Origin of the sequence: Prosthecobacter sp. (genome assembly GCF_044227185.1) — a bacterium.
Taxonomy (GTDB): domain Bacteria; phylum Verrucomicrobiota; class Verrucomicrobiia; order Verrucomicrobiales; family Verrucomicrobiaceae; genus Prosthecobacter.
Map to the genome: position 1 here is coordinate 1 of NZ_JBGAFO010000008.1, position 57,671 is coordinate 57,671.

The following is a 57,671-nucleotide window of genomic DNA, read 5'->3' on the forward strand; positions in this document are numbered from 1 at the left end:
GTGAACCTGCCGCTGTTGGCGAGGGTGACAAACTTCAATCGCTGTTCCGGTGTGGGGGTGGTGTTCCATGGCATAGACCACCCGCAAAGTGTAACCTATGTCCCCGGTCAATCTGTTACCTATGTTCCCGGTTCATACCAGCCTCTGTATCAAACGCTTCAAGATGCCGGAATGCCGCTCCCAATGCCATGGACCGACACGACCACCGATGATGACGATTATGCGCTGGCCACTGTCGGGCAGGCCAAATTCGTATTCAGTTTCAACGTGCCAGATTTTTACAGTAACGGAGCCTGGCTCGACAGCGATGGCGACGGATTCATGGATGCAATCGAAATCGCCATGGGGAGTAATCCTTTTCTGGCCAGCAGCCTCCCCTTTACTGTGGCCGCTAGCGGATCCACCAGTGGCACAGTGGCGACCAACAATACCACTTTTTATAACACGCCGCTGCTGACAGGGCAGTCCAAGGGGTTGACCCGCTCTAGGGATGGCTACCGCGGCCTTCAAACGACCACAAATCGTTATAAAACAAGGACTTGGAGTTGGAACTTGTATCGTGATCCGCCTGATGGTAATCGGGTAGGCAGCCGTATGTGGACTTACGATCCAGTCAGCTCCTTCTATGACACAGGCAATGGCGATGACACATCCGTTCTTTACGATTTTCTAGGACTCTACTCAGGAGATTGGAAAATTCAGTCGGACGCGGTTCGTAAATGTGACAATTCGCGAGTCATCGTGGATCAGGAGCATTTTCCTGAAAGCCAGGTCTCTTACCTCACTGAAACGCTTTCAGGGATCTACGAAATGGCCGATTTGGTTGCTGGAGTAAACGCTGATATTCCAGCATTCAGCAACAGCTTCGCCGCATGGCCCTGGAATGGAGGAGCTTCCATGGCGAGCTTTTCCAAACTGTCAAGCGATGACGGGGTGCAGACTTCGGACTCTTATGGAGTCACAAAATGCCAGTACAAGTGGACGATCCAGGCTGGCGATCCCCGCAAAGTTGTCTGGGTGGAGTCTTTTGTTCCCTCCGGCGCTCAGCAACCGACCAAAGTCACTCCGATGTCCTGGAATCCTGCTTCAGGGGGGGGGGGCCACCGTGCTGGAAAGTCCGGTGTACACTATCGATCCCCTGGTATCGCCGTATCAGACTAATGGCAATGGTAGTTATTTTTTGAACCGCATCAATGCCGACCTGGATGTTTACGGCATGGTGGACGGAGCTCAGAGATACGATCTGGATGATGCGTATGAAGATGCTGTGAATGCCTTCGTGCCGGTCAACAAGGACGATGACGATGACGATGGCAAGGCGGACAAAGATCAGAGCGGCGCCAGTCCACGCACACCCAACGGCAAGTGGAACAATGGACAGTGGCAAGGGCCGAACCTGAGTGATAACGCCACAGATACCGACCTTCTTCCGATATTGGTGCGCGGCGGCTCCGTTCTGGGCGGCACCAGCGTGAAATATCACCTCGACATCCCGAGCCAAATCCGCGTCTGGCGCAATCCTAACCGCACGGATGAAGTGACCGCAACCTCTGACATCGACGCTGACAGAAACGTCCCTCTTTTTGTGGAAGGGGTCACCGCAGGCACCTGTGTTCTCAAGATGGGCGTGTATAACGGTAATACCCTCGTGGCTGCTGAAGTGGACAGTGTCAAAATCACTGTCTTTGACTGGAACGGGCCGTGCAATGTGCCTGGCTATTCCATCCACCAGTACACCGCCACAGGTGTGCCCGCCACGGCCAAGTGGCTCCCCCCCTCAAAGTAGTAGCGGCGGCATTCACCAGCACAGGAACTCGACGGATGTGGACGTCCACTGGGCGGCAGGGCCGGTCGTCGGACAGGCGCGCCTTTATGTCAGCCCGGAATATACCTGGCCGCTGGAGGTGAATGTGGTCGAAGTAAAGCTTGACCTATCAACCAATAACTTAATAATATTACACCGTGAAAACGGACCCAAGCAATCATTTCCTCCTGATGATAGAGACCTTATTGTGTCGGCGATTCCTAGACCTGCAATGGAGGGAACTATTACAGTGCACCATGTGACAGGCCCCAATGTGAACGGGGTGTCACGCGGCGAAGACCACATTAAGATTGGCTTCATTCAAACCGGTCGAGGAACAAAAATCAGTGGAACATATGACGCAGCTCCTAATACATCTGCCGAGACGCTTACTTCAGATCTACAAGACGGAACTTTTCACATAGATATTATAGATGAATCGGATCTTCCATGGTATAACTCAAAAAGCATCAACCTAACAAGTTTTGTTTCCGTCGGCAAGGGCGGGCTAACCGCTCCACAGCTTTTCGAAATGAATGATACACCAAGTGGCAAGGGTACACTGAAGCGGATTTCAAAAGAATTCCATATTTCATCAATAAAACTAGTCTATGACTTTAATGTCTATCTCGCCGTTCAAACCACGGATACCGAAAATGATGCGAACCTAGTGTACACACAGCGTGCCTCTTCGCAGTGGGGTTTTGACGGGTCTGGATCATTTACACCGAGTCTTACATGGACGCTAACTGGCAAAGGCCTTTATGGTAAGGATAAAACCAACCCAGCACAAACTGCGTTTTCCGAAGTAACAAGCGGGACTCACATTATTGAAGCAACGCAAAAAAAGAGTTTCAATGTTCTTTTAAACTCTCAAACATGGAAATAAATGTTTTATTTTAAATATAAAAATTGTATGGCTTGTGCACTTCTTTGGATTATGGGTTGCACATTTGTGACGGCTGAGGATGAACTTCAAGCAGAAAAGGTCTTCATTGTTATTGGAAAGGTAGAACAGGTTACAGAGATAAATGAGGCGAATAAACAATCCATTATCGCTTACAAAGACTGGTCTGGACTAACTCCGCCTGCATTTGAGGCAAAGTGCATTGTACAAGAGATATTAAAAGGGCCTTTAAATCTAAATGGCATGCACGCGTATGGCATGACACGTGACCAAAACATGATAGGCAACCTGGGAGTGATATTTCCAACTTTGAAAGCAGGTGAAATTGGCATATTTCCTGTTTATGCAGACAAGGACCACTTACGTTTTATGCCTCATGTGGGTTATCCAGTTGGCGTGGGAAAGCTGCCTTCAGTACTTGGTCGCGATCCAAATTTCGAGTCACTTCGCACGTTCCTCGTTCAGCGCCGGGATCAGCCTGAGCAGGTGGAGGAAAAGAAACAAGTTCTGGAGCTTCTTCGCGATCAGCCTCTCACTGTTGACTCACGCAGGGAGACAGCCGCTACTGCCACGATTAACCCGCATGGTGGTGTCTCAAGATGGTGGGGTGTGTTAGAAGCCCTAGCTCTCATCTTCGCACTCGCATGCGGTGCATGGGCATTGCGACGAAAAATATAGCCTCTCGTGACTTTTCATGGTGGCCGTATGTTGTAAAGGGTGTCGATGAAGCGAGAGCCGAGCCTCAATGATCGTTGCAGCCTGCTGCCGGGGCTAGACAGCTATCGAGCAGTTTTGTCAAGAATTTGCACCCTAACCCCATTTCCCCATGAAATTTGTTTGTTCTTTTTCCGTGGGCTTAGCGCAAGACAGGCACCGGCCTGGAGACATTACACTCAGTGATAAAACTGTTTTCACTAATGTTGTGAAAAGTGGGCCGGGAGCAGTTTTGGCAAACCCTTTGGTTTGCAACGTGAAGTGCCATTGGACGGATGACCAACTGTCTCACGTGTTTAACATTTTATCGTGCAAAACAGGAATGAAGCCTGTGGCGAATGGCCACTTTGTTTTAGCGAACCGCAGCGACTATTACAACGTTCAGGTTGAACGCATTCCTGATGCTCGGGACTTGGACACCGCCCCATGGCTCTATCTTATACCTCCGAAGCTGCCACTGGCAAAGTTTGCAGCTGTAGAACCAGATGACAGCTACGTAGTTAAAAAAGTCACAAGCAAAAAAAAGCTGGCCTTCGGCTGCACCGACCAGGTTGGGTGGATGATGCTTTTCTCAGCAGGACTTAAGGACAAGTTTTTAGGCAGCGGGCTTTATGGACTGGATTTTAAGCAGGTGAAACTGGAAAATGGTGATTCCACAGATTTGTGGCAAATTACCAGCCAGATGCGTATGCCTCCCCTAGCAATGAAACTGACAGATGGTCAGGGAGGACTTTTCGTTGGAGATGAAACCAAAGCCTGCTGTGTGGATGAAGGATCTTATTTCCCTATGGTTCTGAAGTACCGCCAGCAAGATATGGCCAAGGTTCCGAATGTGGATGTTCTGATGTCGGCTGAACGCCTGGGCGGCGCGCACAACGCACACCGGATGCACATCGTCTCCCAGCGATTTCGCCAAATAGCTGATAAACTCGCGCCTGGGCAGTTCAGCTACGGTCTTGTTGCGCTTGGTGAAGGCGAGGAATTGAAGAAACGTTTTACCATTCCCGAACTGACCCCTCCACAAGATGGCAATTGATGCATTTTAAGAATCCAAGGAAAACAGGGGCAGCATGCGGTGGCTGCGGTTGCCAGCATGGTGCTAGCGCACGAAGAAACAGCGCCGACGCAGCGTCTCTTTGCGTTCGCGCGTGGCTTTGCTGGGGGTTTGGACGCTACACTGATGAGCCCGGCCACAGCAACCGTGCGAGAATGTGTGCGTCACCTATCCTCAGCAGCGGTCATCGTTGCTTTAAGCCTCTGGATTCTTTCGCCGTATGGGAAACTCATGAGCCCTGCCTGCCTGAGGTGGGAGCCCGAAGCTCGTTGCGGCGCAACGGGGCAACTTTGCAGCTTTAGCTGAAGAGGCTGGTGATGGGCTGGCCTTTGTCGGTGACGGTGAAGGGGCGCTTGGTGCTGGAGTAGAGGACGAGATCCAGGGGGAGGCCGAGGGCGTAGGCGATGGTGGCGTTGAAGTCGGGGACGCTGACTTTGTTTTCGGTGACTTCGATGCCTTTGTCGGTCTTGCCATAAACCTGGCCGCCTTTGATGCCGCCGCCCCAGAGGACGGAGCTGAAGGCTTTCGGATAGTGGTCGCGGCCTTCGTTCTGATTGATCTTGGGGGTGCGGCCGAATTCGGAGGTTAGGACGACGAGGGTGTCATCGAGCAGGCCGCGGCGCTCGAGGTCGGTCAGGAGAGTGCCGAGGGCTTTGTCGAGATCTCCGCAACGCTCGGGGAGACGGGCGGCGATGTCCTGATGCATGTCCCAGCCGCCGAGATTCACCTCCACAAAGCGGACGCCGTGCTCGATGAGACGGCGGGCGAGGAGGCAGCCCTGAGCGAAGTTTCCAGAGCCGTATTCGGCGTGGGTTTCAGCGGATTCCTTGTTGAGGTTGAAGGCGTCGAGGTCTTCGCTCTTCATGACCTTGATGGCGTCTTTGTAAACGTCGGCGTAGGCTTTGACGTTTTTGTAGTTGTAGGCCTGCTGGAAGCCCTGGTCGAGCTTGGCGGAGAGGCCGAGGCGGTAGTCGAAATCGCTTTCGGCGAGAGCGGCGGGGCGGTGGCTGTTTTGCAGGCCTCTGGCGGGATCGTTCAGAATGAGGGGTTGGAAGGCGGCCTCGAAGAATCCGCCGCCGGGGTGCTTGCTGTCACTGGTGATGATGACGGAGCCGGGAAGATCGGAGTTCCCCTTCCCCTGGAACTTCTGCATCCACGGGCCAAGGGTGGGATGGCGGGTGGCGCCACGCATGGTGTAGCTGGTGTGCTGGAAGTAGTTTCCCTGCGCATGCGCGCCCTGGGTGGAGGAGAGCGAATTGATGATGGCGCCGCGATGCATCATCCTGGCGGTGTGGGGGAGGAGCTCGCCGATCTGAACGCCGTCTGCGCTGGTGGCGATGGTCTTGGTGCCGCCCATGGTGTCCGCGCCGGGAACGCAGCCAAAGGTGTCGAGGTGGGTCATGCCGCCGGACATGTAGAGGTAGATGACGCGCTTCGCGGTGGCGGCCTGTTTGGCCTTGCTGGAGCCTTCAAAGGCTGCGAAGCCCCGCGGGGCGAGGGCGCTCATGACGGAGACACCGAGGCAGGTCTTGGCGATGTTTTTGGCAAACTCGCGGCGGGTGACGTCGTCACAGGAGTGGAGGAGCGTTTTCATGAGGATGCGGCGTGAATGAGGATATTATTGGACGAAGAGGAACTGGGAGCCGGTGATGAGGGCGTGGGTGACGTCATCGACGGCTTTGTCTCCGCGCTCCTGAATGACGGTATTGAGGACGGCCTGCTCATTGGCGGTGGGCGCGCGGCTCAGCAGAGCGTGATAGAGGGTGTCGATCTTCTGCGCGGGCGTGGAGGCCTGGGCGATGGCCTGGTTCAATTTGGAGGCGGGGTTGTTGAGGACATCGGCGGCGGGGCCATTGAGGAGGGTGAGGGCCTGGGGGACGGAGGCGTCGTCGCTGGCGTTCTGGATGAGCTCGCGGTCGCTCTGGCCGAAGGTGCGGAGAAAGGTGCCGGGGCGTGCGGGACTGGGCTGCTCGGAGGCGCGGGAGGTGAGGCCCATGCCGTCTCTGCGGCTGTTGCTGCGCTGGTAGGCCTTCATGAATTCCTTGCGCTGCTCCTTGGTCATGGACTCCAGGGACTTGCGGTCGATCTCCGGAGCCTTTTCTTTTTCGGGCTTTTCCGGGCGGTAGCCTGCGCGGAGGTCGTTTGCACGATCTTTGCCGAGCAAGGCAACGAGGATGTCTTTCTCGGATGCTTTGCGCAGGGTGGCGGCCTCTTTGGCGAGGGCCTTGGCCTCAGCGGTGGTGTCGATGCCTTTGGCTTTGTCTGCAGCGAGCTTTGCCTTCATCTCGTCGATCCGCTTCTGGTTGGCGTCGAGCTTGGCACGGCCTTCCTTGGCGATCTGCACGAGGCCTTCGGCGCCTTTGGATTTGACGGTGCCGAGGAAGGTGGAGAGATCATCGAGATACTGGTGGAGGCGGGCGTTGTCGTCCTCGATGGTGTCGTCGATGTTGCCTTTGGAGAGGGTGACGAAGGAATCCCAGATCTGCTCGGCGCTCATGCGGCGGAGGATGGGGCCGGTGAAGTGGTAGGTCTCGCCAAGGGGGACTTCATTGGTGGAGGCGGCGCGCTGGTAGGTGTCTGTGTTGTAAAGGACGCGGAGGAAGGACTTGAGGGAGTACTGCTTTTCCACCATGAGCTGGCCGAGGTAGTCCATGAGGGCGGGATTGCTGGCGACGGTGCTGTCAGTGATTTCATCGACGGGCTCGATGAGGCCGACGCCGAAGGCTTTCTTCCACATGCGGTTGGCAATGACCGTGGTGAAGCGGGGATTTTCCGGGCTGGTCATCCAGTCTGCGAAGGCCTGCAGGCTGGTGACGCCGGGCTGGGCGGTGGCATCGTGGCCGAACATGGTCTTGGGCTCGACTTTCTGGCCGGGCTTTGCATCGGGGTATTTGTAGTCCGCGGGGAGGCTGGGGAGCTTGTTATCCGCCCAGTTGGCGCTGGTGTAGCGGAGGGGCTTCATGACGTCCTGCATGGCGCGTTTGACCTGGGCGAGGTCTTCCTTGCTGATCTTCTCCTCCTGGGCTTTTCGTTCCGCCTGATATTTGGCACGGTAGGCCTTCTTTTGCTCGCTGGTCATGCCCTGGAGGGTTTTTTTGTCGAGCTCATAGCTGCTGCGCACGTTGAGATCGAAACCGCGGCTCTTGGTGTCCATGCCGTAGGTGAAGGCGGCCATGTGGTAGTAGTCCATCTGGGACCACTTGTCGAAGGGGTGATTGTGGCATTGGGCGCAGACGATGCTGGTGCCGAGGAAGACCTGGACGGTGTAGGCGAGGTGGTCGAGCTTGTTTTCGTCCCGCTGCCAGAAGCCGATGCTGCCGCTGTCCCAGACGCCGCCATCGGTGGTGAGGAGGTTTTTGACGAACTTGTCGTAGGGGGTGTTGGCCTTGAGCTGCTGCTTGAGCCATTCCTCGTAGGCTTCGGCAGTGATGCGGCCCTTCACATTGTCGGTGAGGCGGAGGACATCGGCCCAGTAGTTGAACATGTGGCTGGTGTAGCCGTCGGAGGCGAGAAGGGTGTCGATGAGCCTGGCACGCTTTTCGGGATTCTTGGAGCTGATGTAGGCCTGGGCTTCCTCCAGGGTGGGGATGCGTCCGGCGATGTCGAGATAGAGACGGCGCACGAGGACTTCATCGCTGGCGGGAGGATTGGGCTTGAGGCCGGCTTTCTGCCAGTCCTGGGCGAGGAGCTGGTCGATCTTCTGGCTTTCAGGCAGGGAGGCTGCGTGCAGCGTGACCGTGGCAAACGAGCACACGAAAAGAAGGCGGAGGGCTTTCATAAGTAAGGGGCGGAGGGGGCTTCCAGGCGCGAAAACGCAGGCTTTACGCCTATCTTAATGAAAAATGCATTATTTGTGGCGGTGGGCGGGGCCGAAGAGGGGAAAGATTTTATACAATGATCTGGCGGCTGAGCCGTTGTTTCGGGTAATCTCTCGCCTCCCCCTACCCAATACTCAGCGTAATCCCTGATCATGTCCTGCCGCCCCCTGATCGCCTGCTCAGCCCTGACCCTGACTCTTACCCTGTCCAGCCTGCTGGCAGCACCGACCAAACCAGAACCTAAACCCGAGCCCAAGCCTGCGCCCGCGAAGCCTGAGCCGAAGCCGGAACCCAAACCCGAACCGAAGCCGGAGCCTGCCAAGCCGGCCCCGAAACCTGAGCCCGCGAAGCCTGAACCGGCCAAACCAGAGCCGGCTAAACCCGAGCCCACCAAGCCGGAGCCTGCCAAACCGGCGCCCGCGCCGCCCCCCCCTGCCCCCTCCAACCCACCGCCGACGCAGCCGGCGGCCCCGGCTCCGGCGCAGCAGGCCGCGCAGCCGCAGCAGCAGCCCCAGCAACAAACGGTGACGATGACGCGGAGCGAGGACAACAAGCCGAAGCGGAAGACGGTGGCGGAATTTACGAAGGGCTTCAAACGCATCGACGGACTCTTCCGCATCTATCTGGACGATGAGCGCGGGAATCCGTGGCTGTTTGTGGCGAAGAACCAGGTGGGGCCGGAGTTCATCTATTTCAACCACAGTGTGGATGGGCCGGTGGCGTCCGGGCACAATCGCGGGCGGTATGGGGACTCGACGGTGTTCAAGATTCGCAAGATCTTTGACCGCATCGAGCTCATCGAGCAGAACACGAAGCTGTATTTCGATCCGCAGAACGCGATTTCCAGGGCGCACACGGCGAACACGAGCAGCGCGATTTTGAACAGCGAGATCATCATGGCGGAGGACAACGAGGGGTATCTGATCTCGTGCACGAACCTGTTTCTGCGGGAGAATCTGACGCCGGTGAAGTTCAGCAACATCGGCGGGGACCGGGCGGTGCTGGGGAGGCTCTCCGAGCCAAAGTCGAAGATCCTGCGCATCAACGGCTACCCGAAAAACACGGCGATCACGTCCGAATATGTGTTTGAAAATCCGACGCCCGCGTGGGAGACGCAGGCGGATGTGGCGAATGCGCGCTACATCACGGTGCAGGTGCAGCACACGCTGATCGCGATGCCGGACAGCGACTACAAGCCGCGCGCGGATGATCCGCGCATCGGCTACTTCACGCATCAGATCACGGACATGACGAGCCCGGACGTGGCGCCGTACCGGGATGTGATTCACCGCTGGCGGCTGGTGAAGCAAAAGCCGGGCACGGCGATGAGCGAGCCGGTGCAGCCGATCGTTTTCTGGATCGAGAACACGACGCCGGTGGAGTTCCGGGACACGATCCGGACGGCGGTGCTGAAGTGGAACGAGGCGTTTGAGACGGCGGGGTTCAAGGACGCGGTGGTGGTGAAGCTGCAGCCGGATGATGCGAAGTGGGACGCGGATGACATCGAGCACAATGTGCTGCGGTGGACGAGCAGCGTGAGCCCGCCCTTTGGCGGCTACGGGCCGAGCTTTGCGAATCCGCGCACGGGTGAAATCTTGGGAGCGGACATCATGCTGGAGTACAGCTTCATCACGAAGCGGCTGCTGACGCGGAAGCTGTTCGCGGACCTGGGTGCTTCGGCTGAGACTGAAGGGGCGCGGAAGGCCTTTGACCCGAACCTGTGCGAGGCGATGAACTCGGCGCGCAACGGGCTGATGTTTGGCCAGACGATGCTGCGGCTGCAGAAGAGCGACCGGGTGGAGATGGACCGGCTGATCAAGGAGTCGCTGTACTACCTGTGCCTGCACGAGGTGGGGCACACGCTGGGGCTGAACCACAACTTCCGCGCGAGCACGCTGCACAGCCTGAAGGACATCCACAATGCGGAGCTGACGGAGAAGACGGGGCTGACGGGCTCGGTGATGGACTATCCGCCGGTGAACATCGCGCCGAAGGGTGTGAAGCAGGGGCAGTACTTCACCACGAAGCCGGGGCCATATGACCACTGGGTGATCAACTACGGCTACAGCGAGGCGCTGGAAGACCCGATCGAGGAGGCGAAGCGGCTGGAGGTGATCGGGGCGCGGTCGCATGAGCCGGGGCTGGCGTTTGCGAATGACGCGGATGACATGCGCGCGCCGGGCAAGGCGATCGACCCGCGGGCGATGATCTATGACTTGAGCGGTGACGCGATTGCGTATGGCGAGCAGCGCTGCGAGACGGTGCGCGGTGAGCTGGCGAACATTTTGAAGGATGTGTCTGATCCGGGCAAGAGCTGGCAGGAGGTGGCGCAGGCGTTTGCCGCGCTGACGAAGGAGTCGAGCAGCTCGCTGAATGCGATCTCCCGCTATGTGGGCGGAGTGTATGTGGAGCGTGCGGTGCAGGGCCAGGCGGCTGGGACGGTGCCCTTCAAGCCGGTGGAGGCTGACAAACAGCGGCAGGCGCTGGCGGTGCTGGCGAAGCATGCCTTTGCGCCAGACGCGCTGGCGGCACCGGCGGAGCTGTATGCGCACCTGCAACTGCAGCGCCGCGGCTTTGACCACCACCAGGAGAGCGAGGACCCGAAGCTGCATGAGCGGGTGTTCAGCATCCAGCGCGGACTGCTGGACCACCTGCTGCATCCGCACACGCTGCAGCGCATCGAGGACAGCAGCCTGTATGGGAACCAGGTGCCGCTGGATGAGGTGATGGGCTCGCTGACCACGGCGATCTTCACGGGGGATGATCCCGCGAAGCCGGTGAGCATCGCGCGGCAGAACCTGCAGCTGGATTATGTGAACCGCCTGCTGAACATCGCCCACAACGGCGGGTATTATCATGCGGTGCAGAGCGTGGCGCTGCTGCAGCTTGAGCGGATCAAGGGGATGACGTTTGCGAATTCGCCGGCGCACCAGCTTGCGATCAAGTATCGGATCCGGCGCGGACTGGATGAGAAGTGAGCGAGGGAGAGAATGACGAATGGTGAGGCGGCGGCTCTGATGTTTCCGGGGCGTTCGGGATAGGACGAATAGGTTCGATGGGGCTTATTTGACGGATGGAGGGGCCGCGGCCCGCGCTCCATTCGTCATTCGTCATTCGTCATTCGTCATTCGTCATTCGTCATTCAAGACATGTGCATGAATGAGCGTACTGTGAGATATGAAGTCTCTTACCCTTCTCCTCTGCCTATTCGCCACCGTTTCGCAGGCTGCGTCTGCGGAGGGGTGGGTCCTGTGGTCTCCGCGGGAGGAGGCGAAGCCGGAGGCGGAGGTGAGCGAGAGGGGCGGGCGCGAGGGCAAGGGGGCGCTGGTGCTGGAGACTGGGGCGGGAGAGCAGTGGATCGGGTGCTGGACGCAGACGGTCCAGGTGGAGGGTGGGAAGCATTACGAGTTCAGCGCGTGGAAGAAGGCCAGCGCGATGCCGAATGTGCGGCGGAGCGTGTATGCGCGCGTTTTGTGGCAGGATGAAAATGGGAAGCCGGTGAGCTGGGAGGAACCGGCGAAGCAAGGGTATGCCAAGGGCAACGTGCCGCGCGCGGAGCCGGAGTATCCGCAGGTGCCGGATGGCGAGGCGAACCAGTGGGTACACTGCCAGAGCACGCTGCGCGCGCCGGTGAAGGCGAAGCAGGCAAAGATCGAACTGTATCTGCAATGGGCGGCGAATGCGCGGGTGGAGTGGAGCGATGTGGCGCTGACGGCGGTGGCGCCCCCTGCCCCGCGCAAGGTGCGGCTGGCGACGATTCATCTGCAGCCGAAGGAGGGGAAGAATCCGGCCGACAAGCCGCCGCAGTATGCGCCGCTGATCGCGGCGGCGGCGCAGCAGAAGGCGGACCTGGTGGTGCTGGGTGAGACGCTGACGTATTACGGCACGGGAAAGACGATGGCGGAATGCGCCGAGACGGTGCCGGGGCCGAGCACGGAGTATTTTGGCAGGCTGGCAAAGGAGCACGGCCTTTATATTGTGGCCGGGCTGGTGGAGCGGGAGGGCAAGGTGCTGTACAACACGGCGGCGCTGCTGGGGCCGGATGGGACGCTGGTGGGCAAGTACCGGAAGGTGACGCTGCCACGCGGTGAGATCGAGGCGGGCATCACGCCGGGGCATGACTACCCGGTGTTTGACACGCGCTTTGGGAAGGTAGGGATGATGGTGTGCTATGACGGATTTTTTCCGGAGGTGGCGCGGGCGCTGACGATCAAGGGAGCGGAGGTGATCGCGTGGCCGGTGTGGGGGTGCAATCCGATGCTCGCCGCCGCGCGGGCGTGCGAGAACCATGTGTACCTTGTGAGCAGCACCTACACGGACGCCACCAAGAATCAGTGGATGATCTCAGGCATCTTTGATCACTATGGCGATGTGCTCGCACAGGCTGCGGTGTGGGGGAGCGTGGCGATCGCGGAGGTGGATCTGAATGCGCCGACGCACTGGAACAGCCTGGGGGATTTTAAGGCGCAGATTCAGAGCCATCGGCCTCCAGCTTTGAAGGAGTGATGCGAAGAGGTGTGCGGTGCAGGTGTTTGAGGTGAAACAGCGCTTTGGCTGCGCACAGCGGTTGTTGGCGCTGTTTGGAGGGGGAACGATGGGGCTTTTGGGAGCGCGGGTCGACGGGCAGGAGTGCCCATCGTACTTCATGAAGGAGTGAAGCGTCTCAGGCGCGCGAACTTTAGTCCGCAGCAGGTCGTCGGCGCAGGGCGTGTGATGTTGATGATGGAACGACCGAAATGCATGGGCAGGTGTACGCGAGCCGAGGCGCGGTGAATAGCGGAGCGGCAGTTGTTTGCGGAGTACCGCAGACTAGAAGTCCGCGTTCCTGGGACAAATCCTCTATTTGTTCCCTCAGGGAGGCGGGATCACCCACACCGGGCGGTTGGTTCTGGGCAGGGTCTTGATGAAGGTGGCGCGTCCGGTGCGGAGGAGGGGGGTGGTGTTGCGGGAGAGGAGGGTGGCGTCGCCAGTGGAAATCCAGATGGGTGATGGCTGCCCGGACATCTGGAAAAGCCAGTAGCCCGAATAACCGGAGGCGGCGGGAGTGACATCGCCTTTCCAAAGCTGCAACTGGTCGGCGCTGGAGAATGCGGTGCCAGCCACAAAGGCGGAGGAGGTGAGGCCGGCCTGGGCGGGGGTGGCGTCGAGCGGCCAGGGATTGGCGAAGAGGTTATACCCGGCCTGCAGCGGGCGGACGAAGGGCGTGGTGCGCACGGCTCCGGTGGCGAGCAGGGGCGCGGGCGTGGTGCTGGCGAGTTGCAGCATGACGCCGGTGCCGGGTGGAATGACGACGTCATTCATGCTGGTGAGGTCGCCGCCGTTCGAGACCCAGCAGCGGGTGCTGCCAAGGGCGTAGAGCCAGTAGGTGGTGTAACCGGAAGATGTGTAGAACAGGACCTGGTCCGCGCTAGTGGGCCCGGTGGAACCCTGGAAACGCGCGGGGTCGAAGACTGTGCCGAGGGTGCGATGGGCATGGAGACTGACGCGCGTACCCGAACCTGCCAAGGCGGCCACATCGGCCGCAGCGAGCGTGGTGTTGGGCGAGTCAGCGACGATGAGGCAGGCGTCGGCGGAGAGGCTCTGCAGTTCAAGACGATGACCGGCCTGCGGGCCGCTGATGATTTCGAGATAGTAACGCTGTGCGGGATCGACGACCGCGGCCAGCGCGGACTGCTCGCTGAGGGTGACGCTGGTGGCATCCGCGGCGGTGATGCCGCCGGTGAAGAGGGCCTGATTTATGACATTGAGGCCGAAACTCTGGGTGCCGGGATTGAGAACAGTCTGCTGCCAGCCCAGCGGCGTGCTGGCGGCCGTGGCGCCACCGGTCTGCGTGACACGCAGGCGGATGATGCCACGCGTGAGGCTCTGGCCGTTCAGAGCGTGGAGGTTGGACCAGGTCGCACGTTCCCAGCCATTGCCCTGATTCACGACGGCGGGCGTCACCATGAGCTGAGACCATGTGATGAGGTCGCTGGTGCTTTCGAGGCTGTAAGTGAGGCCGCTCTGACCTGAGGGGCGCAGGAGTGTGGCGTCGATGCTGGTGTTGTTGCGAGTGACGAGCTGAAGCCCCTCTCCGGGCTGGGTGATGCCGCTGGCGGTGGAGGAGCCGAGCGCGGTTTCCAGAAGGTCCGGCTCATCATCCTCATCGGTGCCAGCCCCGGCGAGACCGGCGCCGCCAGCGCCGAGCTGCACTGTTTCAGGCACCAGGGAGGTCAGTGTGACGGAGTTTTGAGCAGCCTGAGATCCGGCGGGCGCGCTGACCAGCCAGCGGCTCATCGGAATGACTTCGCGGAGCTGGCTGGGGCTTTCCCACAGGAGGCGGGCGGTGGCGTCTCCGCCGTTTTCATAGTACTCCATGACGACGCTGACGGTGACGCCGGCCTGCAGGGTGATGGTGCCGTTGTCCCAGGATTCGCCGTGGTCGTTCCAGTTATCGACGACGAGCTGGCCGTTCACCCAGAGCCGCACGCCGTCGTCGGTGACGGAGATGATGTCGTAGGTCTCGCTGTAACGAGGAGTGATGTAGCCCGTCCAGCGGACGCTGAAGCCATCGGTGGGGATGCGTGGATCGGGGCTGCCCGCGCCCCAGGTGAAGTCGAGCGTGGACTCGGTGCGGGTGAAGCTGAACTGATCGAAGTTTTTGCCGATGTAGTAGTCGCCGGTGAGGCCATTGGTGGCGGTGGCGGAAGAATAGGACACGGTGAGAAGATTGGAGGCGGTGTTGTTGTTGCCCGCGACATCCTGCGCGACGCCTGCCGGAAGACTGACGGTGACATTTCCCGCCGCCGTGGGCGTGACGGTGGCAGACCAGACGGCGCCGGCGGAGGAAAGAGTGGTGACGGCGCCGTTGGTGACAGCAAACTCCGAGGCGAGAAGACCGCTGACGCTTTCGCTGAAGGTGGCGGTGACGACAAAGGGAGCGGTGACGCTGGTGGATGAGGTGGAAAGCACGACCGTGGGCGGAGTGGTGTCCGGCGGAGTGTAAGTCACGGAGAGAAGATTGGACGCGAGACTCGCAACGCCGGTGCCATTGATGGCAGCACCGGCGGGCATGCTGATGGTGACGGCACCCGAAGCATTGGGCGTGACGAGGATGCTGTAGGAGGCGCCGCCGCCGGTGAGTGCAGAGGCGGCGCCTTTGGTGATGACAAAATCATTCAAAGCCACGCCCGTGACTGACTGGCTGAAGACGGCGTTCACGGTGAAGGCACCCGTGACGCTGGAGGACGAGGTGCTGAGCAGGACGGCGGGGGCAACGGGCGCGGTGTAAGTCACGCTCAGGGTATTGGAGAGCAGGCTCACGTTGCTGGCCGCGTCGAAAGCGGCGCCTACCGGCAAAGTCACACTGACCGCTCCGCTGGCTGCGGGGGAGATCGTGACGGTGTAAGTCATGCCGCTGCCACTCAGGGCGGATGCCGCACCATTGGTGACGTTGAAGTCATTCAACGCGACGCCGGTGACGGTTTCGCTAAAGGTGGCGGTGACGACGAAGGGCGCAGTGACGCTGCTGGAAGGCGTGGAAAGGAGAACCGTGGGCGGCGTGACATCCGGCGGTGTGTAAGTGGTGGCGAGCAGATTCGAGGCGGTATTGCCCACGCTGGTCGAATTCAACGCGGCATTGGCCGGGATGCTGACGGTGACGGCACCCGCGGTCGTGGGGGTGATGAGGAGGCTGTAAGAAGCACCGCTGCCGCTGAGCGTGGAGGCCGCGCCATTGGTGACGACAAAATCGCCCAGTGCCACACCGGTGACTGACTGGCTGAAAACGGCGTTCACGGTGAAGGGTGCGGAGACGCTGGAGGATGTGGTGCTGAGGAGCACGGTGGGCGCGGGCACCACGGGTGCGGTGTAGGTGACGCTGAGAGTGTTCGATGCCAGGCTGGCATTGCTGGCGGCATCCGCGGCGGCACCGGCGGGCAGTGCGACGGTGACCGCGCCATTGGCGGCGGGAGTGATGGTGACGCTGTAGGAGGCACCGCTGCCGGTCAGAGCAGACGCAGCGCCATTGGTGACAGTGAAATCAGTCAAGGTCACTCCGGTGACGGCTTCGCTGAAAGTGGCGCTGACCGTGAAGGGCGCGGACACGCTGCTGGAACTGGTGGCAAGAGTGGCAGACGGCGGCGTGGTGTCGGGAGTGGTGGAGGTGGCGACGAACTCCATCCAGTTGAAGTTGACGTTGCCATCGGGGAACTCGATGCGCACGACAGCGGCGGCGGGCAGGGTGATGCCGGTGGTGGAGAAAGTCTTCCAGGTGTTCCAGCCGCCGCTGGCGGTGATGCTCAGCGTGGTGGCGAGCGTGCCATTGACCACCACATTCATGCGGGAGGGCCCGGCGAGCGGAGAGGCCATGCGTGCATTGAAGCTGTAGGTGCCCGCAGGAAGCGTGGTGGTGTAGCGCAGCCACTCACCGGCGGCGATCCAGCCGATGGAGGGCGTGCCGTCGCCGTCCTCCGAGGGCTCGATGTCCACGCTGGTGGTGCGGTAGTTCAGGCCGGAGGAAAGCTGGCCCTGATTGGCGGTGTCGGTGTCGTGGTAGGCGGCTCCTTCGGCACCCTGGTCAAAGTCTTCGGCCTGGATGCGTGTGACCTGTCCCGCGCCTGGCGTGTAGGTGACGGAAAGGGTGTTGGAGGCGGTGTTCAGATTTCCTGCCGCATCCTGCGCCATGCCAGCGGGAAGTTTGACCGTGACCGCGCCGGAGGTGGCGGGGGTGATGGTGGCAGAGTACACGACGCCCGTGGAGGAGAGCGCGGTGACGCTGCCATTGGTGACAGTGAACTCTGAAGCGAGCAAACCGGTGACGGCTTCACTAAAGGTGGCGGTGACGACAAAGGGCGCGCTCACGCTGGTGCTGGGAGTGGTCAATGCCACGGTGGGTGCCGTGGTGTCTGTCACGCTGTAGTTTACGGTGAGCAGATTTGAGGCGGAGTTTCCGAGGCTGGTGCTGTCTGTAGCGGCGCTGGCAGGGACGCTGACGGTCACGGGACCTGCGGCGGTCGGTTTGACCTTGAAGGTGTAAGTGGTGCCGCTGCCGCTGAATGCGGAGGTGGTGCCATTGGTGACGACGACATCGCTGAGTGTGAACCCGGAGGCGGCACCGTTAAAGGTGGCGGTGACGGTGAAGGTGGCGGTCACGCTGGCGGCAGGTGTGGTGAGCGCGAGTGTGAAGGGCAGCGGCGCCGTGGTGGGAGCATCGTCAATGCTGGCCACAAAGGCAGCGAGGTAGGAAAGGTCCGAAGCCGTCAGGGTCACCCCGCGGTGCGCGGTAATCGCGTCTGAGAGGGTGGCGGCGGAGCCATCGTGAAGATAGGGGCCGGTGGCCCAGACACCGCGCAGCGTGGGCACATCGAGACCGGTGAGCGGGCTGCCGAGACGCTTGCCGCTGGAAGGCTTGATGGTGCCGATGTCCGCAAAGACATTGAGGGCGCTGTTGGTGAAGCCGGTGCCGGAGTGGCAGGATGCGCAGTTTTGAGCGCGGAAGATCTGCTGCCCGGCGGCTGCCGTGGTGCTCAAAGCCCCGGCGCTGGTGCGGTTCGGGCTGTTGCCGGTGGTGGTGAGAGATTTGACATAGGCGGCGAGGGCATCGAGGTCCGCACTCACGCCCGCCTTGGGGTCTCCCAGCGGCTGATTGCGTGTGCCGGTGTTGAACTGCGCGTCTGTCATGAGGCCGGTGCCGCCGGAGAGGGTGCGGATCTGGCCTTCGAAGTCCTGCACTTCGTCGAAATTTCCAGACCAGTGCAGCATGCCCTGGCTGGCGTGGCCCTTGAGCGTGATGGTGTTGCGCAGGCCTTCGCCGAAATTGGTCAGATCCCACACACGGCCGTCGTGCCCGCCGTCGTTGTGACAGGCGGCGCAACTGATGTACTGCTGGAGCGCGAGGCGTGAGTCCTGGGCATCGTAGAAGAGCTGCTTGCCCTGGAGCACCTGGGCGGTGAGTTTCTCGGTGGTGACGGCGTTCAGAGTGGCGGTGGTGGTGGGCGCGACGCCGCCACCCTGGACGATGCCGCTCACATCATGCACGGTGATGGTGCGGTCCATGAAGTTCTGCACGTAGAGCGTGCCGCCATCTGGAGAAAGGACGACGCCCTGGGGAGCGCGGCCCGCGGGAAAGCGGATGATTTCGCTCCGTGACCAGGCATCCACAATGGCGATGGCGCGACTGGCCTCCAACGCGGTGAAGACATAGATGCCGTATGGATCATAGGCGGCGGCGCTCGGCATGCCGGCATTATCAAAGTCAACGCGCGAAGGGAGGTGCTCCGCCTGTGAGGTGAGGTCCAGGCGCGAGACGATGGCGCGGACGGTGTTTTCATGATTCAGGGGCAGGCCGTCGCGGAAGACGCCGCGCTGGATGTTGTCCTGCTTGGACGGCACCCAGGCGGAAAGTCCATCGGGTGAAATGACGGGAGCGCCGAGGTAGTTTGGCAGGCCGCGCGCGGAGGTGGAGGTGTCCGCCGCGGTGCTCGGATTGAGAAGAATGGTGCGCTCCACAGCGAGAGCGGTGGTGCCGATGACGACCACCTGACCACCGGAGCCGGTGAGCACAGGCGTGGCGGTGTTTTCACCGGTGACACGCGGCGTGATGAAGCGGGAGGCATAGACGCGGGTGCTGTCCGCGGAGATGGAGAGGTGGCGGACGGGGCCGCCGGCATCCACCGAGGCGAGCTGCGCGCCGGTGCCGGGGTTCAGCTTCAGCACCTTGCCGGTGGACTCCAGCGTCACCCAGGCGGCGGTGCCAGCGGGATCAAACACAATGCCGAAGGGCCGTGAGCCATACGCGAGCGTGACCGTGGCCGCGACTGCGCGCGTGGATGTGTTGATGATGCTGATCGTGCCCGTTTCACCATTCACCACCCAGAGCCTGCCATCTGGTGCGAGGGCGAGGCTGCGCGGCGTGGTGCCGACGGTGATCTCCGCATAGCGGGCGCGGGTGACGGTGTCAAAGGCGCTGACGCTGTTGTTGTCCGGATTCACGCACCAGACGCGGTCATTGCCGGAGGCGGGATGCTCATAGACGATGCTGCTGGAGGTGGCGGGCTTGCGCGTGGTGAGCGCGGCATAGACCGCCTGGTAGAAAGTACCGGTGATGGTGGCACCGGTATCGTCGGTGGCGGTGAGGGTGACAAGATAGCGACCGGGCCCGGCATAGGTGTGGGTGATGTTGGTGGTGGTGAGCCAGGCGGTCTCCGGGGTGCCGTCGCCGAAGTTCCATTTGTAGCGGGGATTCAGACCGTTTGCAGACTGCGCGGTGAAGGTGAGCGCAGAGCCGGTGGCCTGGGGCGCGGCGGTCAGGGGCTGGAGCGTCAGGCCCGCGGAGACGATCCAGGTGAAGCTGGCGGTGGCGGGAGTGCTGATGCCATCGGCGGCACTGATGGTGACATTGAAGGTGCCCGCCGCAGTGGTGGAACCGGAGATGACCCCTGATGTGGACGAGATGGAAAGGCCCGTGGGCAAACCGGTGGCGCCGAAGGTGATGGGATTGTTTTCTGGATCCGTGGCGCTCACGGGCAGGGAGACCACCGCGCCGATGAGCGAGCCCTGCGTGCCTGGATTGGTGATGACCGGGGGCTGGTTCTGCACGGTGGTGCTGGTGGGGTGGCGCAGGTCCCGCAGGGTGAGAATGTCCGGCTGGGACAAGGGTGCCTGATGCAGGGTGACTTCATCCACCGCGCCCGCGAAGAAGGAGGTGCCGGGGCTGTCTGCCGCGCCGACGACGAAGGGCTTCGCGGTGTTTGGCACGTAGGTGCCGGTGTCTTCGTTGACGAGGACACCATTGACATAAAGCCTGCGGGTGCCGGTGAGCGTCTGGCCGGAGACGCTGGTGGTGCGGAAGGTGGCGGCGATGTGGGTCCACTGACCGACGGTGACGGCGGTGCCTTTCAATCCTGAAGCGTCCGCGCCTGTGCGCAACTGCCAGAAGCCATCCGGAGTGACCCACAGGCCGTAGCCTTTCCTGGTGCTGGTGGATTCGTCCCGCGAGGCGAGGATGCAGCGGGCGGTGCCCAGCGCGGCATCGTGGCGCACCCAGGCGGCGATGGTGAAGTCGTTGGGGTTCAACGCAACGTTGTAGGGCATGACGACGCTCTGAGTGGTGCCGTTGAACTGCGCGCTGGGGCCGGTGCCGGGATTGCCGCCGAGCGCGGGATTCGCGCTGGTGGTGGTGGCGCCGCTGGCGGTGCCGGAGATGGCGAACCAACTTGAGGCGGTGGATTTCACCTCGCCTGCGGTGCCGTTCCAGGCTGCTTCGTCAAAGCTCCAGGTCGCCGCCGGATTTTCCACCGGCAGGTAGGGCGAGAGGTAGGTGCCCGCGATGATGGAGACGGCCGTGTCTCCCGGCTTCATCCAGCCGACAGAGAGATGATCATCGCCATTTCCATCCTTCATCAAGGCCTCGATGTAGTAGCGTTTTCCCGCCTGAAGGGTGATGAGCGCGGAGGTCTGAGACGGATACCATGTCCAGGTGGCGGGCGGAGTCCATCCGGCCTGGCTGGCGATCTCCACGGCATTGGCGGGATTTGCATCGGTGCTGAGCCGCAGGCTGGACTCATCATCGCTGGAGATGAAAAACTGGTACTGACCGGTGACAGGCACGTAGAGGAAGCCGCGCAGGCGCTGGCCGGTGTTGTCGTCCCAGTTTTGCGGTGCATCAAAGGCGGCGAGGAGATCGCGCCCGTTGGGATTGGCCGGGTAGAGGCGGCTGCTGGTGAGGCTGGCGACCGTGGCGCCGGGGAGGCTCGTCCAGTACTCACGCATCAACTGGCCGCTGCCGAGATTGGGCAGAATGACGATCCAGTTGAACGAGACGGAGCTGACCTGACCGGCGGCGCTCACGAGAATGGTGCTGCGGTAGGTGCCGGGGGAGGCGGTGACTGTGCCGGAGATCAAGCCGGTGGCGGAGTTCAGGCTGAGTCCCGCAGGGAGGCCGCTGGCCGTGTAGCTCAGCGTGCCGCTGGAAGCGCTGGCATTGATCTGCAGGGAGACGGCGCTGTTCCGTGTGACGCTCTGCTGCCCGGGATTTGTCACGACGGGCAGCGTGGCGTTGGTGACCTGAATGATGCGTGAGACAGACCACACGCCGTTCGAATCCACCGCAAACATCATCCAGTAACCGGGAGTGAGCACATTGATGCTGGACGGAGCGGTGACGGCATAGACGCCGGAGGAGGGATTTGTGTGGGTGAAGCGCACATGGCGCAGGCCCGTGCTGACCGAATGCGTCTGCGCCGACATGCTTATGGCGCTGAAGTACTGCACATTGCTGCTGGCGTTTACGATGAAGACGCTGGCGGGGCTGATGCGGTCCGGCGCCGCGGTGATCACCGGCCGCACCGCGGCGGAGCCGTCCGCATTGAAAAGCTGCGGCGGAGTGAACACCTGTGCATCCTGGTGATCGGTGGCGGCATCTCCAGACAAGCCGCCGCCGCCCGACCAGACGCGCCCGTCTGGCAGCAGGAACGCCAGGGAGTGGTAGTTGCGCGGTATGGTGAGGTCCGCCACGCCGCGCCACTGGCCGGTCGTGGGATTCCAGATCTCCGGAGTGAAGACCGCGCCCACGTCGCTGAAAAACTGGCCGGAGGAGTTTCCGCCCACCACCATGACCTCGCCATTTGGCAGGATAACGGTGTTTGAAAACGAGCGAGCATTGGCCATGGGGGCGGTGGAGGCGAGCACGGGAGTGGCGCCATTGAGATCGATGGTGAAGGCCTTGTTCACCACGGTGCCGTCATCGATGGCGCGAAGGCCTCCGGCGACCATCACTTTTCCGGGGGCGTACATGGCCCAGGAGCCCTGCTTTGGATAATGGGTGCCCGGAATGCTGGCACCAGCAGAGGTCATGGAGCCCGAGCCTGTGGCGGTGATCCAGTCCAGCGCCTGATGCGGGCCAAAGTGGGCCACGCGCCCATCAGGCGCGACGAGGAAAAAGGGATGCCAGTTGGTTTCGATCGCATTGGCGATGGGCGGATTTGAAACTGGCGCCCAGTTGATCCCGCTCATGCGACGCCAGCCGGAGCTGGCATTCCACTGCTCAATGGTGCCGTCGGCATTGGAGCCGCTGTTCCCGCCTGCCGTCAGGACTTCGCCATTTGGCAGGGCGATGCTGGTGTTGTACCAGCGGCCGTCCGCCATCGTCTGCGCCGGCACCCATTCATTGGTGCGCCAGTCGAACAGGCTGGCGAGGGCCACGTTTCCGTTGACGCTGTTGCCGCCATTGACGAGAAGCCGGCCGTCCTGAAGGAGGGAAAGACCGCCGCAGAACATGTCGTGCCGGCCATTGTTGATCTCTGTGAACTGGCCCGTCGCGGGGTCCCACACCGCTGCGTAGGTGAACTGCGGCCCCTCAGGGAAGGTGGTGCGCTGGTTGGAGGCAAAGGTCAGAAGCCTGCCGTCTGGAAGGAGGGCGGCGGACACGGGAATGTGCGGGGACCACGGAATCACAGCGCTCCAGTTTCCCTTGGAGGAAAACTCCGCGGGCGAGATGGAGCCCACATTCATCACGACGGCCTCCGCCGCCGGAGCGAGGCGGGCGGCCTCGGCCATCAGCGCGTCCTGTTGCGCATGGCTGGCGGGATCCCCCTTAACTGCCTGAGGGGATGCGGCGCAAAAAAAGAGCACGCATGCACTCCACACTATGGGCGCAAAACTCCGCCCCCCCCTCAGAAATCCTTCAATATTGTGATTCATGTTTGCGCGTTTTTTCAAAGATGGGAAGAAGCAACCAGCCCGTCCGCGGGACAATTCAGTAGATTGTAAATGAGCTTTCCCCTGCTGAATGATTGACTGAGGTTGATTGTCTGCGCTTGGCTGCTGCGAGTCCTTGCACTTGCCCCGTCACTGTCTATTCTCGCCACCCCTGTTCCCCTTCCCTTTCCGCCGTGGCCAAAAAGTCCTCCAAAAAATCCGCTGAAGAAGCCTTCTCCCCCATCCTGCCCTCCGCCGCACCGGTGGAGCACAAGCCCGTGGACACGCTGTATGGCGACTGGTTTCTCGACTACGCCAGCTATGTGATCCTGGAGCGTGCGGTGCCGCACATCAATGACGGCCTGAAGCCGGTGCACCGCCGGATTTTGCACAGCATGGACGAGCTGGAAGACGGCCGGTACAACAAGGTGGCGAACGTGGTGGGGAACACGATGAAGTACCACCCGCATGGCGATGCCTCGATTGGCGATGCCATGGTGCAGCTCGGCCAGAAGGACCTGCTCATCGACACACAGGGCAACTGGGGCAACACGCTGACGGGAGACAACGCGGCGGCGCCACGATACATCGAAGCGCGCCTGTCCAAGTTCGCGCTGGATGTGGTTTACAGCCCGAAGGTGACGGAGTGGGTAGCCTCGTATGACGGACGCAACAAGGAGCCGGTGACGCTGCCGGTGAAGTTTCCGCTGCTGCTGGCGCAGGGCGTGGAAGGCATCGCCGTGGGGCTTTCCTGCCGCATTCTGCCGCACAATTTCATTGAGCTGTGTGATGCGAGCATCGCCGCGCTGCGTGGCGAGGAGGTGGACCTAAAGCCTGACTTTGCCACCGGCGGCATCATGGACGCGAGCGACTACAACGGCGGGCTGCGCGGCGGCCGCATCCGCGTGCGCGCGAAGATCGAGGAAGGCGCGAAGAAGAACATGCTGGTGATCACGGAGATCCCCTACGGCACGACGACCGGGGGTGTGATGGACAGCATCGTGGCCGCGAACGACAAAGGAAAGATCAAGATCGCGCGCGTGGATGACAACACGGCGGAGAAGGTGGAGATCGTGGTGCAGCTTCCTGCCGGCACGGATGCTGACCAGACGATCCAGGCGCTGTATGCCTTCACCGACTGCGAGGTCTCCATCTCCCCGAACGCGGTGGTCATTCAGGATGACAAGCCGCGCTTCATGAACGTGAACGATCTGCTGAAGGCCAGCGCGGAGAACACGAAGAAAATCCTCGGCGAAGAGCTGGGCATCCTGCTCGGTGAGCTGAATGAGAAATGGCACTTCAGCTCGCTGGAAAAGATCTTCATCGAAAACCGCATCTACCGCCGCATTGAAGAAGCCGAAACCTGGGAGGCGGTGCTGGAAGCCATCTGGAAAGGACTCAAGCCGCACCTCAGCGTGCTGAAGCGTGAGGTGACGAATGACGACGTGGCGCGACTGACCGAGATCAAGATCAAGCGCATCTCGAAGTTCAACAGCTTCGAGGCCGACGAGCACATCCGCGAGCTGGAAGAAGAAATCGAGCAGGCGGAGAAGTTCCTGAAGGGTCTGACGAAGTACACCATCCGCCACTTTGAAGAGCTCAAAAAAACCTACGGCGCAGGCCGTGAGCGCAAAACGGTGATCAGCGGCTTTGAGCGCGTGGCCGCCGCGGAAGTCATCGTGCAGGGAGAGACGCTGTACCTGAACGCGAAGGACGGGTTTGCCGGCACGAGCCTGAAGCGCGAAGGCGAGCCGATCTGCAAATGCTCCCCGCTGGACGACGTGATCTTCTTCACCAAGGAAGGCACGATGAGCGTGACGAAGGCGGCGCCGAAGTTCTTTGTGGGCAAGAACCCGCATTATGTCAACCTCTTCAAGAAGGACGACACGGCGGTCTATACCCTGATCTACCGCGACGGCCGCCAGGGCAGCCTCATGGCCAAGCGCTTCCGCATCGGCGGGATCACGCGAGACAAGGAGTATGTGCTTACCAAAGGCACGCCGGGCTCAAGCGTGCTGTACTTCATGCGCCACGAGACCGAGGAGGACAGCAACGCCCAGACCGTGGTGGTACACCTGAAGCCCGCGCTGTACCTGCGCAATCTGGCGATCAAGTTCCCCTTCAACTCCATCGCCATCAAGGGGCGCGAGTCGCAGGGAAACATCATCACCAAGCATTCTGTGGACCGCGTGGTGCGGGAGCCGAAGGCGGGGGAGGCGTAGTGAGAAAATAGCCATGAGCTTTAGGCCACTCCGGAAGCTTCGCGCTCTCCAGAGCGGGCCGAAGCCCAGAAGGCCTTTGCCCGTCATGACCAGCGCTCGGTTCAGACGGTTAATCGTGGAGGTCGGCACCGTAGCGTGCGAGCATGCGGTGAAGCGTGCTGCCAATGCTGCTGGGAACCGGCAGCGTTACCCTGGGGTGCCTCGGCTGAGATCCGACGGCCCCTGGGCTATCCATAGGGGTTGATGGAAAGTATCCTTTCCCAGTTCAAGGCGACAAAAGCCACCCCCAGAAGCAGAAGAATGCTTCCAATGAGCACCAGCCGTCTGACCCCTTTGCGGCCGCGAACGACGAGAATGGTGGCTGCCAGATACGTGAAGAGTCCCGCGATGACCGGACTTAGAACCATGGTCCAAAACACCCACGAAATCCAAACTGGTTGTTGGGTGGCATTCATGATTTCATCTGATAACAGGCACAAGCCAGCCCCCCTTCCGAGGGGCGTCGCCGTAGGTGGTAAGAGCAAACCAGTCGTGGAACGACTCGTCGCTGGCGGGCAAGATTGCAAGCCGCTGCAGACTGACCAGGAGAAAGCGGCCTCTTGAAATGGCAGGGCGCTGTTTTGATTCCTCATGCAGGGGGTGGGGATGAGAAACTTCAACCATTTCAACGCCTGGGTATTCGCGCAGATCATTGGCCAGGTGGAGCAGCCCCCAATGTCCGGCATGAATGGCACTCGGTTAAGTGGAGGCTGCTCGTTTCAGCGTTCCAGGGAAATGGTCAAAGAATTGGGGGGGGCAAAATTCAGAACCCCCTGGCAAACCATGGCACAAAGCCTCCTCCACCGGCCGCCCGCGTGCGCTCGCGCGAATCCCCAGGCGTTGAAATGGTTGAACTTGTTGAATTCCGTCCGTCATCCCGCCACGAGTGGCTTACGTGCGTGTACCCCCTCCCGAGGAAATGAGGAAATCTGCCGTCCGTCCCGCACCGCGCTGGGCAGCAGCGGCTTGGGACAAGCCGCCCTGCCAGCCTGCGGCTACAAAATCACCCCTGGCTGATACCCCGCTCCCTCCGGGTACTCCTTCGCGATCGCGGCCACGTGGGCGCAGAAGGCGTCCACTTGTTCGGGGGCGTCGCCCCGCGCTGCGCCGTACGGAACAGCGGCGTTGTGGCGTCCGTCAGCCTTCGGGACCGATCCACAAAAAGAGCACTTCGCCGGTGGTTGCGTCGAGATACGCCTCGAAGCCGCTGCCGAGGTCGCCCGGGTTTGTGACCACCCATACAGGCCTGTCGCGTTTGAGGTCGTCGAGTTTGCCCACGAGGATGAGGGTCTGCCTCTCTTGGGGGGTGAGTTTGCCGGAAACATGCTTCCATGCCTCGACGGCGCTCGTGCGCCTGGCGCCAACTCGATTGGGTTCGAACATCTGGTGCTGCAGCGATGGAAAGAATGGGCTGCCCTTGAGCTTGCTTGCGAGGGAGCCGCGCCAGATCTGCTGAAGGTGAAGGACTGCATCCTCGGCAGTGCCGAGGGTCGGTGACTCCGCAGCAACGATCCATGGAGCGAACGCCAAAATGAGAATGGAAAGAATCGTCGATTTCATGATGCAGGCAGCGGGTTCGGATTACTTGCCACGAAGATAAGAGGTGACGGCTCCTTGGTCGTCGATGTGAATGGAGCGGGTGCTTCCACCGGAAGACTGCGGCTGTCCAGTGCTGTCAATGCGCTCACAACGAACCAGCACCCACCAGCCGCCACCCTCCGGGTGTGCCTTGTAGATCGCGGTCGCCGCCCGCTTGTCGTTCGCTGCCACCGCACGATGCGCGATGGCGATGGCTGCCGCCTGGTCAACGGTTCCCGGCTTCATGGACGCAGGAAAGAGAGTGTCCTGCTGCGTCGCGGATTGCTCCGTCGTGGCTTGCTTTTCGCGGCAGAAGATCACAATCAGCGAAAGCGCGAAGATGCACAACGCGATGCGGGTGAGCAGCTTTAAGTTCATGGCAGGGAAATGGGCTCAGTGGCCTGACGCCCCCAAGCTCAGAGACTGCGGAGCCGTTCGCTGCGGCGCATGGCTGGGCGTTTTCCAGGTCATGGGATAAATTCAATTCTGGCTGTGCAGGTCTTGAAGTGTCCGCCAATCGGAGTGATGCCAATCCGGCCGTCCTTGGGAAGCCCCACGTGCTTCACAGCCCCCAGCGTCCCTCCATTCTCTTTGTTGGGCATGGAGGTGCCGATGGTGAGTGAAACATGGTCCGCACCCTCCTTTGGATACACAGTCCCGGCCACGTAGATCACGTCTGTGACGGTTGAAAAGGGGTTCGCGTCGAGAAAGAGATGAAAGTCGTCACGATACGTGATGACTCGCGACCATTTGAAGGAGGGTTCTGTAAACACAAGCGTCAGCCGGCATCGCTTCTCTTTCGCGAAAGCTGCCGCAGGAACCAGCGCGGCACCCGCCAGAAGCAGTAAAAGAAGATTGCGTCGGTTGCTCATAGAGCGAGGAAAACTCCTGACAGGTGATTCAGCGACAGCCCGAAGGTGGCAGCCGCGCCAATGACTGCAACCAGTAAACCGACGTGCCACGCCACGACTCAAAGAACGGGCCGGGCTCATCCCGCCTCACTCTCATAGCGCTGCTCCTCCACCCCGAGAAGACGGCCGCCCACATGAATTATTTTCGAGAGTATCTTCTGCATTGTTGATCAGCCCCAAGGTTGCAGCCAGGCCGATGCCTGCAACCTGCAAAGGAGCGAGTAACTCCCTCTAACCACTGTTTCCCTGCAGGCGTAGGATCCAGTCTTCATCCGGGGCTGTTTTGTCGGTGCATGCGGCGAGAAAGCTGCCTCCGAGTTGCACGTGCTCGTCCGGCCGCCAGCCGAGGCTCCCGGCGTGGGCCCAGACGATGGGAGGTTCACCAGCCGGGTCACGCATGTCGAAGAGATAAATACCGCCGCCTCCATCCATGGCAAACGGCAGGGCCAGCGGCATGTATTGCGGAATATGGTAGGCCAGCAGCATGGCACGCACACCATGCATGGGATCGATCGCCGGCATGAACTGAAACCAGCGGCTGCCCGTGCGAAACTCGCCCCCGTTTGACCACGCGAGGAAATTCAAGTAGTCGGCTGGCAATGCCCCTGCCGGCAGCTTCCAATCGCGCGGATCAAACGGCGAATAGCTGGCATAAAGCGGATCCGTGGGCGGGAATGGATTGCTCTGCCCCGACTTGATCTCGTGCAACTCTTTGCTCGACAGAGCTGCGCCAAAGGTGCGCACGAACTTCGAAAGCTCACGTGCCCCTGCTCCAGGAGAGGGGTAGCGCTCTTCAAAAATGCTCGGCCAGTCAGGCATAGGCACACACGCTGCACGACCGGAACACGGTCACCGCTTTTTAGAGAATCACCCCTGGCTGATACCCCGCTCCCTCCGGGTACTCCTTCGCGATCGCGGCCACCCGCGCGCAGAAGGCATCCACCTGCTCGGGCGCGTCGCCGGTGTTGTTTTTGCCGGCATCGACGAGGCGCTGCATGTCGGCGGTGGTGAGGGTCAGGCGCTCGTCAGCCACGAGGCGGGTGAGGAGATCGTTTTCGCGGACTTTGCCGGTGCGCATGTCTTTGGCGACCTGCACGGCGTGCTCTTTGATGACTTCGTGGGCCGTTTCGCGACCGGCTCCCGCTTTGACGGCTTCCATCATCACGGTGGTGGTGAGGAGGAATGGCAGGTAGCGCATGAGCTCCTGCTCGATGACGGATTCGAAGACTTCCATCTGGTTGAGGATGGTGAGGAAGGTTTCGAGGAGGCCGTCGAGGGCGAGGAAGGCGTCCGGCAGCATGACGCGGCGGACGACGGAGCAGGAGACGTCTCCTTCATTCCACTGATCTCCGGCGAGACCGGCGGCCATGGCGAGGTAGCCTTTGAGGATGACGTGCAGGCCGTTCACGCGCTCGCAGGAGCGGCTGTTCATCTTGTGCGGCATGGCGGAAGAGCCCACCTGGCCTTTGGCGAAGCCTTCGCTGGCGAGTTCCTGACCGGCCATGAGGCGCAGGGTGCGCGCAAAGCTGGAGGGGCCGCTGGCCACCTGGCAAAGCGAGGCGACCACCTGCATGTCGAGGCTGCGGGGATACACCTGGCCCACAGCGCCAAAGGCGGCGGGCATGCCGAGGTGGTGCAGGATGCGGGTCTCCAGCTCGGAGGCTTTTTTGGCGTCTCCATTAAAGAGAGTGATCTGGTCAAGCCGGGTGCCCACGGCCCCTTTCAGGCCGCGTGCCGGGTAGGTGGCGATGACGTTCTGCAGATCGCCGAACGCGAGCAGCGTTTCTTCGCCGAACATGGCGAGGCGCTTGCCCAGCGTGGTGGCCTGGGCGGCGACGTTGTGGGTGCGGGCGGTGAGAGGGATGTCTCGCGTCTCGGCGGCGCGGCGGGAGATGCCGGCCAGCACGGCCACGGTCTTGCGGCGGATCTCCAGCAGGGCGCGGAACACTTGCAATTGTTCCACGTTCTCGGTGAGGTCTCGGCTGGTCATGCCTTTATGAATGTGCTCATGACCGGCAAGGTCGCAGAATTCCTCAATGCGGGCCTTCACGTCGTGCCGGGTGACGCGCTCGCGCTCCATGATGGAGGCGACGTTGATCTGATCCTTCACCTTCTCATAAGCTTCGATCACACCGTCCGGCACCGGAATGCCGAGATCGCGCTGGCCTTTCAGAACGGCGATCCAGTAGTCGCGCTCGAGGCGGACTTTCCCCTCCGGCGACCAGAGGGCGCGCATGGGGGCTGTGGCGTAACGTTCGGCGAGGACATTGGGGATGGAATCGGACATGGGAGGATTGATCTAGGCCATGGGTGGCGAGTTGGCAAATCGGGCGCGGAAGGTTTGCGATAGTTGGCGGCGGTTTGCCGTGGTTTCCAGAAAGCGGTAAAAAAACGAATCGGTGTCTTGTATTAGAAGGGAGCCGTCGTAGCCGCCATGATGAATTGGTGGGACGTATGCACTGGCTCTATTGTGCTCGATTGATTCTTTATGTTCTGGCTTGATTGCAATTGTATGAAATTCTTCAGGATTTCCGAAGTTTTTTAACAGACCTGCATTTTCGGTTTGCAATTGTGGCAATAATTCGCAAATCTACCAATTATCCTGAACCACACATTTAGCTGAACGCCGACAATTACCTTGTAATAATAGAAATTATAAACGACCGTTGTTAACAACTTCCCGGCGCGACGCAATTTCCATTTTTGAAAAGACTGCTGGCAACAAGACACACTCCAAAATTATGGCCGACATCACCCCTGAACTCATGACCGTCAAAGAGACTGCGGAATACCTCCGCATTCCTCTTCCCACGGTTTATTACCTCGTCCAGCGTGGCCAGCTGCCCGCTGTTCAGATTGGCGGCCGCTGGCGCATCAAGCGCAGCCTGCTGGACCGCGATGTGCTGCGCAAGGAAGACGAAGCCGGACAGCCGACGGTCATGGTCGTGGATGACGACCCTGCCCTGCAGGCGCTCTTCAAGCAGTTCCTCAAGAAGGCTGGTTTCGGCCGCCTCGTGGTGGGCACCGGCGCGGAAGCCATCACCATGGCGAAGAAGCAGAAGTTTGACTTCGTGTTCCTGGACCTGAAGCTTCCAGATGTACCTGGAGACGAAGTGTATTCGCAGCTCAAGGCGCTCTACCCGGATCTGCCCATCGTGGTGATCACTGGCTACCCGGACAGCGAAATCCTGAGCCGCATTCTTTCGCATGGCCCCGTGACGGTGATCAAGAAGCCGATCGAATATGATCAGCTCAATCTCGCCGTGAAGCAGCTCGGCCATAAGGGTGCCGAAGCGGCCGCTTGATTCCCTCCCCTGCCAAGCCAGTCACTCTCCCGACTTCAGCCCCGTCAGTGTTCCTGACGGGGCTTTTTTCCGTGTCACCGCCGTCAGTCTATTCCAGGGCCGTCACGGTCCAGCGGGGCTGGCGGGGCGGCTCCAGACTCACGCGCTGGCCGACCCTTGCCCCGAGCAGGGCTTTGCCTGCGGGCGACACCCAGCTCACCTGGTCAGGTTCCAGATTCACCTCATCCACGCCGACGATGCGGAGGCTTTTCATCTCTCCGGCCTCGCTGCGCAAAGTCACGCGCACGCCGAAGACCGCGGTGTCCGGCTGCTCGGAAGGCTGCACGATGGTGGCCGAGCCCAGCAGGTCTTGGAGTTCTTCGGCTTCGACTTCGTTGCCGGGGGAGGCCTGCAACTCCACCAGGCGCAATTGCAGCCGCTGCGCACCAGCTGCGGTAAGGTAATTGAGCGCGCCTGGGGGCAGGCCGGAGGCGGAGCGCCGCCGTGCGGGGCGGTCCGGCACATCGATGTCCTCTTTGACAAACGCGCGGCTCATGGGGCTCAGTGGGGCGGGTTCTCGTCCTGTAAATCGGGTCTGGGAGAGGATACGGTTCTGAGCTTGGGTGCTTGCTTGCGATGCTTTCTTTTTCTCCGCTGAGTCTCCGCTGAGGCAATCAGGCTGGATGGAGGCGGCGAAGGTTCACGGGGCACAGTAGGCGCTGCCGTCCTCCGCCCGGGCGGGATGCAGCACGTAGCGGCCCTGCGGCGGCACGGCCAGCTTCTGGAAATCCCATGCGAGAACCTGCAGCGCCGCGAGCATCTGAGGCCCCTGCATGGCCCGGCCGTGGCCCGTGACCACCAGCTCCGGCTCCAGGGAGGCCAGGGTGACGACCGAGGCGCGCGCGGCCTCCCAGTCGGGCGTCAGCCAGGTGGGCGGGCCGTGCATCTCGGGCTTCTGCGTGATCACGGAATAGGCAGACTCCATGTGGGTGGTGATGAAGGCGTCTCCCACAATGAGGCTATGGTCTCTCTCGCGCCAAAGCGAGACGTGGCCGGGAGCATGGCCCGGGGTATGAATCCAGCGCCAGCCCGGCATGCATGGCAGCTCACCGGTGGCGGGCAGCTCACGCAGCCGTTCGCTGACATCGATGGGGCCGCCGGGAAACAGGGGCGCAAAGGTGGGCATGATGCCGCCACCCACCAAGGTGTCGGGCGGCGGATAGGACGCGCGTCCGGTCAGGTACGGATGCTCCAGGGCGTGGGCGTAGATGGGCACCTCCCACTTTTCCGCCAGCGATTTGAGATTTCCCACATGATCGAAATGTCCATGCGTCAGGATGATGGCGGCGGGCCGCGCGTTTTCGCCAAAGCGCTCCGCGGCGGCGCTCTCGATGAGACCACCGAGACCGGGGACGCCGGTGTCGATCAAGACCCAGCCGCGGTCGCCAGCACGAGGAACACCGAAAAAGACGACGTTCACCATGGCCAGCCTGCGGTAGGCCAGGTCGAGAGCGATTTCATGCGTGCCGTCATCGGGATGAGCGAGCTCAGCAATGGCTTCGGATGTCAGAGCGACTTGGGGATGAGACATGGTCTTGAGGGAATCAGGGGTGAATGGCAGGCATTGCGCTCACGGCAGCTTGAGGCGGAACACGTGGAAAGGGCCCTCCTGCATGCTTTTGCCGCCGTGGTATTTGGGCATGCGGTGAATCTGTGACGTGGTGACATACAGCCAGCCGTCGGGGCCATGGGCGAGAGTGTCGGGCCACTTCAGCCGCGGGTCCTGCATCACCAACGTGGTTTTGCCGGTGCCGGGATTGTAGCGGGCGATGCCGTTTTCTTCGATGGCGGTGAGATAGACCGTGCCCTCCGGGCCTTCCAGCATGCCGTCCGGCTTGGGTGTGGTGGCGAGTTTTTCAACCTTCGCGGCCAGTTCCTCCTCGCTGAGCCCGGCATCGCGGAGGAAGGAGGTTTTGATGCGATACAGCGTCGCACCTGCCAGAGGATGGTAGTACAACCAGCCGGCCAGTTCATCGAGGGCGATGCCGTCCGCCTTGATGGCGGGAGCCTTTCCGGTCTTTGGATCGATGACCTTCAGACCTTCCACGGTGACGGACACATCCGCCTCGGCCTTCGTGGAGGGGTGGCCTGCCAGCAATCGTCTGGCCTTGCCGGTCTTGAGGTCTGCGACGACCAGGGCCCCTTCCCCGCTTTCCGTCATGTAGGCGTAGCCAAATTCGGTGTCGATGCGGACATCGTTGAGGTAGGAATGCCCCGGGGCCACCGATTCATCGAAAGAGATGGTCTGCACCGGCTTGTTGGTGTGAAGGTCGATTTTGACCAGCTTCGGTCCGCGCGGCACGATCTTCTCCGTCTTTGGCGCGGCGGGGTCCAGCACCCAGAGCGCGTCCGTGTCATCCACGACCACGCTTTGCACACAGACCCAGCGGAACTGCGGCGCGCCTTCCTTCGCATTCCAGATGGCATCGGGATAAGGCTTCAGCGTCCCGTCCGAAAGGAGCTCTGCCACGGAGATGACGTGCTCGTCTGACCAGAAGGGGAAGTTCACAAAAACGCGGCCGTTCTTGGAAACCGCCACGCCGGTGACCTGCTGGCTGGGAAAGCTGGCCACCTCCCGCAGCACCGGTTTTTCCTGGGCAGAAGCGAGCGGCGCTGCCAGCGCGGCGGAAATGAGGAGTGAGGTGAAAGCTTTCATGATTTGGGCAGGCTTGCGGTGGCAGGAGCAACCGGTTCTCTGAGAGCTTTCGCACTGCGCGTGTGGCATGGACGTCAGGGAGTTGCCCATGCAGCCCAGGGGTGAAGGCGCAGCGTTTTTCATGCTTGTGGCGGAGGTGTCTCCGCCTATCAAAGGCGCCATGATCACGCGCCTTTTTCTTACCGCTTTTGTCACCGCCGCCCTGCCTGTCTGGGCCGCGGACCTTCAGCCGTTGTTTGACGGCAAAACGCTCAACGGCTGGAAGAACCCCTACCCCTGGGGCAAGGTGGAGGTGGTGAACGGCGAGCTGCATCTCACCGGTGAAAAGCGATTCTTCCTGGTCACGGAGAAAACGTTCCACGACTTTATTTTCGAAGGTGACGTGCTCCTGCCCCCAGGCGAGGCCAACAGCGGTTTCATGTTCCGCGCGCAGGTGACGCCGGAGCGTGTGCTGGGCTACCAGGCCGAGGTGGATGGGGACATGGACCGCAACTGGTCCGGCGGGCTGCATGACGCGGGCGGCCGCACCTGGTTCATCAGCCCCATCAAGGGTAATAAGGAAAGCGAGGCGGCCTTCCGCGCCCGTGCCGGCAATGCCTTCAAGCGCGATGACTGGAACACCTTCCGCATTGAGTGTCGCGGCAGGCACATCAAGATTTTCGTGAACGGCGTCCTCACCACGGATGTGGAAGACGACCGTGACGCGACAGGCGTCATCGCCATCCAGCATCACGGCGAGAAAGGCCAGACCTACAGGTTCCGGAATCTGAAGATTCAGGAGCTCAAATAGCCGCCGCAGAAAAGAAGACTTTGTCCGCCGTACCGCGCAGCATCCAGGCCTTGTCTTCCGCGGAGAGGAAGTCGAGGCGGTCGCGGATGAGGGCGATGGAGTTGTGGTAGTTGTGGCCGTGCTCCACCTGGAAGGGGCAGTCGCTGGCCCACATGACGCGCTGCGGACCGAAGGCATCGCGCACCTGGCGGACGAGGGGGCCCATGTCGAGGTAAGGAGCTTTTTTGGCGCCGAGCGCATAGAAGGCAGAGGCCTTCACATGGGTTTTGGCGTGGCGGGCGAGGCGCAGCAGATTTTGAGTCTCCTCGGGCTTCGCAGCGCCAGCCATGCCGAGACGGGCGAAGTGATCGATCACCACGCTGGTATCCGGGTACCACTCGCACATTTTGTCCAGCAGCGGGAGCGTGTCCGGATTGATGAGCGGGCAGACGCTCACTTTCAATTCCGCCGCCGTCTTCCAAAGGGTGCCCATGCCGGGAGAGCCGAGCCAGCCGGAGAGATTCTTCGCCTTGCCCGCGGTGATGCGGAAGCCACGGACGCCCTGCTTCACCAGGCTGCGCATGGTGGCGGCGACATCGGGGGCATTTTCATCCACGATGGCCACGCCGCTGAAGACACCCGGATGAGAGCGCATGACGTCGAGCATGTAACGGTTGTCCGTCTGGTAGTAGCTCATCTGGATGAGCACCACGCGCTGCACCCCTTCGGGCCGGCAATGGGCAAACAACTGCTCCGGCGTGAAGCTGGGGGGCTGCATGTCGCTCACAGCGTAACCGCGGGCGAGCGGGTATTTTTCCACGTCGGGCGTCCAGACATGCACATGCGCGTCGATCCAGTTGCCTTTGCGCGAGGTGGAGAGGAGATCGCAACCGGTCAGGAGGGCGGCGGAGGAGGCGAGGAAGGAGCGGCGTGTGTGGGTCATGTTTTTCTAATCGTAACGAAGGACCGCCGTTTTGCGCAAGCCTTTGCACCGCCTGTGGAAAGCATTCATCATGGCGGCATGTCCCGACTGCGCCGAATCTGTGTTTATTGTGGTTCTTCATCTGGCAGCGATCCCGCCCACCGCAGGGCTGCGCATGATCTGGGCGCCTTTTTGGCACGGTGCGGCCTGGGCGTGGTGTATGGCGGGGGGAATGTGGGGCTGATGGGGGCGGTGGCGGACGGAGCGCTGTCTGAAAACGGCGAGGTGATCGGGGTGATTCCGCGCTCTCTCATGGAGAAAGAGCTGGGTCATGGCGGCGTGACCCAGCTCCATGTGGTCGGCAGCATGCACGAGCGCAAACAGCTCATGGTGGATCTGAGCGACGGCTTCATCGCGCTGCCGGGAGGTTTTGGCACGCTGGACGAGCTTTTTGAGACGCTGACCTGGCTGCAGCTCTCCTTTCATGACAAGCCCGTGGGCCTGCTGAATGTGGCAGGCTTTTTCGACGGCTTGCTTGCCTTCATCTCCCACATGAGCCAAAACGGCTTTCTCAAGCCCGAGCATGCGGCCTGTGTACTGGTCGAAAACGACCCTGCGGCCCTGCTGGAACGCATGGAGTCCTTCCGTCCGCCGGACCTAGGCAAATGGATTGAGAGACTGGCCGCCGAGGCGCGCTAACACAGCGCCGTTCTGCGTTTCAAGCGGACATGGCAAAAAGCCTATTGTTCGCAGTCCTTCCCTTCGCAGGGAAGACTTTTTGACAGGTTGTTCACAACGTCCTGTCAAATTCTCACTTTGGATTCGATAAAGGGCCGAGGCTAAAGGATTGCCTATGGAAGCTGTCAGGTCTCAAAAGCCAATTTCGAGCGTGGAACCCTTGTGTTTGAATCGTGGAACGTTCGAGGAGGCTTTGAAAGTGAAACATTTTTGTCACGTGGGAAAAGCCTTCGCTCTGGAGAGATGAAGGAGGAAAGACACGCTCAAAGGCCTTCACTATTACGCTGCAAATCACTGGTTTTCAGTTAACTAAGAACATTTCACTTTAAAGAACAAATGCCAGTGATGTCGATGATTTCGCGCTCATGCACTGGCTGAAAGCAGGTGAAAACCGCCGCCCACCGCCTCCAAATGTGGGGAATCTTCAGTGACTTTTTTTGGCTTTCCGTTTGCGCTTTTGTCCCTCCTCTTGTCGCTGCCAGCCTTTTTTCGAGTCTTTCAATTTTGATATTTTTGACGCGATCGAGTTTCCGCATCCTCACTCCTCTGTTCCACACCGGTGATTTGTTCACACCGTGCGTGAAAATGATTTTGACGGGTGAAAAAGGTGCTGAACCGGAGGATTCCCTCCGAAGAAACTTTTCGACGACGAGCCCTTTTCGGCGTTTTCACTTCGTTCTTCAGGGTTTGTTGTTCATAGTCCAACGCCCCTGCCCGCCATGAATGCCTATCAAATCACTGGAACCACCGGCCTCGACTCGTTGCATGCGGTGACGCTGCCGGACCCCACGCCTGGTCCGGGGGAAGTGCTGGTGAGTATCCGCGCCACCTGCCTGAACTACCGGGATTATATGAACGTGATGGGGATCAAAGGTGTGACCGGGCCGGTGCCGCGCATCCCCTGCTCCGATGGGGCGGGAGAGGTGGCGGCGGTGGGTGCGGGCGTGGCCCAATTCAAGCCGGGAGACCGGGTCGTATGCCCCTTCATGCCGAGCTGGCTGGAGGGAGAGTTCAGCCAGGCGCATGCCTCCCAGGCCCTGGGCGGCGCGGTGGACGGGCTGCTGCGGGAGCTGGCGGTGATCCGCGCAGAAAGCCTGCTGCCGGTCCCGGCCTATCTGTCTCTGGAAGCGGCCGCCACCCTGCCCTGCGCCGCCGTCACCGCCTGGGACGCCCTGCACTGCCGTGGCGGGCTGAAAGCCGGTGAGACGGTGCTTGTTCTCGGCACTGGCGGGGTGTCGATCTTTGCCCTGCAGTTTGCCAAACTGGCGGGGGCACGCGTACTGGCGACGACGAGCTGCGATGTGAAGGCCAAGCACCTCCTCCAGCTCGGCGCGGATGCGGTGCACAATTATAAAAGCGACCCTGACTGGGACAAGTGGGCAGTGAAGGAGACCGGCGGTCGGGGCGTGGACAAGGTGGTGGAGATCGGCGGTGCGGAGACGCTCAACCGCTCGCTGAAGGCCACGCGCTTTGGCGGGCATGTGGCCCTCATCGGGGTGCTCACGGGCACCAGTGCAGAAGTACAGACGGTGCAAATCCTGCGCAAGGGCATCCGGCTGGACGGCATCTATGTGGGCTCAAGGGAGATGTTTGCCCAGATGCTGGCGGAGATGGAGCGGGCGAAAATGCAGCCTGTGATCGACTCCGTGTATGAATTCAGCAGCGCCGTGGCCGCCTTCCAGCGCATCGCCAGCGGCAGGCATTTTGGGAAGATTGTGATCCGGGTGTGAACTACCGCCACAGGACTCCCGAAAACTTCTTCGCCACGGCCTGCCGGTGCTTGGGCCACTCACGCGCCAGAAAGGAGGGCCAGTCGCTGGTGGTGGCCAGTCGTTTGCCATCCGGCGTGCAGAGCATGAGCTGCACCGGCAGGCGGCCTTCGCACAGGATGGGGTGCTCCTTGAGCGCGAAGCACTCGTGCAGCTTCACCTGGGCTTCGGGGCCTTCGTTGACGTAGGAGAGCTTCACGCTCCCGCCAGCGGGCCATGGGATGGAGAGCGGCACCAGCTCATCCAGCCAGCCCACCTGCCCCTGGGCCAGATGCTGGTGGAAGGCAGCGGTGAGTGGAGCAGCCTGCGCCTCCTTCACCAAGGAAAGACCTTTGAACGCACGCGCCAGGCAGGCCGAGATGGCCTCCTCGTCAAAGCGGGGAAATTCCAGCTCTGGCAGACTGGCATGTACGAGATCCACCCGGGCCATGAATTGTTTCACCCGGTGGTCCAGCAGCGGCAGTTCAAAGGCCCCGGCACGCTGGGCTTCCGCCAGGCAGCGCCCGCTGGCGACGGGATCAAGATCGCGCTGCTGCGCTTTCTGCTCGATCACCAGATCGCGATAGCGCACCACCTTCATCGCGGCCACGCGTTTGTTTTGCGCATCAAAGAGATGCTCCACCGTGGTGTGGAGATGCTGCGGAAACATCTCTGCAATCCACGCCGGCTGCACCGCGGTGGCGAGGCTGAGCAGGGTCCCACGCGAGGGGGCATCACGCAGATTCGCAGCCACCAAAAACGCAGCGTCCTGCACCACGCTCTCCCGCACCAGCAGCCCCTGCCGCTGCTCAGTGAGATCACACTCGGGTTTTCCGGGCGCGCGCCGTCTGGCCAGTTGATCCACAAAGCCCGCCATGAGACAGCGCAGCAGCGCTTCGTCCTTGGCAGCGGTGCCTGCGCCCTCGCGCTCATACAGCCGCTGCTGCTGCGCGGCGTGCAGGATCTGCTGGCAGGTCTGCTCCACCTGCCGCGCCACCTGCGCATTGATGCCGTGGCTGCGGCAGCGCTCAAAGCTGAAGCCGTTCTCCTTGGCAAAGTCATAGGCGCGCATCAGTGTGATGAAGTCGGAGTCCGCGCTGTCTTCAAACATCTCCCGCAGGCCTTTCATCTGCGCATCATCACGGTCCAGCCGCACCAGCAGATCGCGACCGCTCACCAGCGCGGCGCACAGGGCCGCGTCCGGCACACAACCGCGCTGGCTGGCCTCGATCAGCATGCGCGAGTAACGCGGATGCATCGGCAGGCGCAGCATCTGGCGGCCCACCGGCGTGAGGTCGGCCGCGTCTTCGTTCAAAGCGCCGAGCATGATGAGCAGTTTCTCTGCTCGCTCCACCGCCTGCGGGTCCGGCTTGTCCAGCCAGTCAAACGCAGCGGCCTGCTGAATGCCCAGGGAGTGCAGCAGCAGCACCACCTCCGCCAGGTCACTGCGCTGAATCTCGGGCGTGTTGCGCTCCTCCCGGCTCTGGTGGCTGATGAGGGTCCACAACCGGTGACAGGTCCCCGGCGCGGTGCGCCCGGCGCGGCCTTTGCGCTGGTCCGCACTGGCACGGCTGACCGGCTCCAGCAGCAGCGTGCCGATGCCGCGCTCCGCATCATACCGCGCCACCCGCGCCACGCCGCTGTCCACCACATGGCGGATGCCGTCGATCGTGATGCTCGTCTCCGCCACGTTCGTGGCCACGATGACTTTGCGCAGCGCATTCGGGGCAAAGGCGCGGTCCTGCTCCTGCGGCTCCAGCTCCCCATGCAGCGGGATGCAGGCCACACGCTCCTGCGTTCGCAGCCCCCTCAGGGCATCCAGCGTGCCGCTGATCTCGCCACGCCCTGGCATGAAAACGAGAATGTCTCCGGGCGCTCCGTCATCCAGGATGCGCTCCACCGCCTCCGCCGCCTGCGTGGTCAGCGGTCGCTGATCAGGGATGGAAAGATACCCCGCCGCCACCGGAAAGCTCTGCCCTTCGGAAACGAGGATGGGGCATGAGTTTAGATACTCCGCCACTGGCTCCGCATCCAGCGTGGCAGACATCACCAGCATCTTCAAATCGGGCCGCTCGCTCTGCTGCAGATGCTTCACCAGCGCCAGCGCCACATCGCTGAGCAGATTGCGCTCATGAAATTCATCAAACACCACCGCTCCCACCTTCTCCAGCCTGCGATCATCCTGCAGCCAGCGCAGCAGGATGCCCTCCGTGACAAAGCAGATGCGCGTGCCAGTGCTGGTGTTGTCATCAAAGCGGATTTGATACCCCACCTCCGCGCCCAGTTTGACCCCGCGCTCCGAAGCCACACGCGCGGCCACGCTGCGTGCCGCCACGCGGCGCAGCTGCAGCACCACGATCATCTTCTCCGCCGCCACGCCCGCATCCAGCAGCATCTGCGGCACCTGCGTCGTCTTGCCGGAGCCCGTCGGCGCCACCAGCACCAGCCGGTTGCCGCCATGCAGCGTGCGCAGAATGTCAGCATGGATTTTCCAGATGGGAAGCTCGGTGGGGGCAGGCATGAAAGGTGGGGCGCATGCTATAGACCACCTCCTGACGTTTTTCGATAGGTGTTGGTTGATTCTGCATGCGGTTCTGCGTGAGAACCGCGCCCGCTCTTCGTTCATCCAGCCATGCCCAGCCGCTTTTTCATCCTGCTCACCGCCTTCATTCTGTCCGCGTCCTCCCTGTTCTCCGCCCAGCCAAACATCATCCTTATCATGTCGGATGACATGGGATTCTCGGACCTGGGCTGCTACGGCGGGGAGATTCAGACGCCGAACCTGAACAAGCTGGCGGAGGGCGGTGTGCGGCTGAGCCAGTTTTACAACACTGGGCGCTGCTGCCCCACGCGGGCCTCGCTGCTGACGGGGCTGTACCCGCATCAGGCGGGCATCGGGCACATGATGGAGGATCGGGGGCATGACGGCTACCGCGGCGATTTGAGCAAGCGCAGCGTGACCATCGCGGAAGTACTGAAACCGGCGGGCTACCGCACCTATGCGGTGGGGAAGTGGCATGTGACGAAGCATGCGGTGCCGCAGGGGCCGAAACACAACTGGCCGCTGCACCGCGGCTTTGACCGCTTTTACGGCACCATCACCGGCGCCGGCAGTTTTTATGATCCCGGCACGCTGACGCGGGACGATGAAATGATCTCTCCCTTCGCCGATCCCGAGTACCAGCCAAAGCAGTACTATTACACGGATGCGATCAGCGACCATGCGGTGCGCTTCATCGACGAGCATGCGCGCGCGCAGAAGCAGCAGCCGTTTTTCATGTACGTGGCCTACACCGCGGCGCACTGGCCCATGCACGCGCTGCCGGAGGACGTGGCGAAGTACAAGGGCAAATACGACGCGGGCTACGAGTCCGTGCGCCAGGCGCGGCTGCTGCGCATGCGGCAGATGGGACTGATCGCGAAGGATGCGGAGCTTTCCCCCACCAAGGGCGACTGGACGCAGGTGGCGGACAAAGCGTGGGAGGCGCGCTGCATGGAGGTTTTTGCCGCCATGATCGACCGCATGGACCAGGGCATCGGCCGGGTGGTGGGTGCGCTGGAAAAAAACGGCCTGAGGGAAAACACGCTCATTCTTTTCCTGCAGGACAACGGCGGCTGCCAGGAGGGCATCGGGAGGCAGGCGCAGCCGCCGGCCTCCAACGCACAGACCTACCCCGTCATCGCGCAGGATGCGATCCGCGTGGAGGTGATCCCCAAACAGACCCGGGATGGCAAAGCGGTGCAGCAGGGGCAGGGCGTGACGCCCGGCGGGCCGAACGACTACATCGCCTACGGCGAAGCGTGGGCGAACGTCTCCAACACTCCGCACCGTGAGTACAAGCACTTTGTGCATGAGGGCGGCATCTCCACACCGCTGATCGCCCACTGGCCGTCTGGCATTCCAGCGGCGCAGAAAGGAAAGATCGAAGCGCAGACGGGCCACCTGATTGATCTGATGGCGACTTGTGCGGACGTGGCTGGGGCAAAGTATCCAGCGGAGTTCCACGGAGAGACGATCCAGCCGATGGAGGGGCTGAGCCTCATGCCCGCTCTGAGGGGTGGGAAGCTGGCGGGGCGCTCGATCTTCTGGGAACACGAAGGCAACCGCGCGCACCGCGACGGCCCCTGGAAGCTCGTGGCGAAGGAAAACAAACCTTGGGAGCTCTACAACATCGACCAGGACCGGGCCGAGCTGCACGACCTCGCCGCCACGGAGCCTGGGCGCGTGAAGGAGATGGCGGAGGCGTGGGAAACGTGGGCCGCGCGGGCAAATGTGCTGCCGCTGGGCGCGTGGAGAAAGCCTGATCTGGGAAAAGGCACGAAGGGAAAGCGGGGCAAAAAGTGAGCGAGGTCCATTGATTTTGGAACGAAAAGTGCTCCCGTCGCCCGCATGGATCTTTCTAAAATCGCTCTCGATGTGCCTACTCTGGAACTGAGTTTAACCATCGTCGGCGGCCTGCTGCTGATCTCGATGGTGCGGATTGTTTTTCTGCTGCGCACCAATTCACGCCTGCGGGAAAGCACTTCCAAAATGGAGCAGCAGGTGCTGAACCAGCACCAGGAAATCCTCTCGGTGCGCTCGGACTCGAATGCGTGGCGCGGGGAGATGCAGCGCATGTTTGACGCCTTTCGCGCGGAGTTTTCCAAACGGCTGACGGAGTCCGAGCAGCGGTACCAGGAAGTGCAGCAGCGGTGCGAGACGGCGGTGAAACCTGCCGAGGTGTCCGCAACTCCCGCAGTGCCCGCGCCCGCGCCAGTGGCGCCGCCTACCGCCGTGATGCCAAAGGCCGCGGAGCCGGAGGAAAAGGCGGTGCTGCCTGTCCCTGCGCTCAACATCTCCTGACTCACGCCTGCATGGAACTCTTCGCGGCATTGAAATTCCGCCAATGCGAAGGACCGCGAGCCTGATTGATTTGGAACGACATTTGCTGCATACAAAAGGCATGAACCGAGAATTGCTTCAGGACACCCTGACTTTTTTGATAATCGCCCTCAGCATTGTCACAGGATTGTTTCTGCTGTCTCTGGTCCGCATGGTCCGGCTCTCGCGCTCCAACAAGCGCATGCGGACTGAAAACGCGAAAATGGAAAAGCAGGCCGCGCTACAGCAGATGGAGGTCATCTCCGTCCATCATGATGCCATGTCCTGGAGAGCTCGGATTCAGCGGCAGTTTGACGCCCTGCGCAGCGACCTCTCCCACCGGCTGCAACAGGCGGATCAGGGCGGTGCGAATGCGCTGAAGGAGCTGGATGCGGTACATCAGCAGACCCTGGCGGTCGCGCTGGCCAGGATTTCCGAGCTCGAGGCCGCTCTGGCCGCGAAGCCCAGGCCGGCGGCGCCTGCCGTCCCGGCCGCGGTGTCCGCCGTGGCACCGAAGCCGCCGCCACCGCCCCCCTCCTCCCTGCCCGCGCTGCCTGCCATGGAGACGCTGCGGATTCAATCTCTGGAGTCAGAACTGAACGCCGCCAGGGCGGAACTCACCAATGTGAAGCAGCAAAATGCAGGTCTGCAGCGCGCCCTGCTGCTGGCCCGCCGCAGGGGTTCCATGACTCCGATGCGAAAAAGCGCCGCGCGCCACGCGGCCCGCAGCGCCTGAAGGAAGAAAGAGACTGAATGTTTTTTCCTCTCGCCAACGGTGAGAGAACGTCTTTATTTAGACATGTAAAACAGGCGCTCTGCCTGCCTGCCACCCCCCACCTCCTTTTCGCCTCATGACTGACAACCCCACCGCAGAGTCCGCCTTCGGCGGCAGTCCCTCCCATGATCCCTTCCAAGCCGCGAAAGCCAGCGCCCTGAAAGCCGCGGAGGAACTGCGTGCTGCAGCGGCGCAGAAGGCGTCCGAGTTCCGCTCTGCCGCCGAAGCCCGTGCGCAGCAGTTCCGCCAGAGCGCCGAGCAAAAAGCGTCCGACCTGAAGGAAAAGGCTGGCGAGTTAGCCGATCAGACCTTCACCGAGGTACGGGTGCGCTACGACGACCTGCGCGCCGAGGCGGAGAAATTTGCCCGTGAGAAGCCGCTGCAGGCACTGCTGACCGCGTTTGGCATTGGGTTTGTGGTCGGGGCCATTCTGCGTCGCTAATCCTTCCTAGCGCCCTCATTTCATGAATCCAGGCACGCCGCCCGCCCCCGAGGAACGCGCCAGCGCAGCAGGAATGCTGCGTGCCATCGCGCTGTACGTGGAGGCGCGAGGGCGTCTCCTGCACATTGAAGGCCAGGAGGCGGGCAGCCGCCTCATCAATCTGTCCGGGATGTTCATCCTGGCTTTTGGCGCCCTGGTGATCGGCTGGATGCTGGCCGCCCCTGCCTTGGTGTGGCTCGTTGCCGAAGCCTGGGGCTGGCACTGGTCCAAAGTGGCGCTGGCTGGAGCGGGCATCCATCTTTTCATCGGCCTGCTGATCTTCCTCGGACTGAAATCCAGGCTGCGTGGACTGCACCTTTTCGAAGAAACCTTTCATCAATTCCGCCGCGATCGCGAATGTCTCACCCGACACAAGAATCCCTGACCCCAAAGCAGCAGGCTTTGCATGATCTCGAAGAGGCGCGTGCGTCCCTCGCATTTCATGCCGCGCATGCGGCGGAGGAATGGAGCCCGAAGGCCATCATCACCCGCAGCATTCACAAGCACCGGGCGGCCTGGATCAGCGCCGCGGCCATCGCCGGTCTGGCGGTGGTGAAAATCGTCTGGTCCTCCGCACACCCTCACCCCTATGCCCGGCATGAGGGCGAAGGCGGCGGGGGCAGGCGCGGTCTGGCGGCCCTCCTGCTCAGTCCATTGATCGCCCTGGCACGTAAGTCTCTGATGAGCTACGGCAGCCAGTGGCTCCAAACTTATCTGCACCAGAAAATTTCTCCGAACGCTCCGGATTCCGAAGCGGTCTAGCGTCTTTCTTCTTTCATGTCCGATTCCAACCCACCACCCCCACAAGATCTTCTCCCCGTTTTAGGTTCCGTGGATGACTACCTGCGCTTTTGCATGGAGTATGATGCATCCGACCTGCATCTGGCCACTGGCGCACAACCTGTCTGGCGGCGCTACGGCAACCTGCAGCCCATCTGGGACAATGCCGCCCTGCTGACGCCGGAGGATGCCCGCCGCCTGGCCTATGGTTTCCTCGGAGAAGCGCAGACCAAGCAGCTCGAATCCCGCGGCGACGTGGACTTTGCCTACTCGCCGAATTTCGGCCGCTTCCGTGCCTCCGTGGTGCAGCAGCGCCTGGGCATCGACATGGTTTTCCGCGTGATCAAAACGCAGATCAAGTCTGTGGACGACCTCGGCCTGCCCGCCACGGCCAAAACGCTCACCCGTTTCCACAACGGCCTGATCCTCGTCACCGGCCCGGTGGGCTGCGGCAAGTCCACCACGCTCGCCGCCCTGGTGGACTCCATCAATGAAGAGCGCGAGGACCACATCATCACGCTGGAGGATCCCATCGAATACATCATCGAGCCCAAGGGCTGCCACGTGAACCAGCGCGAGGTGCACACCCACACCGCCTCCTTCGCCGCCGCCCTCCGCGGCGCCCTCCGTGAAGACCCGGACGTGATCATGGTGGGTGAAATGCGCGACCTGGAGACGATCTCCCTGGCCATCACCGCTGCGGAAACGGGTCACTTGGTGCTCGGCACCCTGCACACCGGCAGTGCCGCGCGCACCCTGGACCGTGTGCTCGACGTGTTCCCCATCGACCAGCGCGATCAGATCCGCATCATGGTGTCTGAATCTCTGCGCGGCATTCTTTCCCAGCAGCTCGTTCCCCGGATCGATGGCAACGGCCGCGCCATGGCCCTGGAGGTCCTCGTCAACACGCCCGCCGTGGGCAACTGCATTCGTGAAGGCAAGACCTACATGCTCGCGGGCGTCATGCAGACCGGCAAAGGAGTCGGGATGATCACAATGGATGATTCACTGCGCAATCTTTACTCGGCTGGCCAGATCAGCCGTGAGGAATGCGAGTTCCGCGCCGAGGACAAAGTGATCATGAAGAAATTCTTTGAATCCTAAGGCTCCGCCCCACGCCAACCGACCACTGCGAACGCTCCATGCCAATCATTGACCAATATTTCCAGAAGCTCATCGAACTGGGCGGCTCCGACCTCCATCTCAGCCAGAAGCAGCCGCCCAAAGTGCGCGTGCACGGCAGCATCAAACCCATCTCGGACCAGATCCTGGACGAGCGGCTGATGGAAACCATGATGCGCGAGATCTGCGAGCCGCGCGCCTGGGACCGCTACAAGGAAAAGGGCGACCTCGACTTCGCCTATGAGATGGACGAGAACAACCGCTTCCGCTGCAACTACCTGCGCCAGCAGCACGGCTACGGCGCGGTGTTTCGTATCATCCCCACCAAGATCGCCTCGCTGGAGCAGCTCGGCATTCCGCAGGTGGTGAAGGAGTTCGGCCACATGCGCAGCGGTCTGGTGCTGGTGACGGGCCCCACGGGCTCCGGCAAGTCCACCACGCTGGCGGCGCTGCTGGACTACATCAACACCAACTTCCGGCGCCACATCATCACGATCGAGGAACCGATCGAATTTGTGCACCGGAACAAGAAGAGCATCATCACCCAGCGTGAGGTGCCCATCCAGACGCCGTCATTCGCGGACGGCCTGCGCGCCGCGCTGCGTGAAGATGCGGACATCGTGCTGGTGGGCGAAATGCGCGACCTTGAAACCATCTCTCTGGCGCTGACGGCGGCGGAGACGGGGCTGCTCGTCTTTGGCACGCTGCACACGAACAACGCGCGCAAGACCGTTGACCGTATCATTGACGTGTTCCCCTCCGATCAGCAGAGCCAGGTGCGCACGATGCTCGCGGCCTCGCTCAAGGGCGTGGTGGCCCAGCTTCTGATGAAGAAGTCTGACGGCAAGGGCCGTGCCGCCGTGAACGAGATCATGGTGTCCAACCCGGCCGTGGGCGCCATCATTCGTGAAGGCGCCACCCAGAAGCTCTATGACGTCATCATCGGCGGCAAGGCGCAGGGCATGCAGTTCATGGATGAAGCCATCTGGCAGAAGCTCCGCGACGGCTACGTGACGCCGATGGAGGCTTACATGAAGGCGATCGACAAGAACCGCTTCAAAGCCTTCCTGCCGCCCGAAGACGCGGGACTGGCGGTGGCCAGCGGCGGCGATGCCAACAAGTAGGCGGAGCGCCGCGCGTGGAGGTTTCCGTCAAGGCCAGATGCATCTTGCCGCACGATGTGCGGTGAACTAGTTTCCTTTGTGATTTCAGGATGAGCACGGCTTCAGCAGACCCTCCGTCAGACCAGCCGCAACGCACCAGTCATCAGCCTGGCCCGTTGGCACTCCTCGCTGCGACCACGATCGGCGGGGTGCTGGCCACGCGAATGGGCAAGACGCCTTTTCTCCTGGCTGCAAGCGCGGCAGCCATCGCACTGCTGCGGCAGAAACGGGTGGTGGAGGCTCCCGCTCCGGTGCCGACTCCAGCTTCAGCTTCAGCACCGGCGGTGCCGGAGAGCCTGCCTCCACCTCCCGCGCCAGAACTGGACATTCCGGCGCAGAATCTGGTGGAGCAGTGGCTTTCCCAGCAGATCCGCCGCGAGGAGCAGGCGCCCATGCTCGAACTGTCCGCCGCAGACCTTACGCCTTCCGCACCGGAGGATGACTACCGCCCGGAAGCCTTCCTGCTGGACGAGGCCGAGGAAACTGCCAGCGGGCCTTCGGATCACGATTCCTTTGCCAGACTCACCGAGCCGGTGCCGATGGCTGCGCCTGCGCCTGCGACTGCCGTGTGGATGGAGAACGCAACGCCTGCGCCCGCAGCCGTGATGGAGGAGGCAGCGCCTGAGCCTGCTCCCGTCGCGGCCCCCATGCCCGAAGCCGTGGTGGAAGAGACGGCACCTGCGGTGCTGACAGCGCCCTCAGCAGAGCTGGAGCCATCCCCTCCCCCTCCGCCCTCTCCGGCTTTTCAGCCTTCTCCCTTCCCCCCTGCCATGAGTTCTGCGTGGACGCTGGGGGTGGATCCCCTGCCCAGCCTGAACGAGCCCGCGCCTTACGTGCCTCCCGCCGGAAGCCTGTTTTTCAGCCCGCCAGCCCGACCGGAATCTGCCGCTGGAGAGCCGGAGGCTGCACCACCCTCGAGCCTGTTTTTCAGCGCTCCCAAGCGGCAGGAAGAGGTAGAACCGCCGCGCCCGGTCTTTTCCACCCAGATGTTTCAGGGGGCGGCCTTTCCGGATGAAATTAGCGTGTCTGCTCCCGCCCCTGAGGCCCCGCTGCCTGCGGCTGAGCCCCCGGCAGTGCTGTCCATTCCAGAGCTGCAGGTGGAACGGGTGAACGAGCCGCCTCCTGCGATGGAGCCCCCGGCCGCGGAAGCGGCCCCCGAAATCGAGGTGGAGTTCGCGGCGCCTGGAGAGGCCTCCTTTGATCCACCGCTCGCCGCCGCGCCGCCCAGCCCCTGGCAGCCTGGGCCGGAGGTGTTTGCGGCCGCGCCCGCGTTCCCGGTCTTTCCATCTCAGACTCACACCACCACCAGCCCCATGGTGGAGGCGGAGATCATCCTGCGCCCGCGCGCACCCACGCAAAACAGCGTGGTGGCGAAGTCCAAGCCCGCCCCCTTCGCAGGGGTGGAAGGCAGTGACGCAGCGTCAGAGGAAAAAACCACCGGCGACACCGCACCTTCCGAACCGCTTCCGGCTGCGAAAGAACCCAAGTCCCGCCCTTCCTGGCTCTCATGGTGGCGGGGGGATTAAGGCGCCGCCCCCTCACCTTGACGATCCAAATCGGAGGGTTAATCTTACACCATGAACGTGCTGACAAAATCCACGCCGTTGGGCACGCTGGGACTGGCCAGTGGAGATCACTGGGTCAGATTTCATGTCGAGGGCGATGCCATTTCTTTTGAAGTGACCGCTTCAACGCTCGCCGGTGGGGAGCCGCCCTCAAAAAAGCCCACGGGATTTGTACAAAAGTGGAGCGGCTCGGCACGCCGTGTCGAAGATCCGAACGACGCCTGGCTCACCCACATCAATGACAAGCATCTGCGTGGCTCATGAGAGTGATGCTGGATGCCAACATCCTGCTGGACAGTTTGATCTTGGAGTCATCCGGACTGCCACGTGCAGGAAAAATCGCAAGCGAGCAGCTGATCCAGCTTTGTGACAACGGCGTGCATCAAGGGCTCGTGGCATGGCATACGCTGCCCATCCTGGCCTATTACCGTAGACGCCAGCACACTGCTCAAGACACGGCAACGATGATAGACACTCTTTTGTGATGGTCGAGGTGCCCACAGTGGGCCGTCGCAACGCGACCATGTGGAGGGCGCATGGGATCACCGATTTCGAAGACTCCCTCCAAATGGCCGCAGCCATCGCAGGTGCAGCGGATGTTTTCGTTACGCGTAATACTGCTGACTTTTCAGGAAGTACGATTCCTGTCATGACCCCCGAGGTATTCCTGACAACCTTCACGCCCTGAAGACTCGACGGGTTCAGCCCACTCGTAACTGTCAGAGATTCCCTTCTGGATGAGGTCGCATGGCGCTGAACCTGCGGATGATCCACACGACCACGCAGATGCCGAGAAGCGTGAGTGCAAACCAGTCGCCGAATCGGGCGTAGAGGGTGATCTGGCCCGCACGCGGGACCTTCACTTCACCGGGGAGGGTGCCTTCGATGAAAGAACTGCCCGTGTCGGGGTCAGTGAGCTTGGAGATGACATGGCCATTGGTGTCGATGAAACAGCTCACGCCTGTGTTTGTAGCGCGCACCATGGGGCGGCGAAGTTCGATGGCGCGGAAGACGGCATTGGCGAGGTGCACCTCGGGCTCCTCGCTTTGCAGGAACCAGCCGTCGTTGGTGATGTTCACGATCATCTGGGGCTCCGGGCGGACGAACTTGCGCGCCAGGCTGCCCACGGTGTCTTCAAAGCAGATGAGCGGGATGATCTGCACCTGTGGCTGCTCCAGTTTCAATGGCTCGGTTTTTTGCCCGGGTGTGAATGCCCCCTCAAACAGGCTCTGGAAAAAAGAAAAAGGCGGAATGTTTTTCAGCGGCAGGTATTCGCCGAAGGGAACGAGATGCACCTTGTGGTAGTCCTGACGATGGTCGGCGCTGCCGCGCATGAGCACGGCTGAGACGTGCCCGGTGTCCTCCCCCTCATAGAGCTCCGTGCCAAACATGAGGCTGAAGTCTCCGGCCTGGAGCATGTCGTTGAAGTAATTTTTGTGATAGTCCTTCGGGAGGTACCGGAAGTGGTCCTCCAGGTTCATGGGCAGCGCGCTCTCAGGCCAGATGATGAGATCGGTGGATGTTTTGCCGTCCTTGGCCGTGCCGTACATGCGCGTGAACTGGTCAAGACGTTGATAGACCTGCTGGGCAAGGCGGCCGGTGGCGGCATCCACCAGCGCCACGTTTGGTTGAATCACCACCGTGCGCACAGTGATGCTGTCAGGCTCCTTCGCCGTGAGCTTCAGCATGCCGTAGCTGCCCGTGACCAGCATGAGGATGAGCGCGATGGTGAAGTCGAGCCGCGTCTTGCAGGTGCCCTCGCCGCGATAAGAGAGGATGAGGCGGGTGAGTGTGTTCCAGGCGGTGCAGGCCATAAAGACTGGAAGGAAGGACAGGCCGAAAACTCCCACGAGATCCGCCGCTTGAACCAGGGGCAGCATGGAGTGCATGGCCACGCCGAGGCCGTTCCAGCCAAAGCCGGTGAAGACCGTGGTGCTGCGCAGCCATTCGCAGGCCACCCACGCCGCAGCGGCGAGAAAGGCACAGGCCAGCGAATGCAGCGTGCTGGGCCACCAGGCGCTCTTTGTCAGTGTGGTGACATTGGGCCGTGCAAAGCGGTGAGTGAACCAGGCCCACAGACCAAAGTAAACGGCGCAGTATGCGGAGAGGCCCACCAGCGCGCCCCAGCCCGCGAGCTCCGGCAGCAGCCCCGCCCAGGAGTTGTCATAGGCGTTTCCCAGCCTGACCCGCGCCGAGTGGTGCACCCATTTCAGATTGATGAGAAAAAAGACCAGGCCCGCGAGATAACCGCGCCAGAACGGCCGCATTTTGACACCGTCCACATTCTTCCACGGCCACAGCACCGCCAGCAGCGGGAGCAACCAGAGCCAGACGGCGAGATTCGAATTCCAACGCGGAAAGGCGAAGGTCAAAATGACACCGCTAAGCAGCGGGGCGATGAGCATGAAAAGGCGCAGGCGTTTGAGATCAGTCACGGGGCTGGGATCATGCCGCCGGTGGAGGAAAAGCCAAATGCGCTTTGTGTGATTTTGTGCATTGCTTCTCTCGCTCCGCAGGAATGACGGGGCAGCGTCGTTCATGAGATGAAGGGAGCACCGCACTCACACTGTCCGATTCCTCCCAAAAGTTGTCCGCACATGCGGCTCGCCAAGATGCGTTGTTTCGAGTGATAATTCAAACAACCCACCATGAAAGCATTCCTGCTCTTCCTCGCCTCCGCCGTTTTAGCCCATGCGGCGCCCACCGGTCCCATCCGTGTGCTTTATCTCGATGCCGAGGGCAAAGAACAAGCCGCCGTGGGCCCGCTGCATGAGGCGATGCGGGATCTGGGACGCGATGCAATCTGGTTTGACTATGCCAAGGAAGAACTGGCAACTGAGAACTATGACCTCGTCGCCAAGCCGGGCAGCGATTTGAGCAAAGACGCGATCCTCTCCAAGCTCAGCGCCGAGCGCAAAGCCAGCTACGAGGCCTTTCTGAAACAGCGCGAGCCCGAGGAGCGCAAGAAGCACCCGCAGGTGGCGAACTATGAGAAGCGCCCGGAGCCGCTGACACTGCAAATGCCGATGAGCGTGAAGGGCAGCATGGAGCGCACGCAGGTGCCGGCGGATTGCGAGCTGAAGCTTTTTGCCAGCGAACCGGACATCGCCAAGCCCATCGCCTTTGCCTGGGATGAACGCGGGCGCTGCTGGGTGGTGGAGACGCGCGACTACCCGCACGGCGTGACGGACAGCGGCGAAGGGCAGGACAGCATCAAAATCTGCGAGGACACGGATGGCGACGGCAAGGCGGACAAGTTCACCGTGTTTGCTGACAAGCTGAATCTGCCCACGGGCATCGTCTTCGCCAATGGTGGCATCATCGTCAGCCAGCCGCCGAAGTTCATCTACCTCGCGGACACCAATGGTGATGACAAGGCCGACGTGCGCGAAACCGTGATCGACGGCTGGGGCATCCGCGACACGCATGCGCAGGCCAGCAATCTGCACTACGGCTTCGACAACTGGCTCTACGGCTGCGTCGGCTACAGCGGGATCGAGGGCTACGTGGGCGGGAAGAAACACCAGTTCAGCATGGGCACATATCGCTTCAAGGCAGATGGCAGTGCTCTGGAGTTCCTGCATCAGTTCACCAACAACTCCTGGGCGCACAGCACCAATGAAGCGGGCGATCAATTCGGCGGCACCGCGAATGGCGCACCCATCTTCTTCGGCGGCATCCCCTCCACCGCGTATCCCGAAGGCTCACGCGGCATGACGGCGAAGAAAATCAATATCGTGGATGCCTGCCACACCATCACGCCAAACTTCCGCCAGGTGGATGTCTTCGGCGGCTACACCTCCGCCGCAGGCAGCAATTTCATTTACAGCGACAATCTGCCGAAGCGCTTTCAAGGCAAGGCCATGGTGTGCGAGCCAACGATGAAGGTGGTGTCCCTCTTCGATGTGCAGCCCGAAGGCGCGGGCTGGAAGGCGCTGGACTTCATGAACCTCTACGCCAGCAGCGACGAGTGGAACTCCCCCGTATATGCCGAGGTGGGCCCCGACGGCGCGGTGTGGGTGGCCGATTTCGAAAATTTTATCATTCAGCACAATCCGACGCCGAGCCTGGAACGCGGCGGGTTTGTGGCAACGACCGGCAAAGGGGGCGCGCATGAGAATGACATCCGCGATCACGGGCGCGGGAGAATTTATCGCATAGTTAAAAAGGATGCCCCATCCACACAAAAATCACCGTTTACCTCCTCCAAGCCATCGAGTCAGGAACTGCTTGCTGCGCTCAATTCGGACGTTCAATACAACCGTCTAACCGCACAACGGCTGCTGGTGGAAGGACGCGATTTTGATGTGGAGGCCCTTGGCAAACTCCTGGTGGAAAATGCCAGGGATGGCAAAATCGGAGCCATTCACGCGCTCTGGGCACTGCATGGATATCCTTTCATTATACATTACATCGATAATGCTTCGCGTGACGGGCCCAGAAGCGCGGATAACAAGATATACACCCTGCTTGAGGTCATGCCGGAAGGGTTCAAATTTGGAACGGACAACCTGCTCAAATCCGCGCTACTCTCGAAAGACGGCAGACTTCGCCGCAATGCCATTCGTGCCCTTGGCAATGATGCAAAAGCGCAGTCACTGCTTTTTGGCACGGGAGTCATCTCCGATCCTGATCTGCACACACGCCTCGCGGCTTTTGTGAAGCTGGCGGACTTCGCCACCACGCCGGAGATTCAGACGCTGGTGAAAAAGATCGCCGCGGATCCGGTGGTGAAGAATGACGAGTGGCTGGCGGAGGCGGCGAAGATGCTGGGCAAGAAACACCAGGCGCTGAATTACAAGGAAGGGCCGAACCTGCTGCCCAATGCCGGTTTTGAAGAGCTGGCGGAGGGCGCGAAGACGCCGACAGGCTGGAAGCACCGTGACTATGGCCACAGGCCCGGCAATGCGGGAGCGGAGTGGAGCATCGTCACGGATGCGAAGATGGTGCACAGCGGGAAGAACGCCTTCCGAGTGATCACGCGTGATGATGCTGACACAAGCTTCTTTGCCGATGTGCCGCTGAAGCCAAACACGGAGTACAAGCTGAGCGCCTGGATCAAGACGCACGGCTTCAAGGGCAAGGCCAGCCTGAATGACCACCTGGGCCGCGCCGAAACCAGCAAGCTCACCCGCACGCAGGACTGGACGGAGGTGGAGGTGACCTTCAACAGCAAGACGCGGGACAAGGCGAGCATCAACCTGCTGCATGTGGGCAAGGGCGACACCTACTTTGATGATGTGAGGTTGGTGGAGATGATTCCCGAAGTGGAGGATGATGAATCGAAGCTGGCCGGCGATGTGAAGCGCGGCGAAAAGATCTTCTGGGAGCACCCCGTGGCCGCCTGCAAAAACTGCCACATGCTCAAGGGCCAGGGCAGCGCCGTGGGGCCTGCGCTGGACGGCATCGCCACGCGGAAGGATGCGGCCTACATTCTGGAGAGTCTCGTGAATCCGAACGCCAAGCTGGCCGAAGGCTACACCGCCACGCCGATTTCGCCCATGCCGCCGATGAATCTGATTCTGAAGCCGCAGGAATTTGCGGATGTGAAAGCGTTCATCATGAGCCTGAAGTGAGGGGCTGTTTGCAAGTCCTCTCGTGGCGAGACGTATGATGTCCAGTCCCATGTCCCTCTCATCCTCCGCTTCACCCCATCGCTGCTCCGGGCCGCTGTCACGGCGGAGCTTTCTGAGCATGGGCACGCTCGGGCTCACCGGGTGGTCGTTGACGGATACGCTGCGCGCTGAAACGATCGCCAAGGCGGCGGGCAGGCGGCTGAAGGACAAGTCGGTGATTTTCGTGTGGCTGCCGGGCGGGATGTCGCAGCTTGAGAGCTATGACATGAAGCCGAATGCGCCGGTGGAGTACCGTGGCGTGCTGAATCCAATCCGCACCAACGTGCCCGGCACGCATATTTGTGAGCTGTTTCCGAAGCAGGCGAAGATCGCGGACAAGTTCAACATCATCCGCAGCGTGCACCATGAGTTCGCCGATCATGGCGGGGGGCACAAGCGCTTCATGACGGGGCGCAATCCAGCGCTGCCGGTGGGCTTTGTGAATGATGCGCCGTCCGTACAGTCCATCATCACGCGCAAGCTGCAGCGCGCCGGACAGGCCATGCCGACCTGTGTGGCCGGTGTGGATCGCAGCCGCAGCGGCATCGATGTCTTTTCCATGGGCCCCGCCTATCTCGGGCCTTCCTCCTCCCCCTTCATGGTGGTGGGAGATCCCAGCGCGAAGGACTTCAAGGTGGAGAACATCGGCCTGACGCCGGACATGGCCTCGCGCATGGATGACCGTATGCACCTGCTGCAGGGCATGGACAATCTCCAGCGCGAGATGGACCGCAGCGGCCTGATGCAGGCGATGGACAGCTTCAGCCAGCGCGCCTTTGGCATGCTAACCACGCCTTCCGTGCGCGATGCCTTTGACCTCAGCAAGGAGCCCGCGAAGGTACGCGAGCGCTACGGCTACAGCACCTACGGCCAGCGCGGGCTCATGGCACGCCGCCTGGTGGAGGCCGGCTGCCGGTTCGTGACGATGGTCTGGGAGAACCCCTACTCCACGCCCATTCCGAAAAACTGCACCTACAACTGGGACAGCCACGCGGTGAACTGCGACATGTACGCAGACGCCCGCTGGCGCATGCCCGTTTACGATCAAGCGGCTTCCGCGCTGATCGAGGACATCCACCAGCGCGGGCTGGACAAGGACGTGCTGGTGATCATCACCGGTGAGTTTGGCCGCACGCCGCGGATTAACACCCAGATCGGCACGCAGACGGGCGTGAGCCAGCCGGGACGCGACCACTGGCCGAATGCGATGTCCTTCATCGTCAGCGGTGGCGGCATGCAGACGGGCCAGATCATCGGCGCGACGAATCCGCGCGCCGAGTATCCCATCGAGCGTCCGTTGAGCCCGAACGACCTGTGGGCGACAGTGTACCAGCATCTGGGTATCGATCCGAACGACACGTTTGACGATTTCCAGGGCCGCCCGATGCCCATCCTGCCCTTTGGCGATCCGATCAAGGAGCTGCTGCCGCTGGTGTGAACGGGGAAGCATCCGCCGCAGCGGGCAGCAACGATAGATTGACCTGAGGGCCAGTCTGGCCTTGATAACGGGACTCCTGGCCATCCCGGCCTGAACGCAACCCACACCCACACAACCTCCATGGCACTCTCCGTCGGTTCCAAAGCCCCTGGCTTCACCCTCAAGTCCAAATCCGCCTCCGGCCTCAGCGATGTCTCGCTGCCCTCCGGCAAGAACACCGTCCTGCTGTTCTTCCCCCTCGCCTTCACGGGTGTCTGCACCCAGGAACTCTGCGACATCACCGCAGGCCTCAGCTCCTACAGCGATCTGAACGCCGAAGTCATCGGCATCAGCGTGGACAGCCCCTTTGCGCAGGAAGCCTGGGCGCAGAAGGAAAAAATCGGCATCACGCTGGTGAGCGACCTGAACAAGGAAACCACCAAGGCCTACGACGTGCTCTTCCCGGGCCTGGCCGGCATCGGTGACACTTCCGCACGCGCCGCCTTCGTCATCGACAAGAGCGGAGTCATCCAGTACTCCGAGCAGACCGCCACGCCGAAGGATCTGCCGAACTTTGATGCCGTGAAGGCGAAGCTGGCCGAGCTGTCTTAAGCTCCGCGTTTTTACAGCGAAAATTCCGATGCCATGTGATGATGAGTCACATGGCATCTTTGCACCCACAGCCTTCTCTTCATTTCCATGCCGGCTCACGCTGATCAATTCTCCATCCCCACCAAGGGCAAAGGCACCTATGAGATCACCGAGCGCTGCCAGGAGATTGTGCGCGCCAGCGGCATCCGCACGGGCACAGCAACGGTCTTTGTGCAGCATACCAGCGCGAGTTTGGTGATCTTCGAGAATGCGGATCCTTCAGCGCGAACAGACCTGCACAGTTTCTTTGACCACCTGGTGCCGGAAGACACGCCGTATTTCGTGCACACTTACGAAGGGCCGGATGACATGCCCAGCCACCTGCGCATGGCGCTGACGCGGACGTCTGAGGTCATTCCCGTGGTGAATGGGCGCCTGGCGTTGGGAACGTGGCAGGGCATTTTTCTCTTTGAGCACCGCCGTGCGCCGCATACGCGGAGCATCGTGGTGAGTGTGGTGGGAGAATAGAAATGACGAAACCAGAATGAGGAATGACGAATCAATGACCGAAGTTCCAATGCTTTGAGCATTGGGATTTCATTCGTCATTCCTCATTCTAGTTTCGTCATTCAAACGGAATCCAGCGCGCGCAAATACTCAAAGGTGTAGAGACCTGTGTTGTGCCCGTCACTGAAATCAAACTGAATGGCGTAGCCACCGACCATCCGCCAGTCTTTCACGGTGACGCCGGGGAAGTGTTTTTGATCGGAGCCGCCGATCTTCCGGCCGAGCAGATCGCGTTCGCCGGTGTTCTCGGCGCTGGGGGAGGCCGCGCGCAGTTTTTCCATGGGGATGTACTGCTCGGTGCCGTCGTTCCAAACGAGGGCGACTTCATTACCGATGAGTTCGAGGCGGGTGGGGGTCATGAGAAGATACTAGGCAGGAATGTCCTGGGGGTAAGCGGGAGTTTTTCGTTTCAGCGTTCCAGAGAAAGGTAGAAAGATTTTCCCAAACTCCGGAGTCTGAAATTTTTCTACCCCTAATCTTTCTACCTTCTTTCCGGTCTCGACCGGGCGGTCATCCCAGCAGCCAGTGAAGGCGAAAAAGCAAAAGGGACGCCCGAGAGCGTCCCTTTTGAAGTTTGAAGCCGAATCCGGAAGGATTAACGGGAGTAGAGTTCGACGACGAGCTGCTCGTTGGCGATCGGGTTGATCTCTTCGCGCACGGGGACGCGATTGACGACGCCGCTCATCTTGTCGCGATCGACGGTCATCCAGTCGGAAGCGGGGGTGCCCTGGGTCATTTCGAGGAAACGGCCGACGAGCTGCTGACTGCGCTGGCTGCTGGCGCGGGCGGCGACGACGTCACCGGGCTTCACCTGGTAGCTGGCGATGTTCACGA

The 57,671-nt window shown here is 61.3% G+C and carries 44 protein-coding genes and 1 pseudogene (1 of these 45 running past the window's edge); 27 read left to right on the forward strand and 18 right to left on the reverse strand.

All coding sequences use genetic code 11. The features are described 5' to 3' along the window. The 5 genes and pseudogenes from ACILSQ_RS18705 to ACILSQ_RS18725 all read left to right on the forward strand — a co-directional run. Nucleotides 1-1,161: pseudogene (locus tag ACILSQ_RS18705) on the forward strand (thrombospondin type 3 repeat-containing protein); the annotation flags it as partial. Nucleotides 1,162-1,180: 19 nt separating this feature from the next. Further along, nucleotides 1,181-1,786, forward strand: coding sequence for a hypothetical protein (locus ACILSQ_RS18710; RefSeq protein ID WP_395745173.1), 606 nt, complete (start codon nt 1,181-1,183; stop codon nt 1,784-1,786). A gap of 37 nt (nt 1,787-1,823) precedes the next feature. Continuing rightward, nucleotides 1,824-2,693: a hypothetical protein gene (locus tag ACILSQ_RS18715; RefSeq protein WP_395745174.1), complete on the forward strand. Its 870-nt coding sequence runs from the start codon at nt 1,824-1,826 to the stop codon at nt 2,691-2,693. Then, entirely contained in the window at nt 2,694-3,389 is a 696-nt protein-coding gene (locus ACILSQ_RS18720; protein ID WP_395745175.1) for a hypothetical protein, read from the forward strand. It begins immediately after the preceding gene. Between the two features lie 148 nt (nt 3,390-3,537). Then, nucleotides 3,538-4,461, forward strand: a complete 924-nt coding sequence (locus ACILSQ_RS18725) for a hypothetical protein (protein WP_395745176.1) — start codon at nt 3,538-3,540, stop codon at nt 4,459-4,461. 316 nt (nt 4,462-4,777) lie between these two features. On the opposite strand, the gene ACILSQ_RS18730 is transcribed toward ACILSQ_RS18725, so the two are convergent. Beyond that, on the reverse strand, nt 4,778-6,073 hold the full coding sequence (locus ACILSQ_RS18730; protein WP_395745177.1) for a DUF1501 domain-containing protein: 1,296 nt from the start codon (nt 6,071-6,073) through the stop codon (nt 4,778-4,780). A gap of 24 nt (nt 6,074-6,097) precedes the next feature. Then, nucleotides 6,098-8,257: a DUF1549 domain-containing protein gene (locus tag ACILSQ_RS18735; protein WP_395745178.1), complete on the reverse strand. Its 2,160-nt coding sequence runs from the start codon at nt 8,255-8,257 to the stop codon at nt 6,098-6,100. 192 nt (nt 8,258-8,449) lie between these two features. Here ACILSQ_RS18735 and ACILSQ_RS18740 point away from each other — a divergent pair, with 192 nt between their 5' ends. Both ACILSQ_RS18740 and ACILSQ_RS18745 read left to right on the forward strand, forming a co-directional pair. Continuing rightward, nucleotides 8,450-11,275, forward strand: coding sequence for a zinc-dependent metalloprotease (locus ACILSQ_RS18740; protein WP_395745179.1), 2,826 nt, complete (start codon nt 8,450-8,452; stop codon nt 11,273-11,275). Nucleotides 11,276-11,474: 199 nt separating this feature from the next. Further along, nucleotides 11,475-12,803, forward strand: a complete 1,329-nt coding sequence (locus ACILSQ_RS18745) for a carbon-nitrogen hydrolase family protein (protein ID WP_395745180.1) — start codon at nt 11,475-11,477, stop codon at nt 12,801-12,803. Nucleotides 12,804-13,148: 345 nt separating this feature from the next. Here ACILSQ_RS18745 and ACILSQ_RS18750 read toward each other — a convergent pair whose 3' ends face one another. Next, complete coding sequence (locus ACILSQ_RS18750) at nt 13,149-22,832, reverse strand: Ig-like domain-containing protein (RefSeq protein ID WP_395745181.1); 9,684 nt, start codon at nt 22,830-22,832, stop codon at nt 13,149-13,151. Between the two features lie 335 nt (nt 22,833-23,167). On the opposite strand from ACILSQ_RS18750, the gene ACILSQ_RS18755 reads away from it, so the two are divergent. Next, nucleotides 23,168-25,195 carry a DNA gyrase/topoisomerase IV subunit A gene (locus ACILSQ_RS18755; protein WP_395745182.1) on the forward strand — a complete coding sequence of 676 codons (2,028 nt, stop codon included), beginning with the start codon at nt 23,168-23,170 and terminating at the stop codon, nt 25,193-25,195. A 227-nt stretch (nt 25,196-25,422) separates the two neighbouring features. Here ACILSQ_RS18755 and ACILSQ_RS18760 read toward each other — a convergent pair whose 3' ends face one another. The 7 genes from ACILSQ_RS18760 to ACILSQ_RS18790 form a co-directional block, all read right to left on the reverse strand. Then, nucleotides 25,423-25,650: a hypothetical protein gene (locus tag ACILSQ_RS18760; protein WP_395745183.1), complete on the reverse strand. Its 228-nt coding sequence runs from the start codon at nt 25,648-25,650 to the stop codon at nt 25,423-25,425. A gap of 721 nt (nt 25,651-26,371) precedes the next feature. Continuing rightward, the gene (locus tag ACILSQ_RS18765) at nt 26,372-26,794 is read right to left on the reverse strand and encodes a hypothetical protein (protein WP_395745184.1); all 423 of its coding nucleotides are present in this window, start codon (nt 26,792-26,794) and stop codon (nt 26,372-26,374) included. Nucleotides 26,795-26,815: 21 nt separating this feature from the next. Further along, nucleotides 26,816-27,190: a hypothetical protein gene (locus tag ACILSQ_RS18770; RefSeq protein ID WP_395745185.1), complete on the reverse strand. Its 375-nt coding sequence runs from the start codon at nt 27,188-27,190 to the stop codon at nt 26,816-26,818. An 89-nt stretch (nt 27,191-27,279) separates the two neighbouring features. Continuing rightward, entirely contained in the window at nt 27,280-27,684 is a 405-nt protein-coding gene (locus ACILSQ_RS18775) for a hypothetical protein (protein ID WP_395745186.1), read from the reverse strand. Nucleotides 27,685-27,954: 270 nt separating this feature from the next. After that, the gene (locus ACILSQ_RS18780; protein WP_395745187.1) at nt 27,955-28,542 is read right to left on the reverse strand and encodes an SMI1/KNR4 family protein; all 588 of its coding nucleotides are present in this window, start codon (nt 28,540-28,542) and stop codon (nt 27,955-27,957) included. Nucleotides 28,543-28,582: 40 nt separating this feature from the next. Beyond that, complete coding sequence (purB, locus tag ACILSQ_RS18785; protein ID WP_395745188.1) at nt 28,583-30,010, reverse strand: adenylosuccinate lyase; 1,428 nt, start codon at nt 30,008-30,010, stop codon at nt 28,583-28,585. A gap of 12 nt (nt 30,011-30,022) precedes the next feature. Next, nucleotides 30,023-30,292: a hypothetical protein gene (locus tag ACILSQ_RS18790; RefSeq protein WP_395745189.1), complete on the reverse strand. Its 270-nt coding sequence runs from the start codon at nt 30,290-30,292 to the stop codon at nt 30,023-30,025. A gap of 172 nt (nt 30,293-30,464) precedes the next feature. Between ACILSQ_RS18790 and ACILSQ_RS18795 the strand changes: the two genes are divergently transcribed. After that, nucleotides 30,465-31,028: a response regulator gene (locus ACILSQ_RS18795; RefSeq protein WP_395745190.1), complete on the forward strand. Its 564-nt coding sequence runs from the start codon at nt 30,465-30,467 to the stop codon at nt 31,026-31,028. 88 nt (nt 31,029-31,116) lie between these two features. Here the strand turns inward: ACILSQ_RS18795 and ACILSQ_RS18800 are convergent, their stop codons facing one another. The 3 genes from ACILSQ_RS18800 to ACILSQ_RS18810 all read right to left on the reverse strand — a co-directional run bounded on the left by ACILSQ_RS18800 (nt 31,117) and on the right by ACILSQ_RS18810 (nt 33,723). Beyond that, entirely contained in the window at nt 31,117-31,563 is a 447-nt protein-coding gene (locus ACILSQ_RS18800; RefSeq protein WP_395745191.1) for a GreA/GreB family elongation factor, read from the reverse strand. A 144-nt stretch (nt 31,564-31,707) separates the two neighbouring features. Further along, nucleotides 31,708-32,598, reverse strand: a complete 891-nt coding sequence (locus ACILSQ_RS18805) for an MBL fold metallo-hydrolase (RefSeq protein ID WP_395745192.1) — start codon at nt 32,596-32,598, stop codon at nt 31,708-31,710. 39 nt (nt 32,599-32,637) lie between these two features. After that, entirely contained in the window at nt 32,638-33,723 is a 1,086-nt protein-coding gene (locus ACILSQ_RS18810; RefSeq protein ID WP_395745193.1) for an L-dopachrome tautomerase-related protein, read from the reverse strand. Between the two features lie 160 nt (nt 33,724-33,883). Between ACILSQ_RS18810 and ACILSQ_RS18815 the strand changes: the two genes are divergently transcribed. Then, a complete protein-coding gene (locus ACILSQ_RS18815) occupies nt 33,884-34,513 on the forward strand; it encodes a DUF1080 domain-containing protein (RefSeq protein ID WP_395745194.1) in 630 nt (209 codons plus the stop codon). Here the strand turns inward: ACILSQ_RS18815 and ACILSQ_RS18820 are convergent. Further along, entirely contained in the window at nt 34,506-35,435 is a 930-nt protein-coding gene (locus tag ACILSQ_RS18820) for an amidohydrolase family protein (RefSeq protein WP_395745195.1), read from the reverse strand. The genes ACILSQ_RS18815 and ACILSQ_RS18820 overlap by 8 nt on opposite strands. 78 nt (nt 35,436-35,513) lie before the next feature. Between ACILSQ_RS18820 and ACILSQ_RS18825 the strand changes: the two genes are divergently transcribed. Continuing rightward, nucleotides 35,514-36,113 (forward strand): TIGR00730 family Rossman fold protein, encoded by a 600-nt coding sequence (locus ACILSQ_RS18825; RefSeq protein WP_395745196.1) that lies wholly within the window; start codon nt 35,514-35,516, stop codon nt 36,111-36,113. A 758-nt stretch (nt 36,114-36,871) separates the two neighbouring features. Then, a complete protein-coding gene (locus tag ACILSQ_RS18830) occupies nt 36,872-37,882 on the forward strand; it encodes an NAD(P)-dependent alcohol dehydrogenase (protein WP_395745197.1) in 1,011 nt (336 codons plus the stop codon). A 1-nt stretch (nt 37,883) separates the two neighbouring features. Here ACILSQ_RS18830 and hrpB read toward each other — a convergent pair whose 3' ends face one another. Next, complete coding sequence (gene hrpB, locus ACILSQ_RS18835; RefSeq protein WP_395745198.1) at nt 37,884-40,421, reverse strand: ATP-dependent helicase HrpB; 2,538 nt, start codon at nt 40,419-40,421, stop codon at nt 37,884-37,886. Between the two features lie 111 nt (nt 40,422-40,532). On the opposite strand from hrpB, the gene ACILSQ_RS18840 reads away from it, so the two are divergent. The 11 genes from ACILSQ_RS18840 (at nt 40,533) to ACILSQ_RS18890 (ending at nt 49,132) form a co-directional block, all read left to right on the forward strand. After that, nucleotides 40,533-42,245 carry an arylsulfatase gene (locus tag ACILSQ_RS18840; protein ID WP_395745199.1) on the forward strand — a complete coding sequence of 571 codons (1,713 nt, stop codon included), beginning with the start codon at nt 40,533-40,535 and terminating at the stop codon, nt 42,243-42,245. Nucleotides 42,246-42,290: 45 nt separating this feature from the next. Further along, nucleotides 42,291-42,743 carry a hypothetical protein gene (locus ACILSQ_RS18845; RefSeq protein ID WP_395745200.1) on the forward strand — a complete coding sequence of 151 codons (453 nt, stop codon included), beginning with the start codon at nt 42,291-42,293 and terminating at the stop codon, nt 42,741-42,743. Between the two features lie 100 nt (nt 42,744-42,843). Then, the gene (locus ACILSQ_RS18850; RefSeq protein WP_395745201.1) at nt 42,844-43,497 is read left to right on the forward strand and encodes a hypothetical protein; all 654 of its coding nucleotides are present in this window, start codon (nt 42,844-42,846) and stop codon (nt 43,495-43,497) included. Nucleotides 43,498-43,612: 115 nt separating this feature from the next. Further along, a complete protein-coding gene (locus ACILSQ_RS18855) occupies nt 43,613-43,978 on the forward strand; it encodes a YqjD family protein (RefSeq protein ID WP_395745202.1) in 366 nt (121 codons plus the stop codon). A gap of 22 nt (nt 43,979-44,000) precedes the next feature. Further along, nucleotides 44,001-44,402 (forward strand): phage holin family protein, encoded by a 402-nt coding sequence (locus ACILSQ_RS18860; RefSeq protein WP_395745203.1) that lies wholly within the window; start codon nt 44,001-44,003, stop codon nt 44,400-44,402. Beyond that, nucleotides 44,375-44,779 carry a hypothetical protein gene (locus tag ACILSQ_RS18865; protein ID WP_395745204.1) on the forward strand — a complete coding sequence of 135 codons (405 nt, stop codon included), beginning with the start codon at nt 44,375-44,377 and terminating at the stop codon, nt 44,777-44,779. Before ACILSQ_RS18860 ends, ACILSQ_RS18865 begins: the two co-directional genes overlap by 28 nt. A gap of 15 nt (nt 44,780-44,794) precedes the next feature. Further along, a complete protein-coding gene (locus ACILSQ_RS18870; RefSeq protein ID WP_395745205.1) occupies nt 44,795-45,901 on the forward strand; it encodes a type IV pilus twitching motility protein PilT in 1,107 nt (368 codons plus the stop codon). Between the two features lie 38 nt (nt 45,902-45,939). Next, complete coding sequence (locus tag ACILSQ_RS18875; protein WP_395745206.1) at nt 45,940-47,043, forward strand: type IV pilus twitching motility protein PilT; 1,104 nt, start codon at nt 45,940-45,942, stop codon at nt 47,041-47,043. Nucleotides 47,044-47,198: 155 nt separating this feature from the next. Beyond that, on the forward strand, nt 47,199-48,608 hold the full coding sequence (locus tag ACILSQ_RS18880; RefSeq protein ID WP_395745207.1) for a hypothetical protein: 1,410 nt from the start codon (nt 47,199-47,201) through the stop codon (nt 48,606-48,608). A 51-nt stretch (nt 48,609-48,659) separates the two neighbouring features. Beyond that, entirely contained in the window at nt 48,660-48,911 is a 252-nt protein-coding gene (locus tag ACILSQ_RS18885) for a hypothetical protein (RefSeq protein WP_395745208.1), read from the forward strand. Next, nucleotides 48,908-49,132: a hypothetical protein gene (locus ACILSQ_RS18890; RefSeq protein ID WP_395745209.1), complete on the forward strand. Its 225-nt coding sequence runs from the start codon at nt 48,908-48,910 to the stop codon at nt 49,130-49,132. Before ACILSQ_RS18885 ends, ACILSQ_RS18890 begins: the two co-directional genes overlap by 4 nt. Before the next feature lie 234 nt (nt 49,133-49,366). Here ACILSQ_RS18890 and lnt read toward each other — a convergent pair whose 3' ends face one another. Then, complete coding sequence (lnt, locus tag ACILSQ_RS18895) at nt 49,367-51,082, reverse strand: apolipoprotein N-acyltransferase (RefSeq protein ID WP_395745210.1); 1,716 nt, start codon at nt 51,080-51,082, stop codon at nt 49,367-49,369. Nucleotides 51,083-51,295: 213 nt separating this feature from the next. Here lnt and ACILSQ_RS18900 point away from each other — a divergent pair, with 213 nt between their 5' ends. From ACILSQ_RS18900 to ACILSQ_RS18915, 4 genes are all read left to right on the forward strand, one after another. Beyond that, a complete protein-coding gene (locus ACILSQ_RS18900) occupies nt 51,296-54,223 on the forward strand; it encodes a PVC-type heme-binding CxxCH protein (RefSeq protein WP_395745211.1) in 2,928 nt (975 codons plus the stop codon). Nucleotides 54,224-54,272: 49 nt separating this feature from the next. Further along, on the forward strand, nt 54,273-55,700 hold the full coding sequence (locus ACILSQ_RS18905) for a DUF1501 domain-containing protein (protein WP_395745212.1): 1,428 nt from the start codon (nt 54,273-54,275) through the stop codon (nt 55,698-55,700). 120 nt (nt 55,701-55,820) lie between these two features. Then, nucleotides 55,821-56,291 carry a redoxin domain-containing protein gene (locus ACILSQ_RS18910; protein ID WP_395745213.1) on the forward strand — a complete coding sequence of 157 codons (471 nt, stop codon included), beginning with the start codon at nt 55,821-55,823 and terminating at the stop codon, nt 56,289-56,291. An 87-nt stretch (nt 56,292-56,378) separates the two neighbouring features. Continuing rightward, nucleotides 56,379-56,798: a secondary thiamine-phosphate synthase enzyme YjbQ gene (locus ACILSQ_RS18915; RefSeq protein WP_395745214.1), complete on the forward strand. Its 420-nt coding sequence runs from the start codon at nt 56,379-56,381 to the stop codon at nt 56,796-56,798. Nucleotides 56,799-56,899: 101 nt separating this feature from the next. Here the strand turns inward: ACILSQ_RS18915 and ACILSQ_RS18920 are convergent, their stop codons facing one another. Together ACILSQ_RS18920 and rpsD are read right to left on the reverse strand one after the other, a co-directional pair. Beyond that, a complete protein-coding gene (locus tag ACILSQ_RS18920) occupies nt 56,900-57,196 on the reverse strand; it encodes a gamma-butyrobetaine hydroxylase-like domain-containing protein (RefSeq protein WP_395745215.1) in 297 nt (98 codons plus the stop codon). A gap of 236 nt (nt 57,197-57,432) precedes the next feature. After that, on the reverse strand, nt 57,433-57,671 hold the 3' portion of the coding sequence (gene rpsD, locus ACILSQ_RS18925) for a 30S ribosomal protein S4 (RefSeq protein WP_395745216.1). The gene runs 376 nt beyond the window's last position; the window shows 239 of its 615 coding nt (coding positions 377-615); its start codon lies off the right edge, out of view; it ends in the stop codon at nt 57,433-57,435.

What these genes read in the sequence shown, in the direction of transcription:
- ACILSQ_RS18720 (WP_395745175.1), top strand. Translation starts at nt 2,694, where the DNA reads ATGTTTTATTTTAAATATAAAAATTGTATGGCTTGTGCACTTCTTTGG.
- ACILSQ_RS18725 (WP_395745176.1), top strand. Translation starts at nt 3,538, where the DNA reads ATGAAATTTGTTTGTTCTTTTTCCGTGGGCTTAGCGCAAGACAGGCAC.
- ACILSQ_RS18730 (WP_395745177.1), bottom strand. Translation starts at nt 6,073, where the DNA reads ATGAAAACGCTCCTCCACTCCTGTGACGACGTCACCCGCCGCGAGTTT.
- ACILSQ_RS18735 (WP_395745178.1), bottom strand. Translation starts at nt 8,257, where the DNA reads ATGAAAGCCCTCCGCCTTCTTTTCGTGTGCTCGTTTGCCACGGTCACG.
- ACILSQ_RS18740 (WP_395745179.1), top strand. Translation starts at nt 8,450, where the DNA reads ATGTCCTGCCGCCCCCTGATCGCCTGCTCAGCCCTGACCCTGACTCTT.
- ACILSQ_RS18745 (WP_395745180.1), top strand. Translation starts at nt 11,475, where the DNA reads ATGAAGTCTCTTACCCTTCTCCTCTGCCTATTCGCCACCGTTTCGCAG.
- ACILSQ_RS18750 (WP_395745181.1), bottom strand. Translation starts at nt 22,832, where the DNA reads ATGGCCGAGGCCGCCCGCCTCGCTCCGGCGGCGGAGGCCGTCGTGATG.
- ACILSQ_RS18760 (WP_395745183.1), bottom strand. Translation starts at nt 25,650, where the DNA reads ATGAATGCCACCCAACAACCAGTTTGGATTTCGTGGGTGTTTTGGACC.
- ACILSQ_RS18765 (WP_395745184.1), bottom strand. Translation starts at nt 26,794, where the DNA reads ATGAAATCGACGATTCTTTCCATTCTCATTTTGGCGTTCGCTCCATGG.
- ACILSQ_RS18770 (WP_395745185.1), bottom strand. Translation starts at nt 27,190, where the DNA reads ATGAACTTAAAGCTGCTCACCCGCATCGCGTTGTGCATCTTCGCGCTT.
- ACILSQ_RS18775 (WP_395745186.1), bottom strand. Translation starts at nt 27,684, where the DNA reads ATGAGCAACCGACGCAATCTTCTTTTACTGCTTCTGGCGGGTGCCGCG.
- ACILSQ_RS18780 (WP_395745187.1), bottom strand. Translation starts at nt 28,542, where the DNA reads ATGCCTGACTGGCCGAGCATTTTTGAAGAGCGCTACCCCTCTCCTGGA.
- purB (WP_395745188.1), bottom strand. Translation starts at nt 30,010, where the DNA reads ATGTCCGATTCCATCCCCAATGTCCTCGCCGAACGTTACGCCACAGCC.
- ACILSQ_RS18795 (WP_395745190.1), top strand. Translation starts at nt 30,465, where the DNA reads ATGGCCGACATCACCCCTGAACTCATGACCGTCAAAGAGACTGCGGAA.
- ACILSQ_RS18800 (WP_395745191.1), bottom strand. Translation starts at nt 31,563, where the DNA reads ATGAGCCGCGCGTTTGTCAAAGAGGACATCGATGTGCCGGACCGCCCC.
- ACILSQ_RS18805 (WP_395745192.1), bottom strand. Translation starts at nt 32,598, where the DNA reads ATGTCTCATCCCCAAGTCGCTCTGACATCCGAAGCCATTGCTGAGCTC.
- ACILSQ_RS18810 (WP_395745193.1), bottom strand. Translation starts at nt 33,723, where the DNA reads ATGAAAGCTTTCACCTCACTCCTCATTTCCGCCGCGCTGGCAGCGCCG.
- ACILSQ_RS18815 (WP_395745194.1), top strand. Translation starts at nt 33,884, where the DNA reads ATGATCACGCGCCTTTTTCTTACCGCTTTTGTCACCGCCGCCCTGCCT.
- ACILSQ_RS18820 (WP_395745195.1), bottom strand. Translation starts at nt 35,435, where the DNA reads ATGACCCACACACGCCGCTCCTTCCTCGCCTCCTCCGCCGCCCTCCTG.
- ACILSQ_RS18825 (WP_395745196.1), top strand. Translation starts at nt 35,514, where the DNA reads ATGTCCCGACTGCGCCGAATCTGTGTTTATTGTGGTTCTTCATCTGGC.
- ACILSQ_RS18830 (WP_395745197.1), top strand. Translation starts at nt 36,872, where the DNA reads ATGAATGCCTATCAAATCACTGGAACCACCGGCCTCGACTCGTTGCAT.
- hrpB (WP_395745198.1), bottom strand. Translation starts at nt 40,421, where the DNA reads ATGCCTGCCCCCACCGAGCTTCCCATCTGGAAAATCCATGCTGACATT.
- ACILSQ_RS18840 (WP_395745199.1), top strand. Translation starts at nt 40,533, where the DNA reads ATGCCCAGCCGCTTTTTCATCCTGCTCACCGCCTTCATTCTGTCCGCG.
- ACILSQ_RS18845 (WP_395745200.1), top strand. Translation starts at nt 42,291, where the DNA reads ATGGATCTTTCTAAAATCGCTCTCGATGTGCCTACTCTGGAACTGAGT.
- ACILSQ_RS18850 (WP_395745201.1), top strand. Translation starts at nt 42,844, where the DNA reads ATGAACCGAGAATTGCTTCAGGACACCCTGACTTTTTTGATAATCGCC.
- ACILSQ_RS18855 (WP_395745202.1), top strand. Translation starts at nt 43,613, where the DNA reads ATGACTGACAACCCCACCGCAGAGTCCGCCTTCGGCGGCAGTCCCTCC.
- ACILSQ_RS18860 (WP_395745203.1), top strand. Translation starts at nt 44,001, where the DNA reads ATGAATCCAGGCACGCCGCCCGCCCCCGAGGAACGCGCCAGCGCAGCA.
- ACILSQ_RS18865 (WP_395745204.1), top strand. Translation starts at nt 44,375, where the DNA reads ATGTCTCACCCGACACAAGAATCCCTGACCCCAAAGCAGCAGGCTTTG.
- ACILSQ_RS18870 (WP_395745205.1), top strand. Translation starts at nt 44,795, where the DNA reads ATGTCCGATTCCAACCCACCACCCCCACAAGATCTTCTCCCCGTTTTA.
- ACILSQ_RS18875 (WP_395745206.1), top strand. Translation starts at nt 45,940, where the DNA reads ATGCCAATCATTGACCAATATTTCCAGAAGCTCATCGAACTGGGCGGC.
- ACILSQ_RS18885 (WP_395745208.1), top strand. Translation starts at nt 48,660, where the DNA reads ATGAACGTGCTGACAAAATCCACGCCGTTGGGCACGCTGGGACTGGCC.
- ACILSQ_RS18890 (WP_395745209.1), top strand. Translation starts at nt 48,908, where the DNA reads ATGAGAGTGATGCTGGATGCCAACATCCTGCTGGACAGTTTGATCTTG.
- ACILSQ_RS18900 (WP_395745211.1), top strand. Translation starts at nt 51,296, where the DNA reads ATGAAAGCATTCCTGCTCTTCCTCGCCTCCGCCGTTTTAGCCCATGCG.
- ACILSQ_RS18905 (WP_395745212.1), top strand. Translation starts at nt 54,273, where the DNA reads ATGTCCCTCTCATCCTCCGCTTCACCCCATCGCTGCTCCGGGCCGCTG.
- ACILSQ_RS18910 (WP_395745213.1), top strand. Translation starts at nt 55,821, where the DNA reads ATGGCACTCTCCGTCGGTTCCAAAGCCCCTGGCTTCACCCTCAAGTCC.
- ACILSQ_RS18915 (WP_395745214.1), top strand. Translation starts at nt 56,379, where the DNA reads ATGCCGGCTCACGCTGATCAATTCTCCATCCCCACCAAGGGCAAAGGC.
- ACILSQ_RS18920 (WP_395745215.1), bottom strand. Translation starts at nt 57,196, where the DNA reads ATGACCCCCACCCGCCTCGAACTCATCGGTAATGAAGTCGCCCTCGTT.